Origin of the sequence: Natronococcus amylolyticus DSM 10524, assembly GCF_000337675.1 — an archaeon.
In the GTDB taxonomy this organism is placed as follows: domain Archaea; phylum Halobacteriota; class Halobacteria; order Halobacteriales; family Natrialbaceae; genus Natronococcus; species Natronococcus amylolyticus.
Window position 1 is genome coordinate 1 of record NZ_AOIB01000025.1, and the last position, 54,903, is coordinate 54,903.

General features: G+C 65.9%; 59 protein-coding genes, 1 tRNA gene and 5 pseudogenes (1 of these 65 only partly in view). 35 read left to right on the top strand and 30 right to left on the bottom strand.

Annotated elements, in window-relative coordinates:
* From C491_RS11025 to C491_RS11035, 3 genes are all read right to left on the bottom strand, one after another.
* Positions 1-526, bottom strand: a 526-nt coding sequence (locus C491_RS11025) for a mechanosensitive ion channel domain-containing protein (protein WP_005556188.1), incomplete at its 3' end; no start/stop codon positions are given.
* Positions 523-771: a YhbY family RNA-binding protein gene (locus C491_RS11030; RefSeq protein WP_005556189.1), complete on the bottom strand. Its 249-nt coding sequence runs from the start codon at positions 769-771 to the stop codon at positions 523-525. The genes C491_RS11025 and C491_RS11030, both read right to left, overlap by 4 nt.
* Positions 772-825: 54 nt before the next feature.
* On the bottom strand, positions 826-1,104 hold the full coding sequence (locus C491_RS11035; RefSeq protein WP_005556190.1) for a ribonuclease P protein component 4: 279 nt from the start codon (positions 1,102-1,104) through the stop codon (positions 826-828).
* A gap of 159 nt (positions 1,105-1,263) precedes the next feature.
* On the opposite strand from C491_RS11035, the gene C491_RS11040 reads away from it, so the two are divergent.
* Genes C491_RS11040 through C491_RS11055 form a run of 4 tightly spaced genes read left to right on the top strand, consistent with a single transcriptional unit; the run spans position 1,264 to position 6,549 of the window.
* Positions 1,264-3,042, top strand: coding sequence for an ABC transporter substrate-binding protein (locus tag C491_RS11040; protein ID WP_005556191.1), 1,779 nt, complete (start codon positions 1,264-1,266; stop codon positions 3,040-3,042).
* A 4-nt stretch (positions 3,043-3,046) separates the two neighbouring features.
* The gene (locus C491_RS11045) at positions 3,047-3,910 is read left to right on the top strand and encodes a phosphatase PAP2 family protein (protein WP_005556193.1); all 864 of its coding nucleotides are present in this window, start codon (positions 3,047-3,049) and stop codon (positions 3,908-3,910) included.
* A gap of 54 nt (positions 3,911-3,964) precedes the next feature.
* Complete coding sequence (locus C491_RS11050) at positions 3,965-5,713, top strand: ABC transporter substrate-binding protein (protein WP_005556194.1); 1,749 nt, start codon at positions 3,965-3,967, stop codon at positions 5,711-5,713.
* Positions 5,713-6,549 (top strand): phosphatase PAP2 family protein, encoded by an 837-nt coding sequence (locus tag C491_RS11055; protein ID WP_005556197.1) that lies wholly within the window; start codon positions 5,713-5,715, stop codon positions 6,547-6,549. The genes C491_RS11050 and C491_RS11055 overlap by 1 nt, the downstream gene beginning before the upstream one ends.
* 81 nt (positions 6,550-6,630) lie before the next feature.
* Here C491_RS11055 and C491_RS11060 read toward each other — a convergent pair whose 3' ends face one another.
* The gene (locus C491_RS11060) at positions 6,631-6,993 is read right to left on the bottom strand and encodes a hypothetical protein (protein ID WP_005556199.1); all 363 of its coding nucleotides are present in this window, start codon (positions 6,991-6,993) and stop codon (positions 6,631-6,633) included.
* A gap of 139 nt (positions 6,994-7,132) precedes the next feature.
* Between C491_RS11060 and C491_RS11065 the strand changes: the two genes are divergently transcribed.
* Positions 7,133-7,471 carry a hypothetical protein gene (locus tag C491_RS11065; protein ID WP_005556201.1) on the top strand — a complete coding sequence of 113 codons (339 nt, stop codon included), beginning with the start codon at positions 7,133-7,135 and terminating at the stop codon, positions 7,469-7,471.
* A gap of 140 nt (positions 7,472-7,611) precedes the next feature.
* Positions 7,612-8,250: a hypothetical protein gene (locus C491_RS11070; protein ID WP_005556202.1), complete on the top strand. Its 639-nt coding sequence runs from the start codon at positions 7,612-7,614 to the stop codon at positions 8,248-8,250.
* A gap of 54 nt (positions 8,251-8,304) precedes the next feature.
* On the opposite strand, the gene C491_RS11075 is transcribed toward C491_RS11070, so the two are convergent.
* On the bottom strand, positions 8,305-9,057 hold the full coding sequence (locus tag C491_RS11075; RefSeq protein ID WP_005556204.1) for a DUF2797 domain-containing protein: 753 nt from the start codon (positions 9,055-9,057) through the stop codon (positions 8,305-8,307).
* Positions 9,058-9,107: 50 nt separating this feature from the next.
* Positions 9,108-9,707, bottom strand: a complete 600-nt coding sequence (locus C491_RS11080; protein ID WP_005556206.1) for a class I SAM-dependent methyltransferase — start codon at positions 9,705-9,707, stop codon at positions 9,108-9,110.
* Between the two features lie 103 nt (positions 9,708-9,810).
* On the opposite strand from C491_RS11080, the gene C491_RS11085 reads away from it, so the two are divergent.
* From C491_RS11085 to C491_RS11095, 3 genes are all read left to right on the top strand, one after another.
* Entirely contained in the window at positions 9,811-10,158 is a 348-nt protein-coding gene (locus C491_RS11085) for a BsuPI-related putative proteinase inhibitor (RefSeq protein ID WP_005556208.1), read from the top strand.
* Positions 10,159-10,268: 110 nt separating this feature from the next.
* Entirely contained in the window at positions 10,269-11,171 is a 903-nt protein-coding gene (locus C491_RS11090; protein WP_005556210.1) for a CbiX/SirB N-terminal domain-containing protein, read from the top strand.
* 2 nt (positions 11,172-11,173) lie between these two features.
* Positions 11,174-12,298, top strand: a complete 1,125-nt coding sequence (locus C491_RS11095) for a DR2241 family protein (protein ID WP_005556212.1) — start codon at positions 11,174-11,176, stop codon at positions 12,296-12,298.
* A 56-nt stretch (positions 12,299-12,354) separates the two neighbouring features.
* Here C491_RS11095 and C491_RS11100 read toward each other — a convergent pair whose 3' ends face one another.
* The 3 genes from C491_RS11100 to C491_RS11110 all read right to left on the bottom strand — a co-directional run bounded on the left by C491_RS11100 (position 12,355) and on the right by C491_RS11110 (position 14,665).
* Positions 12,355-12,972: a DUF7524 family protein gene (locus C491_RS11100; RefSeq protein WP_005556214.1), complete on the bottom strand. Its 618-nt coding sequence runs from the start codon at positions 12,970-12,972 to the stop codon at positions 12,355-12,357.
* Between the two features lie 15 nt (positions 12,973-12,987).
* Positions 12,988-13,182, bottom strand: coding sequence for a methytransferase partner Trm112 (locus C491_RS11105; RefSeq protein ID WP_005556217.1), 195 nt, complete (start codon positions 13,180-13,182; stop codon positions 12,988-12,990).
* A 103-nt stretch (positions 13,183-13,285) separates the two neighbouring features.
* Positions 13,286-14,665, bottom strand: coding sequence for an adenylosuccinate synthase (locus C491_RS11110; protein ID WP_005556218.1), 1,380 nt, complete (start codon positions 14,663-14,665; stop codon positions 13,286-13,288).
* Between the two features lie 330 nt (positions 14,666-14,995).
* Here C491_RS11110 and C491_RS11115 point away from each other — a divergent pair, with 330 nt between their 5' ends.
* Positions 14,996-15,301: a hypothetical protein gene (locus tag C491_RS11115; protein WP_005556221.1), complete on the top strand. Its 306-nt coding sequence runs from the start codon at positions 14,996-14,998 to the stop codon at positions 15,299-15,301.
* Positions 15,302-15,382: 81 nt separating this feature from the next.
* Here C491_RS11115 and C491_RS11120 read toward each other — a convergent pair whose 3' ends face one another.
* The 4 genes from C491_RS11120 to C491_RS11135 all read right to left on the bottom strand — a co-directional run bounded on the left by C491_RS11120 (position 15,383) and on the right by C491_RS11135 (position 19,374).
* Positions 15,383-17,215, bottom strand: a complete 1,833-nt coding sequence (locus tag C491_RS11120; protein ID WP_005556223.1) for a bZIP transcription factor — start codon at positions 17,213-17,215, stop codon at positions 15,383-15,385.
* 37 nt (positions 17,216-17,252) lie between these two features.
* Positions 17,253-17,546, bottom strand: a complete 294-nt coding sequence (locus C491_RS11125; RefSeq protein WP_005556225.1) for a UPF0058 family protein — start codon at positions 17,544-17,546, stop codon at positions 17,253-17,255.
* 101 nt (positions 17,547-17,647) lie between these two features.
* Positions 17,648-18,820 (bottom strand): ABC transporter ATP-binding protein, encoded by a 1,173-nt coding sequence (locus tag C491_RS11130; protein ID WP_005556227.1) that lies wholly within the window; start codon positions 18,818-18,820, stop codon positions 17,648-17,650.
* 86 nt (positions 18,821-18,906) lie between these two features.
* Complete coding sequence (locus tag C491_RS11135; protein WP_005556229.1) at positions 18,907-19,374, bottom strand: DUF5793 family protein; 468 nt, start codon at positions 19,372-19,374, stop codon at positions 18,907-18,909.
* 167 nt (positions 19,375-19,541) lie between these two features.
* Here C491_RS11135 and C491_RS11140 point away from each other — a divergent pair, with 167 nt between their 5' ends.
* From C491_RS11140 to C491_RS11150, 3 genes are all read left to right on the top strand, one after another.
* Entirely contained in the window at positions 19,542-20,213 is a 672-nt protein-coding gene (locus C491_RS11140) for a class I SAM-dependent methyltransferase (protein WP_049891803.1), read from the top strand.
* A gap of 31 nt (positions 20,214-20,244) precedes the next feature.
* Positions 20,245-20,315 (top strand) — tRNA-Gly (locus tag C491_RS11145).
* Positions 20,316-20,560: 245 nt separating this feature from the next.
* Entirely contained in the window at positions 20,561-21,031 is a 471-nt protein-coding gene (locus C491_RS11150; protein WP_005556233.1) for a hypothetical protein, read from the top strand.
* Between the two features lie 266 nt (positions 21,032-21,297).
* Here C491_RS11150 and C491_RS11155 read toward each other — a convergent pair whose 3' ends face one another.
* Complete coding sequence (locus C491_RS11155) at positions 21,298-21,576, bottom strand: amphi-Trp domain-containing protein (protein WP_005556235.1); 279 nt, start codon at positions 21,574-21,576, stop codon at positions 21,298-21,300.
* Between the two features lie 121 nt (positions 21,577-21,697).
* On the opposite strand from C491_RS11155, the gene C491_RS11160 reads away from it, so the two are divergent.
* From C491_RS11160 to C491_RS11170, 3 genes are all read left to right on the top strand, one after another.
* Positions 21,698-22,264, top strand: a complete 567-nt coding sequence (locus tag C491_RS11160; RefSeq protein ID WP_005556237.1) for a GNAT family N-acetyltransferase — start codon at positions 21,698-21,700, stop codon at positions 22,262-22,264.
* A gap of 320 nt (positions 22,265-22,584) precedes the next feature.
* A complete protein-coding gene (gene fen / locus C491_RS11165; protein ID WP_005556239.1) occupies positions 22,585-23,562 on the top strand; it encodes a flap endonuclease-1 in 978 nt (325 codons plus the stop codon).
* A gap of 259 nt (positions 23,563-23,821) precedes the next feature.
* A complete protein-coding gene (locus tag C491_RS11170; RefSeq protein ID WP_005556241.1) occupies positions 23,822-24,127 on the top strand; it encodes a hypothetical protein in 306 nt (101 codons plus the stop codon).
* 115 nt (positions 24,128-24,242) lie between these two features.
* Here C491_RS11170 and mvaD read toward each other — a convergent pair whose 3' ends face one another.
* The gene (gene mvaD / locus C491_RS11175; RefSeq protein WP_005556243.1) at positions 24,243-25,220 is read right to left on the bottom strand and encodes a phosphomevalonate decarboxylase MvaD; all 978 of its coding nucleotides are present in this window, start codon (positions 25,218-25,220) and stop codon (positions 24,243-24,245) included.
* 131 nt (positions 25,221-25,351) lie between these two features.
* On the opposite strand from mvaD, the gene nth reads away from it, so the two are divergent.
* The 3 genes from nth to C491_RS23980 all read left to right on the top strand — a co-directional run bounded on the left by nth (position 25,352) and on the right by C491_RS23980 (position 26,633).
* A complete protein-coding gene (gene nth / locus C491_RS11180) occupies positions 25,352-26,035 on the top strand; it encodes an endonuclease III (RefSeq protein WP_005556245.1) in 684 nt (227 codons plus the stop codon).
* An 88-nt stretch (positions 26,036-26,123) separates the two neighbouring features.
* Positions 26,124-26,369 carry a hypothetical protein gene (locus tag C491_RS11185; protein ID WP_005556246.1) on the top strand — a complete coding sequence of 82 codons (246 nt, stop codon included), beginning with the start codon at positions 26,124-26,126 and terminating at the stop codon, positions 26,367-26,369.
* 135 nt (positions 26,370-26,504) lie between these two features.
* On the top strand, positions 26,505-26,633 hold the full coding sequence (locus C491_RS23980; RefSeq protein WP_275040009.1) for a hypothetical protein: 129 nt from the start codon (positions 26,505-26,507) through the stop codon (positions 26,631-26,633).
* 6 nt (positions 26,634-26,639) lie between these two features.
* Here C491_RS23980 and C491_RS11190 read toward each other — a convergent pair whose 3' ends face one another.
* Positions 26,640-27,410 carry an NAD(+)/NADH kinase gene (locus tag C491_RS11190; protein ID WP_005556247.1) on the bottom strand — a complete coding sequence of 257 codons (771 nt, stop codon included), beginning with the start codon at positions 27,408-27,410 and terminating at the stop codon, positions 26,640-26,642.
* Positions 27,411-27,453: 43 nt separating this feature from the next.
* Positions 27,454-28,764 carry a M28 family peptidase gene (locus C491_RS11195; RefSeq protein ID WP_005556249.1) on the bottom strand — a complete coding sequence of 437 codons (1,311 nt, stop codon included), beginning with the start codon at positions 28,762-28,764 and terminating at the stop codon, positions 27,454-27,456.
* 168 nt (positions 28,765-28,932) lie between these two features.
* Here C491_RS11195 and C491_RS11200 point away from each other — a divergent pair, with 168 nt between their 5' ends.
* The 3 genes from C491_RS11200 to C491_RS11210 all read left to right on the top strand — a co-directional run bounded on the left by C491_RS11200 (position 28,933) and on the right by C491_RS11210 (position 30,884).
* Positions 28,933-29,997 (top strand): polyprenyl synthetase family protein, encoded by a 1,065-nt coding sequence (locus tag C491_RS11200; RefSeq protein ID WP_005556251.1) that lies wholly within the window; start codon positions 28,933-28,935, stop codon positions 29,995-29,997.
* Between the two features lie 147 nt (positions 29,998-30,144).
* On the top strand, positions 30,145-30,525 hold the full coding sequence (locus C491_RS11205) for a DUF7541 family protein (RefSeq protein WP_005556254.1): 381 nt from the start codon (positions 30,145-30,147) through the stop codon (positions 30,523-30,525).
* Positions 30,526-30,605: 80 nt separating this feature from the next.
* The gene (locus C491_RS11210; protein WP_005556255.1) at positions 30,606-30,884 is read left to right on the top strand and encodes a DUF7520 family protein; all 279 of its coding nucleotides are present in this window, start codon (positions 30,606-30,608) and stop codon (positions 30,882-30,884) included.
* Here the strand turns inward: C491_RS11210 and C491_RS11215 are convergent, their stop codons facing one another.
* The 4 genes and pseudogenes from C491_RS11215 to C491_RS24380 all read right to left on the bottom strand — a co-directional run.
* A complete protein-coding gene (locus C491_RS11215; RefSeq protein ID WP_005556257.1) occupies positions 30,885-31,799 on the bottom strand; it encodes a cation diffusion facilitator family transporter in 915 nt (304 codons plus the stop codon). It lies immediately after the preceding gene.
* Between the two features lie 66 nt (positions 31,800-31,865).
* Positions 31,866-33,565: pseudogene (locus tag C491_RS11220) on the bottom strand (acyl-CoA mutase large subunit family protein).
* A 141-nt stretch (positions 33,566-33,706) separates the two neighbouring features.
* Positions 33,707-33,943 carry a transposase gene (locus C491_RS24375; RefSeq protein ID WP_005556259.1) on the bottom strand — a complete coding sequence of 79 codons (237 nt, stop codon included), beginning with the start codon at positions 33,941-33,943 and terminating at the stop codon, positions 33,707-33,709.
* A gap of 37 nt (positions 33,944-33,980) precedes the next feature.
* A pseudogene (locus C491_RS24380) lies at positions 33,981-34,517 on the bottom strand (zinc ribbon domain-containing protein); the annotation flags it as partial.
* 1 nt (position 34,518) lies between these two features.
* On the opposite strand from C491_RS24380, the pseudogene C491_RS24190 reads away from it, so the two are divergent.
* Positions 34,519-34,617, top strand: a pseudogene (locus tag C491_RS24190) (transposase); the annotation flags it as partial.
* Positions 34,618-34,621: 4 nt separating this feature from the next.
* Here the strand turns inward: C491_RS24190 and C491_RS11230 are convergent.
* From C491_RS11230 to C491_RS11245, 4 genes are all read right to left on the bottom strand, one after another.
* Positions 34,622-35,533: an ArsR/SmtB family transcription factor gene (locus tag C491_RS11230; RefSeq protein WP_005556263.1), complete on the bottom strand. Its 912-nt coding sequence runs from the start codon at positions 35,531-35,533 to the stop codon at positions 34,622-34,624.
* A gap of 109 nt (positions 35,534-35,642) precedes the next feature.
* Positions 35,643-36,053, bottom strand: a complete 411-nt coding sequence (locus C491_RS11235) for a DUF7124 domain-containing protein (RefSeq protein ID WP_005556264.1) — start codon at positions 36,051-36,053, stop codon at positions 35,643-35,645.
* A gap of 61 nt (positions 36,054-36,114) precedes the next feature.
* Positions 36,115-36,336: a hypothetical protein gene (locus C491_RS11240; RefSeq protein ID WP_005556265.1), complete on the bottom strand. Its 222-nt coding sequence runs from the start codon at positions 36,334-36,336 to the stop codon at positions 36,115-36,117.
* A 143-nt stretch (positions 36,337-36,479) separates the two neighbouring features.
* On the bottom strand, positions 36,480-37,715 hold the full coding sequence (locus C491_RS11245; RefSeq protein ID WP_005556266.1) for an NAD(P)/FAD-dependent oxidoreductase: 1,236 nt from the start codon (positions 37,713-37,715) through the stop codon (positions 36,480-36,482).
* Positions 37,716-37,959: 244 nt separating this feature from the next.
* Here C491_RS11245 and C491_RS11250 point away from each other — a divergent pair, with 244 nt between their 5' ends.
* The 5 genes from C491_RS11250 to C491_RS11270 all read left to right on the top strand — a co-directional run bounded on the left by C491_RS11250 (position 37,960) and on the right by C491_RS11270 (position 41,745).
* Positions 37,960-38,556: a DUF6149 family protein gene (locus tag C491_RS11250; RefSeq protein ID WP_005556267.1), complete on the top strand. Its 597-nt coding sequence runs from the start codon at positions 37,960-37,962 to the stop codon at positions 38,554-38,556.
* Positions 38,557-38,782: 226 nt separating this feature from the next.
* Entirely contained in the window at positions 38,783-39,088 is a 306-nt protein-coding gene (locus C491_RS11255) for a HalOD1 output domain-containing protein (RefSeq protein ID WP_005556268.1), read from the top strand.
* A 76-nt stretch (positions 39,089-39,164) separates the two neighbouring features.
* A complete protein-coding gene (locus C491_RS11260) occupies positions 39,165-40,433 on the top strand; it encodes an MFS transporter (RefSeq protein WP_005556269.1) in 1,269 nt (422 codons plus the stop codon).
* Between the two features lie 66 nt (positions 40,434-40,499).
* Positions 40,500-41,384, top strand: a complete 885-nt coding sequence (locus C491_RS11265) for a homoserine kinase (protein WP_005556270.1) — start codon at positions 40,500-40,502, stop codon at positions 41,382-41,384.
* Between the two features lie 10 nt (positions 41,385-41,394).
* The gene (locus C491_RS11270) at positions 41,395-41,745 is read left to right on the top strand and encodes a hypothetical protein (protein WP_005556271.1); all 351 of its coding nucleotides are present in this window, start codon (positions 41,395-41,397) and stop codon (positions 41,743-41,745) included.
* A 15-nt stretch (positions 41,746-41,760) separates the two neighbouring features.
* Here C491_RS11270 and C491_RS11275 read toward each other — a convergent pair whose 3' ends face one another.
* The 3 genes from C491_RS11275 to C491_RS11285 form a co-directional block, all read right to left on the bottom strand.
* Positions 41,761-42,528, bottom strand: coding sequence for a hypothetical protein (locus C491_RS11275; RefSeq protein WP_005556272.1), 768 nt, complete (start codon positions 42,526-42,528; stop codon positions 41,761-41,763).
* Between the two features lie 97 nt (positions 42,529-42,625).
* Positions 42,626-43,534, bottom strand: a complete 909-nt coding sequence (pdxS, locus tag C491_RS11280) for a pyridoxal 5'-phosphate synthase lyase subunit PdxS (protein WP_005556274.1) — start codon at positions 43,532-43,534, stop codon at positions 42,626-42,628.
* A 78-nt stretch (positions 43,535-43,612) separates the two neighbouring features.
* Positions 43,613-44,374, bottom strand: a complete 762-nt coding sequence (locus C491_RS11285; protein ID WP_005556276.1) for an acetoacetate decarboxylase family protein — start codon at positions 44,372-44,374, stop codon at positions 43,613-43,615.
* A 91-nt stretch (positions 44,375-44,465) separates the two neighbouring features.
* On the opposite strand from C491_RS11285, the pseudogene C491_RS11290 reads away from it, so the two are divergent.
* From C491_RS11290 to C491_RS11315, 7 genes and pseudogenes are all read left to right on the top strand, one after another.
* Positions 44,466-45,277: pseudogene (locus C491_RS11290) on the top strand (DUF1405 domain-containing protein).
* Positions 45,278-45,525: 248 nt separating this feature from the next.
* Positions 45,526-46,458, top strand: coding sequence for an ABC transporter ATP-binding protein (locus C491_RS11295; RefSeq protein ID WP_005556278.1), 933 nt, complete (start codon positions 45,526-45,528; stop codon positions 46,456-46,458).
* Positions 46,458-47,240 carry an ABC transporter permease subunit gene (locus C491_RS11300; protein ID WP_005556280.1) on the top strand — a complete coding sequence of 261 codons (783 nt, stop codon included), beginning with the start codon at positions 46,458-46,460 and terminating at the stop codon, positions 47,238-47,240. The genes C491_RS11295 and C491_RS11300 overlap by 1 nt, the downstream gene beginning before the upstream one ends.
* 1 nt (position 47,241) lies before the next feature.
* Positions 47,242-47,367 carry a hypothetical protein gene (locus C491_RS23985; RefSeq protein WP_275040010.1) on the top strand — a complete coding sequence of 42 codons (126 nt, stop codon included), beginning with the start codon at positions 47,242-47,244 and terminating at the stop codon, positions 47,365-47,367.
* Positions 47,364-48,146, top strand: coding sequence for an ABC transporter permease (locus C491_RS11305; RefSeq protein WP_049891786.1), 783 nt, complete (start codon positions 47,364-47,366; stop codon positions 48,144-48,146). Before C491_RS23985 ends, C491_RS11305 begins: the two co-directional genes overlap by 4 nt.
* An 85-nt stretch (positions 48,147-48,231) precedes the next feature.
* Positions 48,232-49,218 (top strand): hypothetical protein, encoded by a 987-nt coding sequence (locus C491_RS11310; protein ID WP_005556285.1) that lies wholly within the window; start codon positions 48,232-48,234, stop codon positions 49,216-49,218.
* 665 nt (positions 49,219-49,883) lie between these two features.
* Positions 49,884-51,296, top strand: coding sequence for an NAD(P)-binding protein (locus C491_RS11315; protein WP_005556287.1), 1,413 nt, complete (start codon positions 49,884-49,886; stop codon positions 51,294-51,296).
* 223 nt (positions 51,297-51,519) lie between these two features.
* Here the strand turns inward: C491_RS11315 and C491_RS11320 are convergent, their stop codons facing one another.
* Both C491_RS11320 and C491_RS11325 read right to left on the bottom strand, forming a co-directional pair.
* Complete coding sequence (locus tag C491_RS11320) at positions 51,520-52,551, bottom strand: NAD-dependent epimerase/dehydratase family protein (protein WP_005556290.1); 1,032 nt, start codon at positions 52,549-52,551, stop codon at positions 51,520-51,522.
* A gap of 135 nt (positions 52,552-52,686) precedes the next feature.
* Positions 52,687-54,903, bottom strand: a pseudogene (locus tag C491_RS11325) (valine--tRNA ligase) (it continues 398 nt past the right edge of the window).

A 54,903-nucleotide genomic window follows, 5' to 3' on the forward strand; every position in this document is an offset into this window, starting at 1 on the left:
CCCCGCCGGTGAGCGCGGAGTTGGGGACGGTCAGCAACTCGTTGTCGAACGTTCGGACGCGGGTCACGCGAAGGCTGATATCCTCGACGACGCCGGCGTAGTCGCCGCCGTCCCACTCGATCCAGTCGCCGATCCGGAACGGCTTGTCGGCGTAGATGAAGATTCCCGCAACGAAGTTCGAGATGACGTTCTGCATCGCCAGCCCGACCGCGAGCGCCCCGGCCGCGGCGATACCGGCCAGGGAGACGAGGAAGTTCTCGAAGCCGGCGAAGCCGAACGCGGCCGCGACGGCGACGAAGAGGATGCCGAACCGCGTCAGCATCAACAGCGGATTTCTGACGTGTTCGTCCAGTTCGCGCCGATCAAACGCGCGGTTGACCAGCGGCACGAGGACGAGCCGCCCGATCATCACCACGACGACGAACGCGGCGAGGAACCGGAGTCCCGTGATCGCGATGTCGACGAGCGTCGCCGTCTCGAGCGCGCCGAAATCCTGAACCTGAGCGAGCGTTCCCGCGGCGTTCATCGGTACAGAACCGCCGTGTGACCGCGGACGTCGACGAGTTCGGCGTTAACTCGCTCGGCGAGATCAGTCGCTTTCTCGTCGGTGGAGTCCCCGGCTCGAGCGGCTCGCAGGAACTTCACCTTCACGAGGTCCTCGTTCGAGAGCTGATCGTCGAGCTCGTCGACGACCGCCTCGAGCCCGCTCTTGCCGACCCAGACGGTGACGTCCAGATCGTGGGCCTTTCGCTTTCGCTCTTCGATATCCATACCCCCGCATAGCAACGCAACCCGTTTGAATCTTAGCAATATCGGACGGACGCCCTACTCCCGGTAGGGGTATCTCGCCTGGGTGCCACAGTCACAGGTGATGACGACGTGGCCGTCTCGAGTCCGAACACGGGCGTTTTTCCCCGGTCTGAGGTACGCATCACAGGCGTCACAGGTGAACCGACGGAACTCGCGGGGGAGCGCGATCCGGTTTCGCTCCGCGACCCGGCGTGCGAGTCGCACGTAGTATCGGGCTCGTTCCTGGTCGCCGTCCGCGGCCGCCGCTCGAGCCAGTCCGTGAAGGCGGTCGATTCGCTCGGCGGCGACGGTCATAGCTGCACGTTTCGCACAGCTTCACATTGATGTTACGGAACGTCAGAGACGGATGAAACGGCGTTTATCAGCCGCATATGTCCTCAACAGTCCCGTTTAGGACACGCATAGAGCACAAAGTTGTTATGTAGCTACACCAAATCGAGATAGCAAGACGGAATGCATCGTCAGTCAACTACTCGGTCGAACGGCATCGATCGACGCTCGGTGCTAGCAGCGGGTGTCGCCGGACTCGCCACCGCGACTAGCGGCTGTATCGATCGCGTCGAGAGCGCCGTCGGACAGGAGACCGACCGCCTTTCGCTCTCTATCACCACGGTTCCCGCGGACGGCGACAGAGAGGCCGTCCGGATCGCCCGCCACCTCGAGGAACACCTCGAAGCCGTCGGGATCGATGCCTCACTCGACATGCGCTCGCGCTCGAACTTTCTCGAGGCCGTCCTGATCGACCACGAGTTCGATCTCTACGTCGGACGCCACCCCGCCGACTACGACCCCGACTTCCTCTACGAGACCCTCCACTCGGCGTACGCGAACGAATCGGGCTGGCAAAACCCTCTCGGCTTCTCGAGCATGCCCGTCGACGGCCACCTCGAGGCCCAGCGACGGGTCGACGGGGAGCGCCGGCGGGAGCGGATCGCGACGTTGCTCGAGGGGCTGGCCGAGGAGAAGCCGTTCGATCCGATCTGCTTTCCCGAGGAACACCGCGTGGTTCGAACCGATCGCGTCGACGGCTGGAACGCCGACCATCCGGAGAGCCGCCACGGCTACCTCGGCCTCGAGCCGAGCGAGGACGTCGATCGGCTTCGTGTACTGGTCACCGATGCCCGGATCTCGCGGAACCTGAACCCGCTGTCGGCGACGCTTCGCGAGCAGGGCTCGACGATCAATCTGTTGTACGACTCGCTGGCGACCGAGCACGACGGCGAACTCGTCCCCTGGCTGGCCGAGGACTGGGAGACGACGACGATCGAAGAGACGGAAGACGACGACGCGATCACCCGCGCGACGGTAACGCTCCGCGAGGACTGCGAGTTCCACGACGACGAACCGGTTACCGCCGACGACGTCGCCTTTACGTATCGGTTCCTCGAGGACACGGCGCTCGGCCGGGCCGAGTTCACGTCGCCGGCTCCCCGCTACCGGAGCCACGTCTCGACGCTCGAGGACGTCACCGTCGAGAGCGACCGCGAGCTCCGCCTCGAGTTCTCGGCCGGCTTCGAGGCCGCCGAACGCGCCCTCACCGTCCCGGTCCTCCCCGAACACCGCTGGCGCGAACAGGTAGACGCCCGCGCCGAGACCACCGAGACGTTCACCGCGATGCAGGGGCAGTGGGGTCTCGTGACGATGGACAACGTTCCGGCGGTCGGCAGCGGCCCGTTTCGCTTCGAGAGCCGGAGCGAGCGCGAACACCTCACCCTCGAGCGCTACGACGATCACTTTACCCGCCGCGAGGATGTCGACCTCCCGTCGGTCGAAATCGAGCAGTTGCAGTTCGGGATCGACCCCGGGAGCGCCTCCTCGATCGAACGCGTCGCGAACGACGGCGCGGACCTCACGGCATCGATGCTCGAGGCCCACGCGCTCGATACGATCCCGGACGAGCCGGAGATCGACCACCTCGAGTCGCCGTCGCAAACGTTCTACCACGTCGGATTCAACGCGCGAATCGAGCCGTTCAGCAATCCTCACGCTCGACGGCTGGTCGCCGGGCTGCTCGACAAGGCTTGGCTCGTCGAGGAGGTGTTCGACGGACACGCCACACCGACTGCGACGCCGCTTCCAGAGGAGTGGGTTCCCGAGCGATTGACGTGGGACGGCGACGATCCGATCACACCGTTTTTCGGTTCCGACGGCGACCTCGACGTCGAGGCGGCCAGGGACGCCTTCGAGGACACCGGCTACCGCTACGACGATCACGGGCGGCTCCGCCTATAACACAATGTACGCCGAGGTTCTCACCCGGGTCCTGACACAGGTCGCCGTCGTCGTCGGGATCTTGCTTCTGACCTCGATCGCGCTGTTCGTCGGTCGCGGCCGGCTCGTCGAGACCGCGAGGGAGTGGCGATCCAGGCTCCGAGCCACGGCGCCCGCGGTCGCGGTTCTGGCCGCCGTGTTGGGACTCAACCGCGTCGTTCGCTGGCGGGGCGACGAGATCGAAGGCGCGATCGGCTTCCACATGACCGAGACGTTCTACGACCTCGAGGGGGAGTTCGTCCTGCTCTTCCAGTCGATCGCGACCGAGGAGCTGACCGCCTACTTCTCGTTCATCTACGTCTACGGCTACGCGTTCCTCCTGATCTTCCCGGGAATCGCGTACTTCGCGCTGTCGGACACACGGACCTTCCGCCGGCTGCTGACAGCGTACTCGCTGAACTACGTGCTCGGACTGGCGTTTTACCTGCTGGTCATCGCCTACGGCCCGCGAAACGTGATGCCCGAGGAGCTGACGGTAACGATGCTGTACGACAACAGCCCCGAGTACCAACACCTCACCCGGGAGGTCAACCGTAACACCAACGTCTTCCCCTCGCTGCACACCTCGCTTGCCGCCACCGTCGGCGTCTTTGCCTACATCACGCGCTCGAGCTACCCCTACTGGTTCCCCGTCGCGGCCGTCCTCGCGGCCAGCGTCGCGATCTCGACGATGTACCTGGGGATCCACTGGGCGATCGACGTCGTCGCCGGGCTGGTCCTCGCCGGCGTCTGTGTCCGGCTCTCGGGAGTCCTCGTCGGCCGACAGCCAGTCGCCCGGTTCCGTCGGTACCTCGATCGGCGACCGACCCCGCGGGACGACCGCGAGTAAGCCCGAACGCAATACTGTTATACCGACACTGGCTGAACTGAAGGTATCCACCGAATGACCGACGAGAAGACGGCATCCCCCGGGCGTCCCCGTAGTCGACGCGCGGTTCTCGCCGGCACTGCGGGGCTCGCCGTCGCGACCAGCGGCTGCGTTCGCCAAGTTCGAACCGTCGTCAACCGTGACGCGGTCGATCAGCTCTCCGTGACTATCGTCACCCTGCCGGCCGACGGCGACCGCGAGGGGATCCGCCTCGCCAGGGAGGTCGCCGCCGTCCTCGAGGCCGTCGGCGTCGACGTCTCCGTCGATATGCGTTCGAACGAGGAGTTCCTGCGGGCGATCCTGATCAACCACGAGTTCGACCTCTACGTCGGTCGCCACCCCGGCGGCACCGATCCGGACTTCCTCTACGAGGCGTTGCACTCGGTCTACGCCGAGGAGTCCGGCTGGCAGAACCCCTTCGGCTACGCGAACCTGCAACTGGACGACCTCCTCGAGGCCCAGCGTCTGGCCGACGGCGAGGAACGGGAGGCCGTCATGGCGGAGTTGCTCGAGGAGCTGGCTCGCGAACAGCCGTTCGTCCCGATCTGCGTGCCCGAAGAACACCGCTTCGTCCGGACCGACCGCTTCGACGGCTGGGGCGAGGCCCACCCGGCGACCCGGCTTGGCTACCTCGAACTCGAGGCCGGCGACGACGTCGACCGGCTGCGGACGGCTCACACCGACGCACGCATCTCCGAGAACCTCAACCCGTTGACGGCCGAGTACCGCGATCACGAGCCGTTTCTCGAGCTGGTGTACGACTCGCTCGCGACCGAACGCGACAGCGAGATCGAGCCCTGGCTCGCCGAGGACTGGACGTACGACGACGGCACCCTTCGAGTCCGGCTCCGCGAGGACTGCCGGTTCCACGACGACGAACCGCTCGACGCCGACGACGTCGAATTCAGCTACCGGCTGCTACAGGATACCGAGCTCGAGGACGGCGAGTCGCCGTCGCCCCCGCCGCGGTACAGAGGGCTGGCGGCAGCCGTCGACGCGATCGACGTCGACGGCGAGCTCGACCTCGAGTTCGAACTCGACGCGGGCGAGGCGGTCGCCGAGCGCGTCCTCACCGCGCCGATCCTCCCCGAACACATCTGGACCGAGCGGGCCGCGCCCGCCACCGTTCGCGGCGTCAGCGTCGCCCAGGGAGCCACCGAGGCGGTCACGGTCGACAACGTCCCCCCGGTCGGGAGCGGTCCGTTCCGCTTCGGGAGCCGGACTGAGCGCGAACACGTAACCCTCGAGCGGTTCGACGACCACTTCACCCGTCGCGAGGACGTCGACCTCCCCGAAGCGAGCGTCGAGGAGCTTCGAATCCAGATCGATCCGCGAAGTACGTCGGCGATCGAGCTCGTCAGCACGGACAGTGCCGACATTACGAGCGCGATCCTCGAGACGTACGTCCTCGACGATCTCGAGCCCGCCCCGGAGACGGCACCGCTCGAGTCGCCGTCGTGGACGTTCTACCACCTCGGGTTCAACACCCGTCGGGCGCCGTTCGCAAACGCCCGATTCCGACGTGCGGTCGCGAGGCTGCTCGACAAGGACTGGCTCGTCGAGGACGTCTTCCACGGCTACGCCGCGCCGACCGCAACGCCGGTCACCGAGGAGTGGACGCCCGAGGAACTCGCCTGGAACGGCGAGGACCCGGCGACGCCGTTTTTCGGTTCCGACGGCGAGCTCGACGTCGAGGCCGCCAGGGAAGCGTTCGAGGACGCCGGCTTCAGCTACGACGACGGCGCGCTCCGGGTGAGACGCTAATGTTGGTCCAGGTGTTGCTCCAGCTGGCCGTCGTCGTCACCCTGTTGACGCTCGCGGGAATCGCGGTTATCGTCGGTCGCTACCGGCTCCGGGATACGCGTCGCGAGTGGGCGTCTCGACTTCGCGCGGCCACGCCGATCACGGTCGTCCTCATTGTCGTGTTGCTCGGCAACGGCGTCGCCAGACAGGTCGTTCCCGATCTCTCCTGGATGTTCGGCTGGAACCTCACGTGGGCGATCTATGACATCGAGGGCCAGTTCATTCTCTGGCTGCAGTCCTTCGAGACGTCGGCGCTGACGGCGTTCTTCTCGTTCGTCTACATCTACGGCTACGTCTTCCTGCTGGTCTTCCCCGTGGTCGCCTACTTCGCGCTATCGAACACGCGACCGCTGCGGGAGCTGCTGACCGCCTACACGCTCAACTACGTGCTCGGACTGGTGCTGTACACGCTGGTCATCGCCTACGGACCGCGCAACATGATGCCCGAACTCGTCGAGGCGCTGATGTACGACACCTACCCACGCTACCAGCACCTCACCAGACAGGTCAACCGCAACACCAACGTCTTCCCCTCGCTGCATACCTCGCTGGCCGCCACCGTTGGCATCCTGGCCTACCAGACCCGGGCGGTCTACCCGCGCTGGGCCGTCGTCGCGGTCCCGCTCGCGATCAGCGTCGCGATCTCGACGATGTATCTGGGGATCCACTGGGCGATCGACGTCGTCGCGGGAATCGTCCTCGCGTACGTCTGCGTGGAACTCGCGGGCCTCCTCGTCGGTCGGTGGTCGGTCACCGAGCGGTTCGACGTTGGAAACCCGCTCTCCCGGCTGCGCTGAGGGCTCGAGCGAATTCGGTTTCGCTCGAGACGGGAGCCGGCCGCGTCGCTATGGGAACGGAAAAACCGAAAAGACGGGTCGTTACTGGTCCTCGAGCGCGTCGGCGATGCGTTTCAGCGCGCGGGTCTGGTCGCGCATCTCGTCGCGGAGCTGTCGGACCTCGCGGACGAGTTCCTCGTTACCCTCGTCCTGGCCGCCGGGGCCGCCCGGACCGCCGCCGGGGCCGCCGCCCATCATGCCGCCCATCATCTGGGCGAACGGGTTGCCGCCGCCACCGCCCATGCCGCCGGGGCCGCCACCGCCGCCGCCGAACGGGCTCTCGGGCGGCTCGCCCTCGCCTTCGCCCTCCTCGGCGCGCTTTTCGCGGATCTCCTCGACTCGCTCTCGGAACGACTTCTCCTCGCCCTCGTCGCCGACGTCGTTAGGTTCGTTTTCGTCAGCCATACGTTCGGGTTCCGTAGCGCAGCGGAAAAGGATTGCCATGTTACCGATCGCCGACGCGTTTATCCGGCGCTACGCGAGCGCGCGCTCGGCTGGTGCATGCACAAGACCGAACCCGCGACCCGTGCTACGATTGCTACCTATGGACGACTCCAGCGCCGATCGGGATCTGATCGTCAGCGAGGGCCGGTACGCGATCGTCGACGCGGCGGACGACGAATCGACTGACTACTGGTTCGTTCTCGAGGGCGGTGATCACCGTCTCCCGATCGCGGGCGACGAGTTGGACGACGCCGCGACCGCCCTCTCGCGGTTTCGGAACGCGCGGTCCGACCCCGAAGGAAGTCGTCCGGAGTCCCGCGACGGCGTCGAGCTGACCTGCCAGGACTGCGACACGACCTGGACCTACACCGGGAGCGACGAACACGCAGCCTGTCCCAACTGCGAAACGGAGGTTCCCGTCGGCGGTATCGGTCCCTGAACGGGACGCGACGTCCTCGAGGTGGGGACCACGAACACTCAAGCCAAACGCTTCCGCCGATCGTCGTCGAAGGGGTCGGCGTGCAACCGAACGTCGATCTCGAGACTGACACCCCCGACCCGAGGAGTCAGTGACCGCCCGTGGATCGAAACCCCACCAGACGGCAGACGATCGCGGGGATCGGAAGCGCGGTCGCCGTCGACACCGCCGCGAGTGCGAGTGCGAGCGCGAGCGCGCAGCCAACCGACGCCGTCGTCGACGCCGACCGCGACGGCGAGGACGACTACCCGCTGTGTCTCTACAAGCCGGACGACGACGGCGAGTGGCAGCCAGCACTCCCGATCAACGTTCACGCCCGCGCCGACGGCTCGAAGCCCGCGTTCGAGGCCGTCGAGGACGGCTTCACCGGACTCGGCAACCTCGAGTGGACGCCCGCCCTCCCCGACGCGACTGCGAAGGCGTGGGACCCCGAGGCGGCGGAACTCGTTCCGCCGGACGCCTCCTACCGACGGCTGCGGCTGGGCGACGAGTGGGACCACGTCCACGTCTGGCGTGTCGACGACGACCGGGCCGCGATCCACGCCCACCTCGACGTGCTCGATCTAACCGCCTCACACTTTCACCGAGGAGACCACTACGGCGAGGCGGCTGCAGACGTCGTGGCCCACCTAACTAGCGAGGGATGGAGCGAGCGAACGCCCTACGATATCGACTACGGCGTCGAGGACGCCCGCCTCGAGCGCTGGGGCGAGACGGGCGACGCGAAACTGGAGTACTGATCGCGCTCGAGGTGCCGAAACAGTCTGTCGAAGAGGCGCACCTGTTGGACCCGATCAGCCGAACGATCCCAGTGACGACTGGAGGTTTCGGCTGCTCGCGCCCTCCGTTATCTCGTAGCCCACGAGGTCGCGCATGTCGACGGCGTAGGTCGTCCCGCCCGTCTCGAGGACCAGCAGCCGTCCCTTCACTCCGCGGACCGTTCCCGAGGCGATCGTCTCTCGAACAGGGCGACTCTGGAGGTCAAACCCGTACTCGAGGTCGAACCGGTCGATAACGTCGAACTCAGCGAGGACCTCCTCCCAGGCCGCTTCGTCGACGGTATCGGCCAGCGAGGCGACTTTCGGGCCCGTCCTGACGCGATCGACCAGCCAGTCGGCGATCTCGGCCTCGAGTTCGCGGGCGATCCGGCCGTTCGAGACCGTGTGGACGTGGGCCGCCCGATCGGCACCCTGCTCGCGGAGGCGGGTCTCGAGGCGCCTGGACTTGGTGACGCCGACCTTGAACGTGTCCGGGGCGAACGCGGCGACGTAGACGGCGTGTTCCTGGTAGCAGTCCATCTCCGGCTTGAGGCAGTCCCCCGTACAGCGGGCACAGACCCACGTGCTCGTGTGGTACTCGCAGTAGGGCGGCCTCGCGCGGTCGCAGGAGACGTGTTCGCCGTCGTCGATCGTCCCGGCACAGCGCCGCTCGCCGAGGGCGTACGAGAGCTCCCTGTCGGGCTCGAGCGGAACGGACTCGACGCTTCCGCCGTCGCTCACCAGCAACGCCGACCCGCGTCCGCTCGGTTCGTAGCCCACGAGTTGCACGCGGTGGCGTTGGTGGCGAGCGCGGATAGGCGTGCTGCTCCGACCCGGGGCTACCGTTCGCGTTCGAAGACCAGCCCGTAGTGGTACGGCGGCAGCTCGAGCGCGCGGTCGGCGGCGAACCCGCCGTGTTCGAGGACAACGTTGCGAGTCTCGTCGGGGCCGGCGCGGAGCTCGGTCGGCGGACCGCGGGGTTCGCCTCCGAGGGTCGTCTCCTCGCGCGGACGATCGGCCCAGTTGATCACGACGAACGAGCCGCCCGGCCGAAGCGAGTTCGCGACGGCCTCGAGTAGCCGTTCGCGGTCGTCGACGCCGTGGAAGGCGTTCGCCAAGAGCACCGTCTCGACCGGCTCGGGGAGGAGCTCGTCTAAGTCGCGGGCGTCGCCGCGGATCGTGTGCACGTTCTCGATCCCCTGCGCGGAAGCGACGTCGTCGAGGGCTGCGAGCAAGTCGGCCTCGAGGTCGACGGCGTACACCGGCGCGGGCTCGACGATCCGGGCGGCCGGCAGCGCGAAGTAGCCGTCGCCCGAACCGACCTCGGCGAGGGTCGTCCCGCGGTCGATTCCGAGTCGGCGAAGCGTCGCCCCCGGCGTCGGCCAGAGCTTCCCCCACCAGTCCCAGTCGGGCTGGCCCGTGTTCCGGAACGGATCCATGCGGGAAGCACTCTCCGACGGTTCGTATGCGTTCCGTTCGCGCGCTAACGGGTCAGTCCGTGCCGGCTGAAGAACTATACGGCGGGCCGGCACAGGTCCGCGTATGGCACTCGAGGGACGGCTCGAGGCGGAGGTAGCGTCGAACGGGGAAGCCGATGCGGTTCGGTTCGAGTTCGCCGTAACGAACGCGGGTACCGACCCCGTCGAGCTTCGGTTCTCGGACGCCTGCAAGGCCGAGTTCGCCGTCGAGGACGAGGGTCGGGAGGTATGGCGCTACACCGACGGCCGGATGTTCGCCCAGATGATCAGCTCCGAGCGGATCGCCCCCGACGAGACCGCGACCTACGAGGCCGAGTGGGAGGAGCCCCGCTCCGGCGAGTACACCGCCGTCGCGGAGCTGCGCGCCCAAGAAGGGAGCTGCGAGGCACGCACCGAGCTCTCGGTCCCGTAGCCGACCGCTGGCGGCTTGCGGTCGATGGGCCGTTGCTCGAGTCGTCGGGAACGGCGGCGACCCCTGCTCCCAGCGAAGTCCCTAAACGCCACCCCTCCTAACGGCCGCGTATGCAAGCGCTGGTCGTCGCGGCACACGGGTCGCACCTGAATCCGGACGCCTCGGATCCGACCTACGCCCACGCCGACACCGTCCGCGAGACGGGGGCGTTCGACGAGGTCCGCGAGGCGTTCTGGAAGGAGGAACCGCACTTCCGGGAGGTGATCCGCACCCTCGAGTCCGACGAGGTGTTCGTCGTTCCCCTCTTTATCAGCGAGGGGTACTTCACCGAGCAGGTCATCCCCCGCGAACTCCGACTCGAGGACTGGGACCCCGAGAAGTGGGACTCCGACGGGACCGACGCCTCGCAGGTTACGCTCGAGGCGACCGACGTCGGGAAGACGGTCCACTACTGTGGCCCCGTCGGTACCCACGACGCGATGACCGACGTCATCGTCCAGCGTGCCGAGAGCGTCACCGACGATCCCGACGTCGGCGACGGTGTCGGCCTCGCGGTCGTCGGCCACGGCACCGAGCGAAACGAGAACTCGGCGAAGGCCATCGAGTACCACGCCGACCGCATCCGCGAGCGGGACCGCTTCGACGAGGTGAAGGCCCTGTTCATGGACGAGGAGCCGGAGGTCGACGACGTCACGGACTTTTTCGAAAGCAGCGACGTCGTGGTGGTTCCGCTGTTCGTCGCCGACGGCTACCACACCCAGGAGGACATCCCCGAGGACATGGGGCTGACCGAGGACTACCGCCTGGGGTGGGACGTCCCGACGGAGGTCGACGGCCACCGGATCTGGTACGCCGGCGCCGTCGGCACCGAGGGACTGATGGCCGACGTCCTCCTCGAGCGGGCGGCCGACGCCGGTGCGGAGCTGGGCGACGCCCTCGAGCGCGTTCGCGCCGCGACCACCGGGAGCGACGGTGTGGCGACCGACGAGTCGGAACCGACGGCGGGGGACTGAGCGTGGCCGACTCGCTGCCTGGTCTCGACGCTCTGCTCGCCGCCGCCGACGAGGGAGTCGCCCTCGACGGCCTCGCTCTCGAGCGAGCGGACGACGAGACGTACACCCTCGAGACGCCCGATACTCGCGAAACCGGCCTCGAGGAAGGGGAACTCGAGGACGCCCTCGAGTCGATCCCGGCGCTCGTCTCGAACTGGCGCTACTGGGACACGATCGGCGGCAAGGGGACGGCCCGGCGGGCCTTCCTCCGGTGGTGCGAGCGGGCGCCCCCGACCGACGCGACGACCGAGGACCGAACGCTCGAGGACGCCCCGTTCGACGTATCGTCGCGCTACGACGCCCTCGAGGATGGGATCGTTCGAGAGTGGGGACAGCTCCGGATCACCGTCGAGCTGGTCGACGGGGGCGAGGGCGAACGGCGGTACGAACTCCGTCACGTCGACGACGCCGACCGCGCCCGCGAGGAGCTCGAGCGCCGCGAGGACCCCCGAGACGCCCGCGAGCTCTCGACGTACGACGGGGACGGACGCTACCGACCGCTGAAGACCGCGCCGACGCTGCGGTCGGGCTGGGTCTTCCCCGAGCTTTCGGGCCGAGCGCTCGTCGAGGCAGTCGACTTCTTTTATCCGGCAACGATCGCCAACTGGCACCGCGAGCGACGCGGCGAGCTCGACGTCGACCACTGGCTCGAGACCGCCGAGCGCCAGACGGGAATCTACGACGTGATCGACGAGCTGCCCCGGGAGGCCGTCGACTGGATGGCGGAAGCCTGCTGCGTCGACTCGCAGTGTCTCCGCCGTCGGGAGTGGGAGCACGAGGAGGGCGACGAGCTCGAACCCGAGGGCGGCGACGGTCCGTTCCCCTGTCGAGAACCCTGTTCGCTCGTCGTCGCGGCCGCACGAAAGTGGGCGATCCTCGAGTCCGAAGACGAGCGCACGTACGAACTCGAGCTCACGACGAGCGAGCTCAACCAGCTCGCCGAACTGATCGACGCGGTCGCGGACGGCCGAATCGACGAGATCCGAGAGGCCGACGTCAACGACGGGGCGAACCGCTACCGGGCGCGGTACCTCCGAGCGAAGCGATTCGACGAGGACGGCGGGCTCGAGGCGACGAAGCGGGAATAAAAACGGTAGTAGCCGTTGAATCCGGTAGTAGCCGTTGGAGCTCAGTGCACTCCTGTTCAGCGACTACTAGAGGGTCGGAATCGCAACCCGACTGCGGCGACGACGACCACTGCGACGACGGCGAAGACGGCGACGGCGGCCGTCCCGCCGGCTATCGTGGCGACGGCGAGCGCAACGGCGAGTGCGACGACGACGGCGCCGAGCGCGAGTGCGGCCAGGGCTGCCGGCCCAACGTCGCCGGGCAGGCCGAGGTCGCCGAACAGCGGTTCTGCCGGCTCGGACGACTGGACGGTCGGGGACCGCTGTGGTTTCGAGAGCGATTCGTCGACCTCGACCCGATCGGGTCCGGGTTCGACGGTGACGGCGATCGCGGCCGATTCGGCGCCGTACCCCGTCGAGACCTCGAGGTATCCCTGAACTGGGTCCTCGAGCCCGCCTGCTTCCACCTCGATCGGGACCGGGGTTCGAGCATCGGCCTCGACGTAGTAGTTCGACTGAGGAAGCGAGGCGACGCGGGCGAGTTCGTCGTCGAGCCGGCAGTGGACGTGGGTCGGGGAGTCGTGGCCTTCGAGGAGCAGGGTGAACGACTTGGCGGTCTCGAACGTGGCGGTCGCTGCCTCGAGTCGCTCGGACGAGTCGCGGTTGACGTGGACGGTGACCGCTGGGGTGAACACGGTTCAGAGAGGCGCTCAGGCGGGGGATTTGTCGCGCATGTCCGGCGGCAGCAGGTTCGGGATCCCGTCCTCGACGGGGTATCGCTCGCCACACTCGGTACAGACGAGGGTTCCGTCGATGACCTCGTCGCCTTCGTATTCGGCGTCTTCGAGCTCCAGTTCGTGCTTGTCGAGCGGGCAGCAGAGGATCTCCAGCAGCGACTCCTTCATACTACGACAGGCGAACGCATACAGCAAAAGGCTTCGGGAACGCCTCGATGACGGCCGGATTCCCTCGAGCGCGACGCCCGTCAAACCGAGACGCCAAACTGCCCTACTCGTAGGGGTTCTCGACGACGACAGTCTCCTCGCGACCGGGACCGACGCCGACCGCGTAGATATCGGCCTCGAGCTCGTCGGCGACGTACTCGAGGTAGCTGCGGGCGTTCTCGGGAATTGCCTCGTACCCCTCGTCGGCGACCGCGCTCCAGTCGACGTCGTCCCAGCCCTCGAAGGACTTTAGGTTCGCCTCACAGTCACCCCACTCCTCGGTCGTCGGCGGCATCGCGAGCAGCTCCTCGCCGTCGAGTTCGTAGCTGTGGCCGACCTTCACCTCCTCGAGGCCCGCGAGCACGTCGATATGGTTGATCGCGAGGCCGGTGAAGCCGTTGACGCGCGCGGAGTGGCGCAACATCGGCATATCGAGCCAGCCGACGCGGCGGGGGCGACCGGTAACGGTCCCGTACTCGCCGCCCTCCTCGCGGATGTACGTTGCAAGCTCCTCGTTCTCGCCGTCGCCCTGTTCGTCGTACCCAGGTGTATCACCCTCGACGCCGCCGAGTTCGGTCGGCAGCGGGCCGCTCCCGACGCGCGTGAGGTAGGCCTTGACGATGCCGATGATCTCGCCGTCCGCGATGACGTTGGGGCTGAGGCCCGTGCCGACTGCCGCGCCGCCCGCGGTTGGATTCGAGGACGTGACGTAGGGGTAGTTCCCGTGGTCGATGTCGATGACGGTCCCCTGTGCGCCCTCGAACATGACGGTCTCGTCGTCGGCCATCGCGTCCGTGAGGAACGCGCTCGCGTTGACGGTCATGTCCTGCTCGTCGAGTCGCTGGCCGATCTCGCGGAACTCCTCGAAGAGTGCGTCGACGTCGAACGCGTCCGGGTTCTCGAGGTCCGAGACGTCGGCGCCGTAGACGTCCTCGACGAGCGTGCGCTTCTGTGGCACGACGTACTCGAGTCGGGCCCGGAGCACGTCGGGGTCGAGCAGGTCGCCGACGCGGACGCCGCGGCGACCGGCTTTGTCCTCGTAGGTCGGGCCGATGCCGCGACCGGTCGTGCCGACTTCCTGGTCGTCCTCGCTCTTGACGTCCTCCTCGATACCGTCGAGGACGCGGTGGAACGGCAGGATGACGTGGGCGCGTTCTGCGACCCGAACGTCGGGATCGAGGCCTTTCTCCCGGAGCGTCTCGATTTCGTCGAACAGCGTCCGTGGGTTGACGACGCAGCCGTTGCCCAGCACGCCGACTTTCCCCCGAACGGCGCCGGAGGGAACGAGCGACAGCTTGTACTTCTCGCCGCCGTGAACGACGGTGTGGCCTGCGTTGTCGCCTCCCTGGTAGCGGGCGACGACGTCGGCGGCGTCGCCGTAGAGGTCGACGACCCCACCCTTGCCTTCGTCGCCGAGTTGAGACCCGACGATTGTGACGGTCATAACAGCGGCGGATTCTTGCCCGGTCGATAAACAGATTACGGTCTGTGCGGACGATCAACGGGGGACGATGTCCACGAACGCGAATAGGTACCGCGACAGAGCGGCCCGCGCGCCGATCGTCCCTCCATCTCCGTGCAACGGCCGCGCACCCGTCGCCGCTTCCCCGCCGAACCGGTTCGGCGAGCCGAACGGATTCGTGACAGCGATCGCCTGCAGGCACATGCGACCGGAAGCGTTAACTACTGACAGGAATTGACACACTGTTGAGAGTGGTCGTTTCACTCGCAGAGAGTAACTTTTAAAGGCCCCAAAGACAAGTTAACAAATGCCATGATAGACCGACTTGAGAAGGAAGTCGATATGTTGGAACGACATCTGCAGGTCCTGAAGATGGTTATCGAGAACGAGCCGATCGGGATCGTCAAGATGTCGAACGAGACGGGCTACCCCCACCACAAGGTGCGGTACTCGCTGCGAGTCCTCGAGGAGGAGAACCTCATCGAGCCCTCGAGCCAGGGTGCGATCAAGACCGAGCGCACCGCCGAGTTCGTCGACGACCTCGACGGCAAGATCGACGACATCGTCGATAAGCTCGACGGGATGAAGATCGAAGACGTCGCCGAGATCGAAGGGTAGTCTCTCTTTTGTCGTCGTTTTGCCCGCAGCGTCGGTAGCGGTGCGAACGGGTGCCGACGAGCGACGACCGCTCGCTCGAGGCTACAGTTCGGGGACGGTAAGGTGGAACCCCTCCGACCGCGACTCGGCGAGACAGAGGTGGTACCCCGCGTTGTTGACGTAGCTCAGCCGCGAGCCGCGGCTGAGAAAGCCGCTCTTGGTCGCCTCCTCGACGACCTCGAGCGCGCCGGGTTCGAAGTAGCTCCGGGTGACGACGAGCGCGGCCGCCAGCTCCGGGTGGCGATCGGCGACCGCCGCCGCGTCGGTTGCGACCGACTCGAGTCGGTCGCGCGAGACCGGCTCCCGCGAGTCGTTCAGTGCCGCCACGAGCAACGGGTGGCCCATCTTGTCGTAGGCGACGACGTCGAACGCGACCGTCTCGGTGCCGTCCTCGGTGTCGGCTCCGATCGAAAGCTCGCTTCGAAGCTCGACGCGGTCGATCCGCGTGATCCCCTCGTAGAGGTCGGCGAGCCCGTCCGCACGACCGGTGTCCCGGATCTCGAAGAATAGCTCAGTCGTGAGCCACTCGAGGAAGCGAAACTCCATCGAGTCGGTCAGCGCCTCGGCGAAGGGAACGCCGTCGACGGTGGCGCCGACGTCATCGAACCGCGTGTGGTACTCGAGTCGCAGGTTCGCGTCGACCTCGCTGCGGTCGACGCGGTCCTCGTGGGCCGTCCCGAGCGTGGGCTGGCTTCGCGAGTCGTACCGGACGAAGAGGTTCGTCTGCGAGAGCGCCTCGCCGATCCCGAAATCAGGTCCGGACGAGGGTGACTGGCCCTCGAGTTCCGCCTCGAGGGACTCGATCCGCGCTCGAAGCTCGGCGACGGTCGACGACAGTTCCTGGTTGCGCGCGCGAAGCCGCTCCCGTTCGGCCTCGAGGCGTCCGACGGGGTCCTCGATATCGCGTGCATCGCCGGAATCGGATTCCTCGACGGGCGTCGTCGTCTCGGCTGCGCCGTCGGCTTCGGTCGGCTCCTCGGAGTCGGGCGGGGCGTCGGCGTCCGGTTCCGGCGCGTTCGACGACGCCGACGGCTCCTCGGCGGCGACAGCCCCGTCGCTCGGAGCGTTCGCGACGTTGCCGTTCGGTTCCGAATCAACCGAGGGGACGCTCCGCGACTCCTGCCAGCGAGTCTCATCCTCCTCGAGGTCGTCCGTCTCGACCGGGTCGTCGTCGTTCGCACTCGGAGTCCCCGCGGAGGCTGTCGCGGTCGCGTTCGATCCGGCCGGCTTCGGTCCGACGGTCGCTCGCTGCTGGCGATCGGATGCCGGATTCGGCTCGTCGGACCGCGTATGAGTCTTCGGGGCACCAGCGTCTCCGGTGTCAGCTGCTGGCGGAGCGTCGACCGCGTCGGCGACGTCCGCAACCTCGACCTCGACGTCGATCACGTCGTAGATGCCGACCTCGTCGACCGCTCGCTCGAAGGCCTCCTCGCCGACGAGCAGTCGTTCGGCGTTACCGATGTACGCGACCGCCATCCGTCTGCCGCCATAATAAACCAAGTAGTAGTCCCCGCTGAGAACGTTCTCGCTCAGTTCGACGTAGCCGGTGAACGCCCCCTCCTGAAGGGTGTCGTCGACCTCCTCGAGAGGCGTCTCGTTCGTGTAGTACTGCCCCCGCGGCGCGCCGCGTTGGGCCTCCATCGAGCAGAGCAACGGGAGTGCCCGGTGGGGCGCCTCGTAGGCGGTTCCGGAGCCGCCTGCGACCGCCTCGAGGTCGCCGTCGATGACGCCGACGATACGGCCCCCGAGCAGGAACACCCAGGTGTCGTCGACGTCGACGGCACCGGAGAAGTCGGCGCCAGCAAGCGCGTGGAGATCCCCATCGAACGGGCGGGAATCCCAGCGCTCGACGCGCTCTTGCGTGCGCGAGTCCATGCGACAACAACCAGGATCCGGGACAAATACGTTTCGTCTATATCCTGTCTCTTATACACATCTNCTCGGCGTCCTCGGCGAGTTCCTTCATGCGTTTGCCGATCCGCCCGGCACTCGAGAACTCGTCCTCGCTCATCGCCTTGGCCAGCGCGTTGCCCAGCACGAAGACGGCGTGTTTGTGCTCGCTCTTCGATTTGTGGACGTGCGAGGGATCGACATCGAGCTGGCGGTACGGATCGAACAACTCCTCGTCGACCTCCTCGCGCTCCGAGAAGTACTCCATGATGACGACGAGTTCTTCGTGGAGTTCGAGGAGTTCGTCCTTGTGCATATCCACGTGTAAGGAGGGTTTTGGTTTAAGCATTGCGTGGCGACGCGTCGCAAAACAGCTACGTCGGGCGGAAAGGCCTGAAGACGGCCCGGTGACGGGGCTCAGTCGGCTGCGACCGAGGGCGTTCGCTCGCGCTGGCCGACGGGGAACCAGGCGAGTTCGTGGTCGGCGGTGACCCGCACCGCGACGCGCTCGTCCAGGTTGATCCGATCGGAGTGGTTGTGCATACACTCGATCGTCTCGCCGGTGTCGAGTTCGACCCGGTAGAGCACGGTCGGTCCGAGGTACCGGCGGTAGACCACGGTGCCGTCGGCGGGGGCGTCGGTGTCGGCGGCCGGGTAGGCCGTCACGTCGTCCGGGCGAACGAGGAGATCGACCGAGGTTCCGTTGTACTGCTCGGCGAGGCCGTTGACGTTGTCGCGTAACACCCGTCCGAGCGCGGTGTCGACGTGGTCGCCTCGTACGTCCCCGGCGAGGAAGCTCGCGTGACCGAGAAAGCCCGCGACGAAGCGGGACTCTGGCTGCTGAAAGACCTGTTCGGGCGTGTCGATCTGCTCGATGTCGCCCTCGTTCATTACCGCGACCCGGTCGGAGATCGACAGCGCCTCCTCCTGGTCGTGGGTCACGGAGACGGCGGTGACACCGGCGGCCTTGATGATTCGGCGAACCTCCTCGCGCATCTCGACGCGCAGGTCGACGTCGAGGTTCGAGAACGGCTCGTCCAGCAGTAACATCTCGGGTTCGGGCGCCAGCGAGCGGGCGAGCGCGATTCGCTGCTGTTGTCCCCCCGAGAGTTCGTCCGGATAGTCCTCGCCGTGGTCCTCGAGACCGACCAGCTCGAGCAGTTCATCGACTCGCGCTTCACGGTCGGGTTCGTCCCACTCCTGTAGTCCGAACGCGACGTTCTCGCGGGACGTGAGGTGTGGAAACAGTGCGAACTCCTGAAAGACGACCCCCGTTCCGCGTTCCTCCGGCGGGACGAACCGGCCCTCGCCCGCGACCGAGGTCTCCTGGAGTTGGATGGTGCCCGCGTTCGGTCGCTCCAATCCTGCGATCAGTCGGAGCGTCGTCGTCTTCCCGCAGCCGGAGGGACCGAGGAGGGTGAGAATTTCGCCGTCGCGAACGGACAGCGAGAGGTCCGAGATCACGTCCTCGGTACCGTACCGTTTCGCGACGCCGTCGAGTTCGAGGACGACATCCTTGTCGGATTCCGGAGACGGGGTTCTCGACTGCCTTGCGTCGGTCGCCGACGTGAGTAGTTGTCCGTTCGCCATATCGATTTCCGGCGTCTGCCGGCGTACATTCGATTTAGGCGTGCCTAAAACACTTATAATTGCCGGTCGGTTCCCGCGGCCTGGGTTTAGAGTTCGACGCCACTGGGGATGAGACTGTGCTGGCGGAGGAGGTTCCCGTCCTCGTCGTAGACCAGGAACGTGCCCTTGTCGTAGCTGACGAACTCCTCGCCATCGAACAGGATCTCGATCTCGTACCGCCCGTCGCCGCTCCCGTTCTCGCCGTAGCCGCGTGCGGCCCGAATGAACCGCAGGACGTTGTCGGCGTCCTCGTTGAGTTCCAGCAGGAACTCGCCCGTGGTTCGGTTGGCGACGCTCACGACGCCGTCGGTTTCCTCCCCGAGCGGACCTTGGAGACGGAGGGCGGCGTCGGTCTCGCTCGCCTCGAGGACGTCCCCGTCGGGAGCGGTAAGGCGCTCACGGAGTGCCGTCGCTGGACCGGTGAAGTCGATCGATACCGACGGTTTCGCCGGCTCGCCGTCGGTCTCGACCCAGTCGACGTTGCTGACATCCAGTGTGAAGTGCTCGCGCCTCATTCCGTACCCTCGCTTGGTACTCCCACCGTATGAACGTAACGCAAGACTACTCCGGTCTTCGACGGATCCGTCGATGGAGCCGGTTCGCGTGGGCAAACGTGGTCGTGACGACGACCGCTCGAGTCATCGAACGCTTTTTGCGCGCTCGCGCTCTCCGTGCGACCGAGATGGACCACCGGCGGGCCGTCCGCGACACGTACGATCGGATCGCGACCCACTTCGCCTCGACCCGCGAGTACGCCTGGCCCGAGGTCGAAGCCTTTCTCGAGGAACCCGCACCGAAGGGAGCCGTCGGGCTCGACCTGGGGTGTGGCAACTGCCGCCACGCCCAGCTACTGGCCGACGCCGACGGGATCGACCGCGTGATCGGCCTCGACGTCAGCCGCGGCCTGCTCGAGACCGGGCGCGAACGGGCTCACGAGCGCGAGTTCGACGTCTCGCTGGTTCAGGGCGACGCTTCGAGCCTGCCGCTAACCGACGATAGCGTCGACGTCGCCGTCTACGTCGCAACGCTGCATCACTTGCCGACGCGAGCGACGCGGCTGGCGAGCCTGGACGAGCTCGCGCGCGTCCTCGCCCCCGACGGCCGCGCGCTCGTCAGCGCCTGGTCGACCGCCCACGACCGATTCGACGAGACGGAGGGGTTCGACACGACCGTCGAGTGGACCCTCCCGGGCGGCGAGGCCGTCGACCGCTTCTACCACATCTACGACCCCGCGGAGTTCGAGCGCGACCTCGAGGCGAGCGCCCTCGAGGTCGTGGAGTGGGAGCTCTCGAGCGGGAACTGCTATGCGACCGTCGCGGGCGGGGAACGCGTCCCTCGAGCCGAAACGGAATAGCCTTAAACGAGGAACGAAAACGAAAGAGTGCGCGCGGATGGTCTAGTGGTAGGACCTGAGCCTTCCAAGCTCATGGCCCGGGTTCAAATCCCGGTCCGCGCATTTCTGCTGCGAGCAATCCCGCGAGCAGCAGAAATCGCATTAGGGATTTGAAGTAGAGAAGACGCAGCGCGCGAGCGAAGCGAGCGCGACCGTCTTCGCGTAGTTCAAATCCCGGTCCGCGCACCCTACAAAAGACGCCACCTCGAGCGACCAAACCACCTCCTTCGACTCGAGCACTACCCCCGAATCGGCCCCTTGCAGCTCCCGGCACCGCCACTACTGAAACTGGAGTCGGAGAACCGGGTATGGGCACCAGATACGAGGAAGGAGACGTCGTCGCGACACCCGACGGCCGCGGCGTCGTCGCGGCCGTCCTGACCGAATCGTTCGAGTTTCCTCAGAACGGGGACGATCTCGCCGAGGTCTCCGCGAACGACGACCAGCCCGCGTACGTCGTCGGTCTCGAGGCCGTCGGCTCGGCGGTCTACCGCGCCTCGGCGCTCGAGACCAGCGACCTCGAGGACCGGGACGCGACCGAATCGACCGACGAGGAGGCGCTGACCGAAGTCGTCGACGAGGACGTCAACGGCCTCGATGGCCTCCCGGAAGGCTGGGATCGGGACAGCGTTCTCGAGTACTGGTCGTCGATCGGCGGCTCCTGGGAGTCCTGCGTCGACGACATGGCCGACGAGTTCGAGGAGGAACGCGCGAAGGAACACTGCTCGGCGATGAAGGACGAAGTGATCCGAAGCGAGCGCTGGCGAAACCGGTTCTGAACCGTCGGTCGCCCCGTTGACCGAGGTGGACCCAATCTGTTTTGGGGCCAGGGATATCCGGGAACGACCCCTCGTACCGAGTGTGGAGTAGCGAGCTCCCACTCTTCATAACCACCTTCCAACGTTCGACAGCCGGGGCTATCGCGTTCGGTGTCGAACCGTGAGAACGACCGACGGACGCGCGGCTGTCGTCCTCGAAACGATGTACCACGAAAACGGGTATCGCTGTGGTCGGTGCCCCAGCGATCCGGGCGCAGGCCGGTCTGTTACTCGTCGTCCGAACTCGGGACGAGCCACTCCAGTTCGATCTCGAGTTCGATCTCGTCGTGGTCGTCGTCCTCGGGTTCGCGCTCGAGTTCGACCTCGAACTCGAGGTTGTCTTCGGGCAGCGCGACCGTCACGGAGTCGTCGTCGGTCGAGACCGTCAGCTCCTCGCCGTCCTCGAGTTCGTCGGCGAGGTTGCGCAGCCAGTCGGCGGCCTGTTCGGGCGACTGTTCGAGCTCCGCCTCGAGAAGTTCCTCCTCGTGATCTTCTTCGTCCGTCATCACCCACACAGAGGGAGCGTAAGCGGAAAAATCCGCCCGTTGAATTCGCCACTGCGGGAATGGGCAGGATGAACGAAAACGGGGCGTGACTCTTAGGCCCTGCGTCGACGAACGATCATCCGTGGAGTACGAACTACTGGGCTGGCCGCCGGACGGACCGAAACTTCGCCTCGACCACGAGCGGTTCAGCTACGCCGGGAAGTTCGTTATGACGAACACCGGAAAGGCCGTCGCGCGCGAGGACGGCGACCTCGTCGCGGCGATCGCGTTCAACGAGGACCGCACGGACGAGGCGACCCTCTGGCTGCGGTACGTGACGGTCGCCGGCGACCGCCGCGGGGAGGGAATCGGCCCCGAACTCGTCCGACTCGTTCGAGACCACGCGACGGAGCGCGGGTACGATCGCCTGCGGATCGCGGTCAACAATCCCTTCGCCTACGAGGCGCTGTACAGAGCGGGCTTTGGCTACACCGACGAGACGACCGGGATCGCGGAGCTGATCCTCGAGTACCCCGCTCCCGTCGACAGCTCGAGCAACGAGGGCGCGACCGACGAAGGGACGAGCCGCGAGCGCTACCAGGCGGGGCTCTCGGCGTTTCGCGAGCGTGATCTCTCGACGGAGGAGGAGGCGTTCCTCGAGGCGCGGCGGGATCGTGGCCCGCCCGACTCGAGCGCGGACGACGGGTGAGCGGCCCCGCGAGGCAGTCCTCGACTGGCCCGGTGGCTGCGGTCGACGGACCACCCGTTCGCTGGCGCGCAGCGGCGCGGCGAGTGCAACGAGACGCGCCGCGAACCGCGAGGGGCGAGCGAGCGGTCCACGCGAGCGAGTCGGCTGGGGAGGGCAAGGCGTTCTCCCGTCCTCGCGCGAGTGAGTGGCGTCCCTGCCCACACTCCGCCTTCCCACGCTCGAGAGGCTATCACTCGAGGAATCGGCTCGACGGCTTTCGTCGTCGACGGCCACGATCCGGAAGCCAACGATTCAAACCCCGACGCGTCCAACGACCGGTAATGGGTAACGCTGCACTGCGGGACATCGCGGTCATCGAGGACGTGCCGTTCGACGAGATCGAGGGCGTCATCGCCGTCGACGCCCACAACTGGCTCTATCGGTATCTGACGACGACAGTCAAGTGGACCTCGAGCGAGAAGTACACCACCGCCGACGGCACCGAAGTCGCGAACCTCATCGGCATCGTCCAGGGCATCTCCCGGTTCTTCGAGCACGACGTCACCCCCGTCATGGTGTTCGACGGCGGCCCCTCACAGCTCAAAGAAGACGAGATCGAATCCCGCCGGGAGCAGCGCCGAACGTACGAGGAACAGCTCGAGACCGCCCGCGAGGAGGGCGATCAGGTGGCCATCGCCCAGCTCGAGTCCCGCACCCAGCGGCTGACCCCGACGATCCAGGAGACGAGCCGCGAGCTGCTCGAGCTGCTCGACGTGCCCGTCGTCGAGGCGCCCGCGGAGGGCGAGGCCCAGGCGGCTCACGTGGTCAAACGCGGTGACGCCGACTACGTCGGCTCGGAGGACTACGACGCTCTGCTCTTCGGCGCGCCGCTGACGCTGCGCCAGCTGACGAGCAAGGGCGACCCCGAGCTGATGGATCTCGAGGCGACCCTCGAGCGCCACGACCTCACGCTGGAGCAGCTGATCGACGCCGCCATCCTCATCGGAACGGACTTCAACGAGGGCGTGTCCGGAATCGGGCCCAAGACGGCGATCAGCGAGATCACCGAGCACGGCGACCTCTGGAGCGTGCTCGAGGCCCGCGGGGACACCGTCGAGTACGGCGATCGGGTTCGCCAGCTGTTCCGCGATCCGAACGTTACCGACGACTATGCCTTCGAGACGACGATCGAACCGGACCTCGAAGCCGCCCGCGCGTACGTCACCGACGAGTGGGGCGTGGCGGCCGACGAGGTCGAGCGCAGCTTCGAACGCATCGAGGAGCAGGCCACTCAGACGGGGCTGGACCGCTGGACGTGAGCCGACGCGACGCCGGGGCCGACGGAGCCGTCCCTCCCTCGCCGGCGACTGTTTCGATGATCGAACGACCGGTTTCGAACGAAACGTGCCGGACGTACGCGGGTGTCCGCGCCAACCATCAGGAAGAATCATCCCATAGTTTCGCCGATCGGATCGCCGTTAGCAGTCGGATAGGTCGCTCGAGACAGACCGGGGCGATCGCCTTACCTGAGACATAATAATCCGTGGCGTGGCAGTAGCCCTGGTCGGGTGAACGCCTATGTCCGAACAGACCGAACGCGGTGGCTCCCAGTCGAACGAGAGTCGTCCGCCGGAGGAACAACCGCGCGGTTCCCGGTTCGCTCCCGGGGCGTGGATGGCCTCGACCGCCGTCCAGACGGTCGTCATCCTCGTCGGTCTCGCAGTCGTCCTGTTCGCCGTGGGGCAAGCGGTCGGCGCCGACCTCCTCGGCATGGTCGGTGACGCGCTCGCCACACACACCGGACAGTGGCTCGCGGTGGCGGTGCTCGCGTTGATCCTCGTCATCGCGGCGCTGCGAGCGATGAGCTTCGCGCGGCCTCGGTAACGCGCCGAGTCTGATCCGATCGACGTAGTCGTCGCTCACCCATTCTTTACGCACCAGACCTCGAGAAGCGGCGGCTCCGGGCGGTGGCCGATCGTTCCTCGAGCAACCGGGCCGATCAGAACAGGTGGTCGTCGACGGTCCGCGCCGGGCCGCCGACGTCCCAGACCATCGTCTCGACGCCGCAGTCGCTCACTTCGTCCTCGACGCGGTCGACGTGGTCCTCGGTAGTGTTGACGTAGACGCTCGCGCCGGTGTCCGTCGAGAAGTAGACCGGGACGCCCTCCTCCTCGCGGAGCTGGCGCACCCGGTTGAAGATCTCGAGGGTCGCCGGCTGCCAGTAGACCCACCCCGTCGGACCGGTCATGGTCGTCGCGGCCAGCGACAGCGAGTCGTGTTCGGCGAGTTCGAAGACCCGGTCGAAGTCGTCGCCGCGAAGCGCGTCGCGCATCTCCGCGATCTGGCCGTGGATGTGGGCGTTGCGGGCCTGAAACATGTGGCTGTCGGCGGCCTCGTCGTGGGCGTCCTCCGTCTCCTTGTGGTAGGGGACGAGTCCGACGACGATCTTGACGTCCTCGTCGAGGTCACTCGGAATCGCTCGAGAGCGACAGTCTTCGTCGTTCAATCCGGTGTGAAGCTGAGAGAACGAGCCGGTCACCGCGCGGGCGGCCGAGGCCGACCCGACGCGGGCGATCGTCGACACCGTCTCCAGGTCTGCCTCGAGGCCCGCGGCCTCCGAGAGCGCCATCGCCGCGGCCGCAAAGCCCGACGAAGACGATCCCAGCCCGACGTTCGTCGGGAAGCTGTTCTCGCTCTCGAGGCGAACGGGATCGGTGGCGTGGTCGGCGTCAGCCTGTTCTCGAACCTTCGCGACGACGCTATCGACCCGCTCGGCGGCCCGGCCCGCGAGGGTCTCGCCGTCGACGACGAACGTGTCGGCGTCGAGCTCGCTCGAGAACTCGACGGTCGTCTTCGTGTGGCTCGGCGCCGTACAGAGGCTGATGCTGTCGTGGTACGGCAGGCGCTTCTCGTCGTCGCGCATCCCGTGGTACTTGACGAGGCCCTGGATGGGGTGGGCGATCGCGGTCGCTTTCATACCGGATAGCTGGCCGAAGCGCGCTTAAAACCCACGGCATTGGGGTGTGAGCGAGCCGTCAGCTCGCCGATGCCTGGATCGGCGAACCGAGGAACCGAACCCCTGAAATGGACGCCATCGAAAGAACGGCCATGGGAACCCCGCTCGAGACCCCCGAGGAGCAGGCCGTCGAGGTCGTCGATCGGCTCGAGGCCGAGTACCCCGACTCGACGATCTCGCTGCGGTACTCGAACCGACTCGAACTGCTGATCGCCGTGATCCTCTCGGCACAATGTACCGACGAGCGCGTCAACGCAGAGACCGAACACCTCTTCGAGAAGTACGACGGTGCCGAGGACTACGTCGCCGTCTCCGAAGAGGAGCTCGCCGAGGACCTGAACTCGATCACCTACTACAACAGCAAGGCTGGCTACATCAAGAGCTCCTGCGAGACGATCCTCGAGGAACACGACGGCGAGGTGCCCGACACGATGGACGAGCTAACCGAGCTGTCGGGGGTCGGCCGAAAGACCGCGAACGTCGTGCTCCAGCACGGCCACGACGTCGTCGAGGGGATCGTCGTCGACACGCACGTCCAGCGGCTCTCCCGTCGGCTCGGGCTCACGGAGGAGGAGCGTCCGGAGGCGATCGAGCAGGAGCTAATGGCGCTCGTTCCGGAGGGATACTGGCAGCAGTTTACCCATCTCTGTATCGACCACGGACGGGCGACCTGTACCGCCCGCAGTCCGGACTGCGACGACTGCGTGCTCGCCGACGTCTGTCCCTCGGAGAAGGGCGACAGCGAGGTCGACCTCGCCTCGGGCGAGCCCTGGTAGTCGCGCCGAACTGGTTCGTCGGTTGCAGCCGTCCGTTGCAAGCCGAACGTCTTTTCGCCGCCCGTGTGAATCCACTCCCGAGATCACTATGTCCGACAACAACGAGACCGGCAAGGACGAGCACGGACGGGACGTTGAGCTAACCCACGAGGACGCGGACGCCGAGGACGAGGACGAGGAGGGACTGACCGAGGAAGAAAAGGAGGCCCGCGAACGACAGGACGAGGAGCAGCGCCGCCAGGACATCGAGCACAAGTCCGACGACCGCGAGGACGACGCCCTCGAGCACCAGAACCCGAACAACCACCGCGACGAGGAGCCCTTCGAGAGCTAACGTTCGTTCCCGCCGTCTCGCGCGCTACCCCGTTTTCGCTCCGCCATCCGAACTGGACTGGATGAATAATTTAACTAGTACCGACTGGTTCGTGTAGCTACACGAACGCTCTCGGCACCGGCAGCGGATCCCATCGTGACGTCCCTCGAGGTGCTCGCAGTGCTCGCCGTCGTTCTCGGTCTGCTAGTCCTGATCAGCTACCTGCTTGTCCGCGGCGACGACCTCGAGCGGGCGGAACTCGAGGCCGACGCTCGAGGCGGTTGAACCGAGTTATCGCCGATAGTCCGCCGATGGGACCAGCGTTCGGAGTTCGTCCTCGAACGTTAGCTCGACCGGCGAGCCCACGGGAACGGACCGAACCGAACGATCGTCGACAACCAGCGTGACGGGGCCCTCGTCGCGTTCGACCCGCAGTTCGAATCCGGGCGGGAGCACCCACTGACGAGCGTGCGTCGCGAACGGCGCGATCGGGGCGACGGCGACGGCCTCGAGCGCGGCCGAGAGTTCTGGTGCGTCGACGGCGCTCGCGTAGCCGTGAGTGCCGGCGGGCGTCGCCGCGACGACGCCGTCCGAGCGAAACGAGCCGACGAGTTCGTCATCCGAGCGAACGCTGTACTCCGAGATCTTGGCAGGTTCGGCGGTCACCAGCGTGACGTCGAACAGGCCGCGGTAGCGCTCGCCCTCGAGGGCGACCTCGAGGATCGGATGCGAGCGAACGCTAGCGGTGTTCGAGAGGATCGCCTCGAGCGCGTCGGCAACCGACTCGGCTGCGACCGACTCGAGGCCCGCGCTATCCCCGACCGGGAGCACCGGAACGTCGGGGGTCTCGCGGGCGAGCGCCGACAGCGCGCACTCGCCGAGTGCGACCAGTACCGAGGCGTCGGCCTCGGACGGCACCGCGGCAGAGACCTCGACGATCGTCCGGCCGCGGTCCTCGAGGGAGGCCGCCAACGAGTCGACGACGGCGCTTCGACGGTCGGCTTCCTCGGCGACGATCCCGACGACGGCACCGTCCTCGGGCGGTTCCCACGCGGCGTCCATAGCTCGGCGTTCGCGCGGCCGATCCAAAAGGATACGGTTCCCGCTACTCGTCGTACGGCCAGTCGCCGGTTACCCGCATCCCCTCGGCGAGGTCCTGGTCCTCGAGATCATCGATTATCTCCTCGGTCGAGCGAGGCTCGACGGACCGGTCCTCGCCCGCCAGGTCGACGACCAGATCGGTCAGCAGGATCGCCTGCTCGCGCAGGTCGCGCACCTCGAGCTTGTCGAGGGTGTCGGCGAAGGTGTGGCCCCAGCCCCGGCCCACGTCGTCGGAGGTCGACATGACGTGGTAGCCCGGAACGCCCCACTGGACGAACGGCCAGTGGTCGCTGTGGGGGCCAAGCCGGGGAACGATATCGACCGGGTGATCGTAGCGGTCGGCGACCGTCTCGGCTGCGTCCTCGAGCCCGTCGAAGCCGTGGGTCGTGAACTCGAGCGTTCGATCGCGGACGACGCCGTCGTTGTTGACGATCGCCGTGATCGCGTCGTGGTCGGCCGTCTCGGCGTGGTAGCTCGAGCCGACCAGTCCGACCTCCTCGGCGCCGTAGGCGACGAACTCGACGCGGGTCTCGAGGTCGTCCTCGCGGGCGGCGAGTGCGTTTGCCAGTTCGACGACCATCGCGGTGCCCGCGCCGTTGTCCAGCGCCCCCTCCGCGATGTCGTGGGCGTCGACGTGGCTCGTCACGAGCACGCGCTCGTCGGTGTCGGGGCCGAGTTCGGCGTGGACGTTCTGACTTTCCGCACTACGGATCTCGGCGTCGACCGAGACCTCGATCGGCTCGCCGTCGAACCGCCGCGCCAGGCGCGACCCGACCTCGCTCGAGACGCCGACGGCCGGGATCTCGCCGATCGGGTCCTCGGCCGTTCCAACGCTACCCGTCGGCGGGAGACAGCCCTCGACGTGGTTCCGGTAGACGAAGCCGACGGCGCCGGCCTCGACGGCGTGGTAGTACTTCTCCCGGCGGTGGACGTACCGATCCGCATAGCTCGGGATGTCGCTGCGGACCATGACGACTTTGTCCTCGAGATCGGCGTCCTCGAAGTCCTCGGGAAGCCCGTACCCGAGATCGACCAGCGGCGCCTCGACGCTGTCGGAAGGACTGCGCGGCAGCGCGATACAGTCCTGGCTCGTCTCGCCGGCGGCGATCGAACTCTCGCCGCGGCTCCAACCCTGGATCTCGAAGGACTCAAGCCGGGCGTTCTCCGCGCCAGCGTCTTCGAGCGCGTCGCGGGTCAGTTCGGCGGCCTCGCGCTCGCCCGCGCTGCCGGCCATCCGATTCCCGATGTCGACCAGGTCCTCGAGGTGATTCCAGCCGACGTCGCTTCGAAACAGCTCACCGATCCACGTACTCATGCTCGCATCGTCTTTCTGCCGCCGTGTAACGGTATCGGCTTCGACGACAACTAGTACGCTCCCTGATAGTTCGTCACGGCGTGGCACTCCCGCGAGCGCGACCGTTCGCGAGTGCGGGGAGACGCGCGGAACTGAATCTTTTTTACCTCGCTCCCACTCGAGGGTGGTATGCGGGAGACGCTTGCCGAGTGGCAGCCGGCTATCGACGAGGCGATCGCCGATCTCGTACCGCGCGAGGTCGAGGGGGAGTACCTCGAGGAGTTCTTCGGCGAGCCGACCTACGAGTACGACCCGGAAGGGATCCAGCGGGCGCTATCCGACCCGCTCTGGGAGCTGCTCGATCGGGGCGGCAAACGCTGGCGGGCCGTGCTGTTTCTGGTGTTTATCGACGCGTTCGGGGAGGATCCGGAGGAGTACCTGCGTTACGCCTGTATCCCGGAGATCCTCCACAACGGAACGATCATCGTCGACGACGTGGAGGACGAGGCCGCGATGCGCCGGGGGGAGCCGGCCCTCCACCACGTCTTCGACGACGACATCGCGCTCAACGCGGGCAACGCGATGTACTTCCTGCCGCTGAAGATCCTGACCCGAGAACAGGCGGAGCTGCCGGCCGAGCGTCGGCTGGCCGCCTACGAGATGCTGATGGACGAACTCAACCGGACCCACCTCGGCCAGGGAATGGACATCTGCTGGCACAACGAGAGCGAGGTGCGGGTCACGCCGGAGCAGTACCTCGAGATGTGTGCCTGCAAGACGGGCTGTCTGGGGCGGATCGTCGCCCGGCTGGCCGCGATCATCACCGACCAGCCCGCCGACGTCGAGGAGGCAGTCGCCAGCTACGCCGAGCTGACCGCCGTCGCCTTCCAGATCGGCGACGACATCCTGGACGTCGAGAACTCGCTCGGCCGAGCCGGCGAGTTCGGCAAGGAGTTCGGCAACGACGTCCGCGAGGGGAAGAAGACGCTGCTCGTGATCCACGCCATCGAGGAGAGCGACCCCGAAACGGCTCGTCGGCTCGAGGCGATCCTCGAGGCCGACGACAACACCGACGAGGAGATCGGCGAGGCGCTCTCGATCCTCGAGGAGGCCGACAGCATCGAGTACGCCCGCGAGCACGCTCTCGAGCTGGCGACCGAAGCTCGAGCGGCGATCGACGGCCTCGAGTTCGATCCCGAGAACGAGCGCAAGCTCCGAGAGTTCACGGAGTTCGTCATCGACCGCGACGTCTAGCATCAACTGCACGCGAGCCGACAAGCGAACTCTATCGTACGAACGTAGCACGGAAGACCCGTCTCGAGCGCTGACGACGCGTCCGGGCATCGATCCGTTCGGCTCGATTTGGGCAGGTACTACACGCGGCAGGTCCTATCGGCCGATATGACCGACCGTTCGACCGAAACCGAACAGCCGCCCACTTCGAGCCCCTGGCCCGTGCTGATCGCCGCCGGACTCGTCCTCTCGGAGGTCGGCATCCTCGTCGGCGTCCTCCCGATCGCGGTCGGCGGACTCGTGCTCCTTGCGTCGAGCATCACCGGCTTCATCACGGAGTCAGGTCATGTCTCGAGCCCCTGGCCGCTCGCGATCGGCTTCGGCGCCCTCTTCGTCGTGCTGGGTGGGGGGCTGTACGCCGTCGGTACGGAGCAGGTCGTCGCCGCGGGCGACGACCCGCTCAGCCTCGCGGCCCGCGGCGTCGCGCTCGCGGCTGCAGGTGTCGCGACGGCCGTCGGCGCCGTCGTCCTGCGATACCGTCGCGGGTAGCCGCCCACGCCGAACACGGCCTCCCCGCGTCCGCGCGAGAAACCGACAACAGTCTAACGTCCGCCCTCGAACCGTCGGCCGTGGCTACTGACTCCGACCGACGCGACGGCCGATCGCTCGAGAGACGGCGTCTTGCCGTCGCCCTCGGACTCGCACTCGTCGCCGCTGCGGCCGCGCTCGGAGCGCTCCTCGGCTACACGATCCCGGCCCGCACTGGAGTCGAGGACGTGACCGTCCTCGAGATCACGTTCGTCGCCTCGCCGACGACGGGGGCGCTGTACGCCGGCGTGACCGTCGGGGTCTTTCTGGCGACGCTGGCGTTCGTGTTCGCGTCGATCGCACGTTTCGAGGACGACTGATCAGGCCGACTCGGCCTCGACGTAGATCCGATCGGCCTCGGGGACCTGCTCCCGGATCGCGACCTCGACGGCGTCGACCGTTCGCTCGAGGTCGGCCGTCTCGAGATCCGACCGGAAGCGAACGTCACACGCCACGAGCACCGACTCGGGACCCAGATGCATCGTCCGCAGGTCGAGCAGTTCCTCGACGCCGTCGACCGCGCGGATCGCGTCGACGATCGCGATCCGCTCGCGGCGGGTCACGCCCTCGCCGACGATGAGGCTGCGGCTCTCCCAGGCCAGCGCCAGCGCCAGGCCCATCAGCAGGAGCCCGATAACGATACTCGCTGCCGCGTCGTAGACGACCGCACCGGTGCGGTCGGTGAGGTAGATCCCGCCGATCGCGACGCACACACCGACGACTGCGACGAAGTTCTCCGTAGCCGCGGTGAGCAGCGAGGGGTCCTTCGAGCGACGGAACGTCTCGAACATGGAGCCGAATCCCTTCGCCTCGCGCTCGGTTTGCATCCCGCCGTAGGAGGTGTACAGCGCGTAGGACTCGAAGACCAGTGCGACTCCGAGAACGACGTAGTTGATCGTCACGTCGACGTCGTCGGCGGATCCGCCGGCTTCGAGCGCGGCGTACCCCTCCCGGACCGACGCGAAGCCCGCGATCCCGAATAGGAGCACGGTGACGACGAACGCGAAGAAGTACTGCTCCTTCCCGCGGCCGAACGGGTGTTTGCGGCTCGCGCCTTCCTCGCTGAGCCGAAATCCCAGTAGCAACAGTCCCTGGTTGGCGACGTCGGCAAGCGAGTAGTACGTCTGACTCAGCATGCTCACGTTGCCGGTGAGCAGGTAGGCGACGAACTTCGCGATCGCGATCGCGGTACTCGCGACGAGCGAGACGAGGACGACGAGACGCGTAGAGACCATCGACGACGGTCCCTATCGGCCCGGCGATAGAATAGGTTCGGGAGTGAGTGGTAAGGAACGGATCGCTCAGGCCAGCCCGATCTGCTCGCTGTAGGCGCCGTGTTCGGCCTCGAAGACGTCCATGATCTCGCCCATCGTGGCGTAGGCCTTCGCGGCGTCGACGATGTACGGCATCGTGTTCTCGCCGCGGTCGACGGCTCCCTCGAGGGCCTCGAGCGTCGCCTCGACCTCGCCGTCGTCGCGCTCGCTCTTGACGTCCTCGAGTCGACCCAGCTGGCGGTCGGCGGTGTCCTCGTCGACCTGGAGGATATCGGGGCTGGTGTCCTCCTCGATCGTGTACTGGTTGACGCCGACGACGACCTCCTCGCCGCGTTCGACGCGTTCCTGGTACTCGTAGGAGGCCTCCTGGATCTCCCGCAGGAAGTAGCCCTGGTCGATCCCCTCGAGGATCCCGTCCCGAACCGAGCCCTCGCCCATCTCGCGGATCTCCTCGATGTACTCCATCGCGCGCCGTTCGGTCTCGTCGGTCAGCGCCTCGACGGCGAAGCTCCCGCCCAGGGGTCGACGATGTCGGCGGCGCCCGACTCCTCGGCGATGATCTGCTGGGTGCGAAGCGCCACCCGCACCGCCTTCTCGCCGGGCAGGGCCAGCGCCTCGTCGAAGCTGTTGGTGTGCAGCGACTGGGTGCCCCCGAGGACGCCCGCCAGCGCCTGGATCGTCACGCGGGCGACGTTGTTCAGCGGCTGCTGGGCGGTCAAGGACTGGCCCGCGGTCTGGGTGTGGAATTTGAGACGCTTGGACTCCGCACGCTCGGCGTCGTACCAGTCGTCCATCACGCGAGCGTAGATCCGACGGGCCGCCCGGTACTTCGCGATCTCCTCGAAGAAGGAGTTGTGGCAGTTGAAGAAAAAGGAGAGGCGAGGAGCGAACTCGTCGACCTCGAGCCCCCGATCGACCGCGTCCTCGACGTAACCGAAGCCGTCGGCCAGCGTAAAGGCAAGCTCCTGGACCGCGGTCGAGCCGGCCTCGCGGATGTGATACCCCGAGATCGAGACGGGGTGGAACTTCGGCGTCTGCTCGGTCGAGAACTCGATCGTATCCGTCACGAGGTCCAGCGACGGCTCGGGCGGGATCACCCACTCCTTCTGGGCGATGAACTCCTTGAACATGTCGTTCTGGAGGGTGCCGCGGATCTTCTCGCGGGGGACGCCCTGATCGTCGGCCAGCGCGACGTACATCGCGTAGATCACCGGCGCGGAGGGGTTGATGGTAAACGACGTCGAGATCTCCTCTAAGTCGATCCCGTCGAAGAGGATCTCCATGTCCCGCAGCGTGTCGACCGCGACGCCCTCCTTGCCGATCTCGCCCTCGCTCATCGGGTCGTCCGAGTCAAGCCCCATCAGCGTCGGCATGTCGAACGCGACCGACAGCCCGGTCTGACCCTCGTCGATCAGGTAGTGAAATCGTTCGTTGGTCTCCTCGGCCGTGCCGAAGCCGGCGAACTGACGCATCGTCCAGGTGCGCCCGCGGTACATCGTCGGATACGGACCACGAGTGTAGGGCTCCTCGCCCGGGAAGCCCAGATCCTCGAGGTAGTCCAGATCGCTTACGTCCTCGGGCGTGTAGAGCCGATCGACCTCGAGGTTCGAAATGGTCGCGAACCGGTCTTTTCGCTCGCCGTGGGCCTCGAGCGTCGGCTCGAGGCTCTCCGCTTCCCACTCCTCGCCGGCTTGCCGAATGGACTCGAGATCCTCATCGTCGTACATGATCGTAATTTTTGCCGGACGATCCATTAAGGATTCCGGGTCAGCTACCCACGACTGAAGTCGTGGGCTTGTCAGTGGACTCCCCTTCTGCCGTCGAATCGACGGAGGCGTGGAACTCGCCGTTCAGGTTCAGCGTCCCNGTCAGCTACCCACGACTGAAGTCGTGGGCTTGTCAGTGGACTCCCCTTCTGCCGTCGAATCGACGGAGGCGTGGAACTCGCCGTTCAGGTTCAGCGTCCCTGACGGTAGCGCACACTGACAGGGTGCGCCTCCACCCGAAGACTTCTGCCCCGAGTGGAGTTTCTTGAGAAGTTTGCGAGCGATGTTCTTGCTCGCGTTGTAGTCCGCGTTCAGTTCGTACTCGCACTTCTGGCACACGAACTGGTGTTTCGACCGTCGATTGTTCTCGTGGGTNGTTCTTGCTCGCGTTGTAGTCCGCGTTCAGTTCGTACTCGCACTTCTGGCACACGAACTGGTGTTTCGACCGTCGATTGTTCTCGTGGGTAAAACCACACGACGAACACCGTTGAGACGTGTATGCGGGACTCACCTGCTCGACCTCGATACCGAACATCTCGGCTTTGTATTCGACGTACTGGGAGAGGCGTCGGAATGCCCATGCGTGGAATCGCTTCGCTCCAGCCATTCGCTTGCGAATATCGGTCAGGCTTTCGAACGCGATNATGTTCTTGCTCGCGTTGTAGTCCGCGTTCAGTTCGTACTCGCACTTCTGGCACACGAACTGGTGTTTCGACCGTCGATTGTTCTCGTGGGTGAAACCACACGACGAACACCGTTGAGACGTGTATGCGGGACTCACCTGCTCGACCTCGATACCGAACATCTCGGCTTTGTATTCGACATACTGGGAGAGGCGTCGGAATGCCCATGCGTGGAATCGCTTCGCTCCAGCCATTCGCTTGCGAATATCGGTCAGGCTTTCGAACGCGATNGGGACGCTGAACCTGAACGGCGAGTTCCACGCCTCCGTCGATTCGACGGCAGAAGGGGAGTCCACTGACAAGCCCACGACTTCAGTCGTGGGTAGCTGACACGTTAGGGGTCGTCTGCGTCGGGCTGCGCGACAGGTGTTACGATCAGGTCGTCGTCGATCTCGACCCGGCGCGTCTCGCCGTCGAGCGTGATGTCGACGGTCGCTGCGAGCGGATCGACGCTCTCGACGTCGGTCCGCACCGTCCTCGAGGCAATGTGTTCGAAAAACTCCCAGAGCGGGTGCTCCAGAACGGCAATCCTATGTTCCCAGAAGAACCCTGCTACGGCGGGGTGGAGCACGGCGACCGCCTCGAGCGGGACGTGGGTCGTGAGCCAGCACTCGCGACAGGTGCTCTCGAGCGTGTACAGCGTCCGCCCGTCGTGGCGGTGTGCGTCGACGTCGGTGTCGATCGGGCCGTAACACTCCGGACAGACACCGTCCCGGATCAGCGTGAACGACCCCCAGATCCGGGCCCCAACGCTGTCGACGATCTCCGACGCCGATCGGTGTCGCGTCTGGCTTTCGGGGAGAAGGTCGGTGAGTACTCTCGCGTCGCAGGACGAACAGCGAACGACGAACTGCGATTTGTCGACCGCCGCGACGAGCGAGTCGGTCCCGCAGAAGACGCAGATGCCCTCGACGGCGGTCTCGTCGAAGCTACGGGTGTTCTCGTACAGCCCGGCGAGGATCGTGCGGACGATCCTGTCGCCGGCGTCCGTGAGCCGGTAGCCCTCTGGTGTCTCGGCGACGAACGGTCCGACGAGCCGATCGAGGTGGTAGGAAAACTGCGACGTACTCGAGACGTCGACGGCGTCGTAGAGTTCCGTAAACGACATCCGAAGCCACCGTTCCTGTCGTTCTCGCTGCGCCTCCGCCAGGGCGAGAAGGATCTCGAGGCGGGTACGGTTCCCGAGCGCGCCGATCGCGTCGACGACGTCCTCGTCGATTCGCACCTCGTCCTCTCTCGAAGTCATCGGTCGGTCTTCTGGATAACGTTTTCACCGAAGCGAAACTACCGTCTCGAGCCCGGGAGGAAGCCGTCCGTCTCGCGTCGGTCGTGGGGGTTTCGCTCCCGCGATTGATTCAGGGCCAGTCGTCCCGAACCGGCTCGGCGTCCGCCTCGTCGTCTTCGACGTCGGTCGCGACGACCCAGTCGGCGGCCTCGGCCGCGTCCTCGACGGGGAGGTACTCCCAGCCGACCTCCTCGGCTAGCTCCTCGTCGGCCTCGTCGTCGGCGATGAAGACGTATCGGTCGGTGTCGAACTGGTCCTTGACGGCCTCGAGGCTCTCTGCTTTCCCCCGAGGACCCGAGAAGAAGTCCTGTCGGATGCGGTTCTTACGCGTGTAGTTCGTCACGACGTAGGTCGGTTTCTCCGAGACGACGCCGATGTACTCGCTCCAGCCTCTGGCGTCCTCGAAGACGCTCTCGGGCGATGCGAGCGCTTTCAGCGCCTCGAGCTCGAACGCCAGGGTCATGTCGCTACCGCCGTTCATACGCTATCGAAGCGGCGCACGGGGGAAAACGGCTTCGATACTTCCAACGAGCTCGGAACGACTACACCGCCTCGACCCGGTAGTAGTCCGTCGCGACGATAACGGTGCCGGGCTCGAGGTCGGTACCAGTAGCGGTCAGCTGACGGCCACCCTCGAGCGCCGCGTAGAACCGCTCGAGGGTTCGGTCGTCGAGCTGGTCGATGTGTCGAACCGCCGCGTTCGGCGCGACGGTGTCGACACGCCTGAGCGTGAGCGACCGCCCTGCACTGGTAGTTGTTGCCATGAGTATGACTAACAATAGCATGTTATAACTTAAGTGTTGTCACTGTGCGGATTGGACCAATCGGAGAAGTGACGATCGGGAGTGGCCGTCGTTCGCCGCTCGCGGCGTCTCGGATTGGCGGCCGTACGAGGGAGGCCGGTGGCCTACTGCTCCTGTGGCGGTGCGAGGTCGTCGAGGTCGACGGTCTCCTCGAGCAGGACCTCCTTCTGGTCGGCGACGTCGCGCTGTTCGCGCATCAGCTGTTTGAGCTTGCTCTGCGGGGCGAGGTCGCCGATGAGCACGCCGCCGACGACCTTGCCGTCCTTGAACGCGATCCGGCGCCACTCGGTGTCGCTGTACTTGCGCTCGGCGTGGTCGTCGCCCAGCGTCGGGTGACCGAACGAGAGGAAGGGGAAGTCGAAGTGGGTGATCGAGTACGAGGAGACCCACTCGAACTCCTCGGCCTCGTCGTCGGCGGCCATGTTGACCCCGGCGATCCGGCCCTGCTCCTTCGCCGACCCCCAGGAGCCGTTCTGGGCCTGCTCGCCGAGCAGGACGTCGTAGAAGCGAGTGATGTCGCCGGCCGCGTACACGTCCTCGAGGTTCGTCTGCATGTACTGGTCGACGACGATCCCGTTGTCCTGCTCGAGGTCGATGTCGCCGAGGTACTCGGTGTTGAACGTGAGGCCGATGGCGACGCCGGCGAAGTCACACTCGTGGCGCTCGCCGTCGGGGTCGATCGCCGCGACTACCTGCCCGTCGTCGGTCTCGAAGCGGTCGACGCCGCTGTCGAAGACGGGCTCGACGCCGACCTCGCGCATCCCCTCGTGCATGATCTCCGCACCCTCGCTCGAGAGCGCGTAGCGCCACCAGCGGTCGCCTCGCATCAGGTACTTGCCCTCGACGCCCTGGGCGCCACAGACGGCGGCGAAGTCGATTCCCAGGAGCCCGGCGCCGACGATGACGCCCTTCTCGGCCGCCTCGGCGCTCTCGCGGATCTTGCGGGCGTCCTGGAACGTCCAGAAGTGGTGGATCCCCTCGGCGTCGCTGTCGTCGACGGGAAGCTGTGTCGGGGTGCCGCCGGTCGCGATCAGCAGCTTGTCGTAGCCGATCTCGTCGCCCTCGTGGGTGTGGACGACTTTCTCGTCGGTGTCGACGCCGGTGACGTGGGTGTTCAGCGAGAGCTCGATGTCGCGCTCCGCGTACCAGTCCTCCTCGTGGATCGAGATCGGCGCCTCGGGGAGTTTGCCCTTCGCGTGTTCCTTGATCAGGATCCGGTTGTACAGTGCCTCCCCCTCATCGGTGATGACGGTGATTGAAGACTCCGGGTCCTCTTCCCGAAGCGTCTCGGCAGCCGAGCTGCCCGAGATCCCGTCACCGATGATGACGTACTCGGTCATACCGTGACCGTTCGTAATGCGGGTTAAAGGATATTGCTATCTCGTCTATTTTCTTCGCTCGGCCGGACAGTCACAACAGTTGTGGACGAACGGGCCGTTGGACTCACGGAACGACCACTCTTCTACCCGAACCCGAGGTCGACTTGCTGATCGTACAGAACCGACGCCGACCGGTCGGCGGTCGACCCGAGAGCCTACGTACGTATCCGAACCGCTCTTCAGGGCGGCGTCCGTATCCGCGGCCATGAAAATCAGCCAGAACGTGCGCCACTTCGCCTCTCGGAAGGCCCTCGAGACCCCAGTTATTCGGTCGGTCGCCAACTCCGGACTCGTCCGGATGCACACGAAAATCTTCACGAAAAAGGCCGATCCCGCACACGCCGAGGAGCGAACGGATCACCTCGACGATTTCTTCGACGCGACGATGGACACCTATCTCCGTGCGCTCCAGGAGGGGTACTCGGAGGCCGAGGCCCGCGAGATCACCCACATCCAGGCCAACTTCGACTTCTACAACCACGGCTGGACGGAGATGATGGAGTTTCCCGCCGACGAACTCGGCGACCACTACGATCGGTACCGCGACTTCTTCGAGCGCTGGGACGTGACGATCGACGACCCGCTCGGCCAGTTCGCGCCCGTCGACGGCGTCGCCGAGGCGCCCTCGACGCCCGAGAAGCTCGAGGAGCCCGAACACCCCTACGCCGAGGGCGGGTTCGCCGACGACGTCTACGTCGAGACCGACGACGGCGAGCTGATCGTCGGCGGGCAGGAAGAACCCGACGACGTCGACGTCTCGCAGGCGGTCGGCGTCGACGAGGAGCCGGACGACACGCGGTGAAGATCGGGGCATCACTCGAGCGTGAGGTCGAGGATGGCCTCAAGTCGACCCGTTTCCGGCCTGCCGAACGTTCGCAGCGAACTCGCCGGGTCCGTAAGACGGCAAATTCCCGAGCGGGAAGGCCCTCTTCTTTATTTTGTACGACAGTTTCATGAAAAATGTCTGACGGGTGTTTATTAGGTAGCCTCACATACAGGATTTCCGTCACGCCAGACGGACGAGAGCCATGACGTCACGAAACTTCACTCCAGGGGATGCGGGTTCCGCACCGACGAACACGGTCGTCTTTCGCTACGACTGGACGACCCAGGAGAACCTCGTCGGAAAGGTCGTCGCGGCGGTAGCCGACGTCACCGACAGCGACGAGACGGAGATCGAACGAGTCCATGATCGCCTCGATCCAGGGTCGCTGAACCGCCTGTTCGACCGGCGTCGAACCGACCGCGACCCGGGGAGCGCGCGGCTGATCTTCCCGCTCGAAACCTGTACGATCACGGTGTACGGCTCCGGACTCGTCGTCGTCCAGGCGTAGCGCCGACGAACCGACTCCGTCGAGTCCATTCCAAGCCGCTAAGTACACGGCGCGTCGCCGTTCGAGTACTGACTCGATGGCTCTGAACGCAAACGATCGATCGATCGCCGGCTTCACGATGGCCGGTCACGCGCTGGTTCACTGGTTCGAGACGGCGATTCCGATCTTCCTGGTCGTCTGGCTTGCGGAGTTCGACGTGAGCATCGCCCTACTCGGACTGGTCGTCGCGCTCGGCTACGCTCCCTTCGGCATCGGCGCGCTGCCGGGCGGGATCCTGGCCGACCGTTACGGAACCAAACGGCTCATCGTGCTCTGTCTCGCGGGGATGAGCCTCGCCTTCCTCGTGCTCGCGACGAGTACGTCGATCTACGCGATCGCCGTCGGCCTCCTGCTCTGGGGAATCGCCGCCAGCATCTACCACCCTGCCGGGCTCTCGCTGATCAGCACCGGCGTCGAGGAGCGCGGCACGGTGTTCGCCTGGCACGGAATCGCCGGCAACGCCGGGATCGCGCTCGGTCCGTTCGTCGCCGCGACGCTGCTGATCTTTCTCGACTGGCAGTACGTCGCCGCCATCCTCGCCGCTCCCGGGTTCCTGGCTGTGCTGTACGGCCTGACCGCGGAGTTCGATCCGACCGCCGCCGTCGAGGACGGCGTCGACGCGGGCGCCGACGAGGCGCTGTCGCTATCGGATCTCCTCGACAACTCGAAGGCGCTGTTCGCGAGCGCGTTCGCCATCGTCTTCGTTATCGTCACCTTCGAAGGGCTGTACTACCGCGGGATGCTCACCTACCTCCCCGAGATCCTCCACGGGCTGCCCGCGATGGACGCCCTCGCCCTCCCCGATGAGCTCGAGGGGATCGAACCTGCTGACTACATTTACGTCGGCCTGCTGGTCGTCGGGATGGCCGGCCAGTACGTCGGCGGGAAGTTGACCGACCGGGTACCGCCCGCTCGCGGGATGGCCGTTCTCTTTGCGATTTTCGCTGTCCTCGCGCTGGCATTTATCCCCGTCACGACGATGGGACTGTGGGCGATCGTCGCCCTCTGTGGCGTCTTCGGGTTCTTCCTGTTCGCCATCCAGCCGTTCTACCAGAACGCGGTCGCGGTCTACACGCCCGCCGACACTCGCGGGCTTTCCTACGGCTACACCTACCTCGGCGAGTTCGGTCTCGGGGCCGCAAGCATCGCGCTGGGCGGGTTCGTCCTCGACGTCTCGCTGGGCTGGTTCTTCGTGATGATCGCCGCGTTCGCGTTCGCGGGAATGCTGCTCTCGGCAGTGCTGGTCGCGGGCCTCGACTGGTTCGCCGACGCGAAGGCGACGCCCGAGACCGCTCCCGACGACTGAGGCTGCGTCGCGTCGATTCTCTCGTCGTTCGCTACCTTTTTGGCCGCTCTCTGGAAAGCACTCGGCATGCTCACCGTGCGGGCTCCAGCGACCAGTGCGAACCTCGGGAGCGGCTTCGATGTCTTCGGGGTTGCCCTCGGAGCGCCCGCCGACGTGATCCGGGTCGAGCGCGCCCCGGAGACGTCGATTTCGATCACCGGCGCCGGAAGCAACTACATCCCGACCGATCCGGAGAAAAACACTGTCGGCGCGGTCGCCGAGGCCCTCGACGCCCCGGCGACGATCCGGATCGACAAGGGGGTTCGTCCCTCCTCCGGCCTCGGTTCCTCGGCGGCCAGTGCGGCGGGGGCCGCGGTCGCGCTCAACGCCCTCTACGACCGGGGGCTCTCGAGGGAGGAACTCGTCCCCGTCGCCGCCGAGGGCGAGGCCCTGGTCTCGGGCGAAGCCCACCCCGATAACGTCGCCCCCTCGCTGCTGGGTGGCTTTACGATCGCCACCGACGACGGCGTCACCCAGGTCGACGCGTCGCTCCCGGTCGTCGCCTGCCTCCCCGAGACGAGCGTCTCGACGCGGGACGCCCGGGACGTCGTCCCGAAGACGGCCGCCCTCGAGGACGTCGTCGACACCGTCGGCCACGCCGCCACTCTCACCGTCGGGATGACTCGAGACGACCCCGAACTCGTCGGCAAGGGGCTGAACGACGCCATCGTCACGCCGGAGCGAAGCGCCCTCATCGACGGCTACGACGCGGTTCGCGAGGCCGCCCTCGAGGCGGGCGCGACCGGTGTCACCGTCAGCGGCGCCGGCCCGGGCGTGCTCGCGGTCTGCTACGCCGCCGACCAGCGGGCGATCGCCGGGGCAATGATGGACGCCTTCGACGCCGAGGGGATCGAGAGCCGCGCCTACCAGACAACGATCGGCGAGGGGGCGCGGCTCTACCCGAACGGCTGATTACTGGTCGATGGGAGCGCGAACCGACGCGGCACTGGCCCTCGCCGCGCTCGCCGTGTTCCTTGCGTTCGCGGCTCTCGTCGACGCGTCGCTCTCCCCGCTCTACCTGGCGGTCGGCGGTCTCGGAACGATCCTGTTCGAACTGGTCGCGTCCCGCGAGTACGACCTCGTCCGCCGGTACTGGGAGCGACGGGACGTCCAGGCCGTCTCGCTCGCCGCCGCGGTCGGGCTCGCCGCCGTCGGCGCTCGAGTCGCGCCCGAGCCGGTGCTGTCGCTGTGTTGTGGCGCCCTGGTGACCTACCTCGTGTTTCTAGGACTCGTCCGGGTCGGGATCGTTCCGTCGCCGGAGACGTGGTGGTAGCTAGCGTCGGACTGCTCAGCCGCGTCGAGCGCTCCGCCAGCGACGGCCGTACACCCGCGGGAACGCTTCGACCTTCGCGTGGCGAACGTCGGTCGGGACGGTCGAAACTCGCGTCGAGACGCTCGCAGGCAGCGGGCCGACGGGCATCGAGGACACCGCCGTCGGATTGTTCGACGACGGTCGTCGGCCCTTGTAGCCGGAGCCGCGCTGGTGGGACTCGTACAGCTCCTCGAACGTCGCGTGGGCGTCGATCACCGCCTCCCTGGCCGGCTCGAGTCGCTCTCTGACTTCCTGCTGGAACGCCGTGTTCGTCGCCTCACCCTTCACCTCCTCGGTGAACGCCTCGAGCTCCTCGGCCGCCTCCGAGTCGTCGTTCGAGTCGAACGCGTCGGGGCCGAGGACGTCCTCGAGTTCGGACCGGAGCTCGTCGGACTCCCGTCCGAAGTCGGCGAGGTCGACGGCGTTCCAGAGCTCCCGCAGTTCGATCGCGCGTCGGAGGGCGTCGAGATCGAGCGCCAGCTTTGGATCCCGCTCCCGGATCGCCTCTGACAGCCGCTCGAGGTCGAGGACGTCGGGAAGCGCCTCGCCGTCGACCGCGTCGGGCAGTCGCTCGAGGTCGACCGTCTCGAGGACGTCCTCGAACTCCGCGACCACGTCCCACAGCTCGGCCGCCGTCGACGCCAGCGTCTCGTCCGACGTCTCCTCGGCAACGGCTCGAAGCAGCTCCTCGAGGGCGTTCGCGAGGCGATCGAACAGCTGCTCCAGAGATGTCGACTGGCTCATAGAATCGGTACGCCCGGCACCGAGAAAACGGGGCTGCTTACCGATTCGTTCGAACGAAAACCGCCAGTATACGAGAACAGTCTCGATCGCGACCCGATCAGACGCCGCGACCCTGCAGCATCTCCTCCTCCTCGAGGTCGGCATTGGCGTCGCCTTTCATCCCCTTGCCGAGGTTCGAGGCGATCTCGGCGAGGCGCTCGGGCTCGTCCCAGTTGTTGACCGCTTCGACGATTGCTTCGCCCATCTCGGTCGGGTTCTCGGCGCCGAAGATACCGCTGCCGACGAAGATGCCGTCGCACTCGTGGTGCATCATGAGCGCGGCGTCGGCCGGCGTGGCGATCCCGCCCGCGGCGAAGTTCACGACCGGGAGCCGGCCCATCTCGGCGGTCTCGTGGACCAGTTCGGCAGGTGCTTCGATCTCGCGGGCGTAGGCCTCGCGCTCCTCGTGTTTCATCCCCTCGAGTTCGCGGATCGCGCTTTTGATCGTCCGCTGGTGGTGGACGGCCTGGTTGACGTCGCCGGTGCCGGCCTCGCCCTTCGTGCGGATCATCGCTGCGCCCTCCTCGATCCGGCGCAGGGCCTCGCCGAGGTTGCGGGCGCCACAGACGAACGGCGCGGTGAAGTCGCGCTTGTCGATGTGGTAGGCGTCGTCGGCGGGGGTGAGCACCTCGGACTCGTCGATCATGTCGACGCCGACGGCCTCGAGGATCTGGGCTTCCTTCATGTGGCCGATTCGGGACTTGCCCATCACCGGGATCGAGACCTCGTCGACGATCTCGGCGACGTCGGCGGGGTCGGCCATTCGGGCGACGCCGCCACGCTTACGGATGTCTGCCGGGACGGCCTCGAGAGCCATCACAGCCACGGCGCCCGCGTCCTCGGCGATCCGGGCCTGTTCTTTGTCGACGACGTCCATGATAACGCCGCCCTTCTGCATCTGTGCGAAGCCGCGTTTCACGAGGTCCGTGCCGCGTCGCAGCTCCTCGAGATCGGTGGTTTCGGCCATGTCGCGGCGTTAGGACGCACTGCACTTACGCGTGTCCTTTATCGAGTGAGGGGCGGGCGCGTTCCTCGAACCGTCGGTTCACCGAGAGGAGACCGGTTCGCCTCGGCTCAGTCGCGCCCGGACTCGAGCGCCGTACAGTCGAACCAGCGGCCGCTGCCGGAGCCCGAGTTCCGACGTCAACTCTGGAGTGACCTCGAGGCGGGTTCCGAGCGGCGGGCCGACCGAAACCTCGCCGCGGAGTTGCATCCGCGCCCGGACCAGTTCGCCGTTGTGAGCGGTAAAACTCGAAAGTTCCACGCCCCGAAGTGACACGTCGGGTCGAGGCCGGGAGACCTCGAGCCGGATCGCGTCCCCGCTTTCGTCGGGGTTGTCGACGACAGCACGAAGCCCCCGCGGCCCGTCGGTTACGGTGATCGAGGTCCGTTCCTTGGGATACCCCCAGAGTTCGCGGCCGAGCGCGACCGACGCGTCGGTCGTCACGGGCAGCCAGTGGACGTACCCGCCAGGCTCGCCGCCGAGCAGTCTCGCGAGCGGTCGGTCCGTTCGGCTCCCGCAAACCGCCGGGACGATCACCGCGAACTCGTCGTAGGGTTCGAATTCGTCGCCGTGACCGACCCGATGGTACTGAATCCCGACGAGCGCGACGCAGCCGACGCGAGGGGCGATCGACAGCGGCGAGAGCCCGTCCGGCAGGATCCCCTCGAGGGTCGCCCGACGGGCCGGCACGACGACCCCGCCGAGCGTACACGAGAGCTCGAGGGGGAACGAGACGACGTGTCCGGTCGAGAGCTGCCGTTGCTCTCGGCTGTCCCGGTCCGGAGTTCCGGCGTGCGAGTCCATAGTCGAACCGACGGCGGCGAGCAAATTAGTGCTGTGGCCGGCCCGGGCGCAACCGCTATCGTTTTGCGGGTCCCGTTCGTCGCGCCGAACGATGACCGCGTCGACCGGGCTGCCCGACCGCGATCCGTTGCCGAGCTACCTCGCTCCCGTCCCGAAGACGCTCGAGGATCTCGGGCTACGGTTCGCGTGGCTCATCGTCGCGATCAACCTCGTGGGCACCGCCTTCGGCTTCTGGTACTACTCGGCCCAGCTCGCGGCGACGCCGACGGTGATGTGGCCATGGGTGCCAGACAGCCCGCTGGCGACGCTGTTTATCGCGCTCGCCATCGCCGCCTGGAAGCTGGGTCACGAGCTGCCCTGGCTGACCGCGCTGGCCTTCTTCGGGAACATCGTCCTCGGGCTGTGGACGCCGTACACTTTACTGGTGTTCTACGAGACCTACGCCGCCCAGACGCACCCGTTGATGTACCAGTTCCTGTTCTGGAGCCACCTCGCGATCTGTCTCTTATACACATCNCTTTACTGGTGTTCTACGAGACCTACGCCGCCCAGACGCACCCGTTGATGTACCAGTTCCTGTTCTGGAGCCACCTCGCGATGGTCGTCCAGGCGTTCGTCCTCCACCGGATCTCCGACTTTCCGATCTGGGGGGTCGCCGTCGCCCTCGTCTGGTACACGTTCAACCTGATCGTCGACTACTTCGTTCCGATACTCGAGGGCCCCCACGGCGTCCACCACACGACGATCCCCGTGGCCCAGGACGAACCGATGTTCCTCGGCGCCGACGCGCTGGGGCTCGTCGGGGCCGGCGAGACGACATTCGTGCTGCTGGCGCTGTTTCTCGCACTCGCGACGCGGGTCAAGAAGTGCGAGCTCGCGTCCTCGGAGCGCACGCGGGCCTGACGGTCACTTCTCGAGATCTCGCGTCTCGAACCGGTACTCGCCACCGTCGTACTCGAGGATGTCCCCCTCGTCGACGGTCGCGCTGTGCGACGACGACCCTCGCCGATGACCTCCAGCGGGGTCGGCACCGTCACCGAGAGAAGAGAGTAACCGCCACCGTGAATGCGATTTTATAGCCGGGGTCGGTGTCGAACGATCTATAGCGGTCATCTCGGCCGACCGCGAGTTCTCGACACGAGTGGTAACGTATGTGTGCCCAGACCGAAACGCTTGACACCGAACCGGACCGCGGCGCGGCGCCGATCAGACTGGACGGCCTCACCAAACGCTACGGCGACGTCACCGCCAACGACGCCGTCAGCTTCGACGTCGGGGCCGGCGAAATTTTCGGCTACCTCGGCCCGAACGGCGCGGGCAAGACCACGACGATTCGGCTGCTGCTCGGGCTCATCAAACCGACCTCGGGCTCCGCGGAAGTGCTGGGTGCAGATATCCGGGATCGCCGGGCGCTCACCGATGTGAAAGCCGATATCGGCTACCTTCCCGACTCCCTCGGCTTCGAGGAGCGCCTGACGGGACGCCAGGTGCTCGACTACTTCGCCCGGATGCGCGGCGACGAGCGCCGCGAGGAGTTACTCGAGCTGTTTCGCCCGCCGCTCGACAAGCGCGTCGAAACGTACTCCCACGGGAACAAACGGATGCTCGGCATCGTCCAGACGTTCATGCACGATCCGGACCTCGTGATTCTGGACGAGCCGACGTCGGGGCTGGACCCCCTCAAACAGGATCGGATGCACCTGTTCCTCGAAGAGGAGCGCGACGCCGGCAAGACGGTCTTCTTCTCCTCACACGTCCTCAGCGAGGTCCAGCGCGTCTGCGATCGGGTTGGGATTATCCGCGACGGAGCGTTAGTCGCTCTCGAGGGCGTCGACGACCTGCTCGAGCGGAGCGGGAAGGACGTCCGCGTTCAGCTGGCCGCACCGGTCGACGAGGAGCGGTTCGCGACGGCGGAGATGATCGACGTCGAAGCCGTCGACCGAACGGTTCGGTTCACCTACACCGGCGAGCCGGCCGCGCTGCTCGACCACCTCGTTCAGTTCGAGATCGAAGACGTCGACATCGGCGATCCCCAGCTCGACGAGATCTTCAAACACTACTACGGGAACGATGCGGAGGAATAATGACGGCCATCCTGCGTCTCGAGTCCAGAAAGCTCCTCCGCGGCACGCTCACCCTGACCGGGCTGCTGGTCCTGCTCTCGGCGTTCTTTCTCGTCGTCTTTCCGAGCATCCAGGAGGAGGCGGCGCTGTTCGAGGAGATATACCCGGAGTACATGCTCGAGCTGCTAGGGATCGAAGAGCTCCACACGATCGAGGGTTTCCTTGGCGGCTACATCTTCCCGTTCGTCTGGATCCTCCTCGCCGGAATCTACTTCGCGTACGTCAGCGCGGGCCTGATCTCGAGGGACGTCCGTACGAGACGAATGGATCTCACCCTTTCCAATCCGGTCTCTCGTGAGTCGGTCGTAGTCCAGAAGATCGCTGCCCTGTGGGTTCCCCTGGTCGCGTTGAACGTCGGCATGTTCGCCGCGTTACTCGCCGGCGTGGTTCTTCTCGGCGAGTCGATCGACCCTGTCTCGCTCACGATGGTGCACGCACTCGGCGTCCCGTACCTGCTCGTCTGTGCCGGGATCGGCATCGTCTTCTCCGTCGTTTTCGACCGCGTCGAAACCGCTCAGGCCGCCGCGCTGGGGCTGGTGTTCGTCTGCTGGTTGGTCGACGGACTCTCCCACATGAACCCCGATTTCGAGTGGGTCGGCGACCTCACGCCGAGCCGGTACTACGATCCGACGGCGATCCTCGTCCACGAGGAGTACGCACTCGGCGACGCCGGGATCCTCCTTGCGGGATTTCTCGTCCTGCTTGGCGTCGCGATTCTCGTCTTTACGCGGAGGGACATCTGAGATGCAGTCCGAACGTATCGGCGCCGACGAACACGCCGGACGAGTCGACGTTGACGGCGAGCTCGCTCGCCTCGAGCATCGCCGTGATTACGGCCACGGAGCCGGTCTTTCGGGGGTGGCGCCGTGACGGCGATTCTCCGCGTCGAATCCAGAAAACGGGTGCGGGGTTCGGTCATCCTGGTCGTCGTTTTCGCCCTGTTGTCGGCGCTGTACTTCTCGATGTTTCCCGGCATCCAAGCGGAGATGGACGTGATCGAGGAGGCGTTCCCGGCGTACATGTTCGACCTGTTTCAGATCGAAGAGCTCCACACGATCGAGGGGTTCATCGCCGCTGAGATCTACTCGTTCTTCTGGGTTCTGCTCGTCGCCATCTACTTCGCGTACGTCGGCGCGGGCTTGATCTCGAGTGACGTCCGGAGCCGGAAGATGGATCTCACGCTCTCGAATCCGGTCTCTCGTGAGTCGGTCGTGCTCCAGAAGGTCGCCGCCCTGTGGGTTCCCCTGATCGCGTTGAACGTCGGGGTGCCGATCATCGTCTACGTCGGCGCGCTTGTCATCGGCGAGTCGTTCGACCCCGTTGCGCTCGCGATGGTCCACCTGCTCTCGATCCCCTACCTGCTGGTCTGTGCCGGAATCGGCGTCGTCCTGTCGGTCGTCGTCGATCACCCACGAACCGCCAGAGCGGTGGCCCTGACCCTGGTCGCCGTCCTGTGGCTCGTCGACGGCGTGTCGAGGGTCGATCCGGACTACGAGCGGATCGGCGCCCTCACGCCGAGTCGGTACTACGACCAGACGGCGATCCTCGTCCACGAGGAGTACGCACTCGGCGACGCCGGAATCCTCCTCGCGGCGTTTCTCGCGTTGCTCGCCGTCGCCGTCTTCGTCTTCACGCGCCGGGACATCTGAGGCGGGTCGTCACCTCGAGCGAACAGTCGGTCCGCGAGGAACGAAGGCCCGGGCTATATCGAAATCGACGGCGTGTACCCTTCGTATGACACCGGATCGGCGGGACGTGCTGAAACTCGCGGGTGCAACGGCGGCGGCCACCGTCGGAACGGCGAGCACCGTCACGGTTACCGCACAGGAAAACGGCGACGACCTTCCCGACTACAGTCGGTGGCTCGCGCTCGCGGACACATCCATCGAGTTCGCCTTCCTCGACTGGGCCGCTCTCGAGGAGTTCGTGACGGACGAACTCGAGGAAGCCGATCCCGACGAGGAGGTGCCGCCGGAGTACGAGGCCGATCCGATGATCGCGCCCGTCTCGGAGGGGGCGCTCGGGACCTACTTCTACGTCGGGCTGGACCTCGCCCAGTACCGTCTCGGCGGGCTTCTCGACGAAGCGGCGTTCGACTCGAGCGTCGAGGGACTGCTCCGAACACCCGAGGCGTTCGTCGCGCTCGGGACGATCGACCCTGGAGAGATCGACGCCCGAGTCACCGCCGAACCCGAGGCCGAGTTCATCAGACAGCTCGAGCGAACCGACGGGACCGGCGCGTACGACGTCTACACCCCGGTCGACGCCTCCGACGCCGCGATCGCCGTCGGGGACGACGCCCTCGCGGTGGCTTCCGAAACCGACGACCCGATCGGGACGCTCGAGGCGTTCGTCGGCGCCGCCGAGGGCGACGGCGCGCGGGCGACCGACGAGGGCGAGGCGTTCGCGTGGACACTCTCGAGCGCCGGGGGCGCCGACGCCGTCGTCGGCCAGTCCGGGCCGGAGGCAGGAGACGAGGGAGTCGTCGATTTCGACTACGAGGAACTCGAGAACAGCGAGACGGTCGTCTCCTCGCTCACCGTCGAGGACGCCGAGACGTCGACCGGCGAGTTCGCGGCGGTGATCGACGACCCCGACGAGGCCGCGCTCGAGAACCTTCTGGGCGCGTCCGGAGAGGATCGGTCAGTCGACGTCGACGGTGATCGGGTGACCGCGACGGCGACGTGGCGGGAAGAGGCCGTGACGGGCACTCGAGAGTAGTGAGGGGTGGCGGCGAGGACCGATCGATGTCGCGGTGGCGCGCGCTAAGCGAGGGCAAGTTGCCAGCGCCCCGTCGCCCGATTTCGTGCGAGGTCTTCGCGAACGGACCGAGTGAAGCGTGAAAGACGCTTCGTGTCTTCCTGTGGATGAGCCAACGAACCGAATGAGCGAGCGAATTGGCTGGAGAAGGCGTGGAATTCACTGCTGCCAGTTTGAGGAATCTACCTGAGACAGACACTGAGTTACGTACAGCTCGAGTAGCCAACAGAGTACCACTCGAACTCACCGATAGTTGTCAAGAACGGCGTCCTGACTATAGAGCGTATATGCAGCACGACGCCTTCGATTGTTTCACACTGAAATAGCTAACTCGTATATTCACCACACACGCTTGGTTCCTGCCGTATTTTCTACCAAATTCCACTACGTTATTTAGACACATGGATACAGGACGCGTATCCCTCACTGACCAATAGACCTGCACGGAGTAGTTCCTGCTCAACCCCTGCAGATCCGTCACAAAGTGGCTATATGTGACTGTGTCGCATAGAGCAGCCATCAGATGACAGCCGAGAGGGATCAGTTCGAAGCCGACGAGAAACAAATCAACAGGGGTTCTTCCGGGAGCAATCGCACTGAGCGTCTAACGACCGGGGTGGTTCGATATGGAGACGCTTGAGACGGATTACCTGGTAGTGGGTGCCGGGGCGTCGGGGATGGCGTTTACGGACACGTTGATCGACGAGTCCGACGCCGATGTCGTGATGGTAGACCGGCGGGCGAATCCGGGTGGCCACTGGAACGACGCCTACCCGTTCGTACGGCTGCACAATCCATCTGCGGTCTACGGGGTCAACTCGCGGCGGCTCGGCACTGACGAGATCGACGAAGTCGGCCCGAACGCCGGCTTCTACGAGCGGGCGACCGGCGCGGAGATCTGCGACTACTATCGCCGCGTGCTCGAGAAGGACCTGCTCGCCTCGGGGCAGGTCCGCTTTTTTGGCATGTCCAACTACATCGGCTCCGATGAGGGCAGCCATCGGTTCGAGTCGCGGCTGACCGGCGAGACGACCGAGGTGGCCGTTCGACGCCGGGTCGTGGACGCCGCCTACGTGGAATCATCCACACCCGCGACTCACACCCCGTCGTTCGACGTCGATACCGACGCGCGGCTGGTCACCCCCGACGAACTCGTCGGCCTCTCCGATCCAGCCGACGGGTTCACCGTCATCGGGGCGGGGAAGACGTCTATGGACACCTGCGGCTGGCTGCTCAACCAGGGCGTTCCACCGGAGGAGATTCGGTGGATTCGACCCCGGGACCCCTGGACCTTCCCCCGGCGCAATGTTGAACCCCTGGAGCACGTGCCGTTGTTCATGGAGTCGTTCTCGCTGTGGACGAAAGCTGCCGCGGAGGCCGAGGACGTCCCCGACTTTTTCCGACGGCTAGAAGCCAACGAGGTGCTAATCCCGCTCGACCCCGAGGTCGAACCCGAAACGCTTCGTGGGGCAACCCTCAGCCAGGATGAACGCGACGATCTACGCCGGATTCGCAACGTCGTCCGCAAAGGATACGTTCAGCGTCTCGAGGCCGACCGCATCGTGCTCGACGACGGGACTGTGCCCACCGACCCACAGCATGTGCACGTCGACTGTACCGCCCCCGGTGTCGAGACCCCACCGGCGCGCCCGATTTTCGCCCCCGACCGGATCACCCTGCAGTATATTCTCGCCCCCGGAACAATTCCGTTCAGCCCTGCTATCACTGCCTACGTCGAGGCGAACCGCGACGACGACGCGGAGAAAAACCGGTTGTGTCCGCCCAACCCCGGTCTCGGCGACGCGGAGCAGTTCGTCGGCCAGACCCTCGTCATGCAACGGGCCCTCGCCGCGTGGCAGGCAGAACCCGACATCGAGGACTGGCGGCAACACTGTCGACTCAGCTATACACGAGGAATGCACGAACACCTCGACGATCCACGCATGCTGGATGCACTCGAGCGGATCGCTGCGTACCAAGAATCGGCGATTGCAAACCTCGAGCGACTCCGGGAACCCGCCGAACCTTCGACCGCCTGAACGGTCTTGAGGGGGCGCCCGTCCCGACTTGCGTGGTGTAGGTCAGGCCATCCTTTGTACAAACCGGTACCCCGAACGGTGCGCCGTGACCGAGACGCGCCTCGTATCCTTGCGGAGGTGTAGCGAACAATCGATTTCTATCGGTAGGGGATGCGAGATACGGAAGCCACATACAGCAACCGTCGGTAGCAGATTGGAACTGCTTGCCAGCGTTAAGCGGTAGTCAAGGAACAGTGTCAGCAGCGTTCCGTGACGGTGTTGTCTGTCCTTCCATTCCGAGTTGTTCCATCTCCCATGCAAGATAGTCACGAAGCCCGTCTTCTATTGTGCGGTGTTCGATCCCGAGTTCCCGTTTTGCCTTGGAATTATCGACCAGGATTTCCGTCCCCCCAAAGGTTCGGAAGGCTTCTGGTTCAAATCCTTCTGGGGGCGTCGTAACCCATTCGACCGGCGTCAGTATCTTCCCGAGAAGTTTGAACCATAGCGGTGAGACGGTTCGTGGGGCAGAGACACCGGTAAGGTCTTCTGCGATATCGAAGACTTCGATCACCTCACGGGACTCGCTCGAGATGATGTACTCTTCTCCACCGTCTCCCGATTCCATCGCAAGTAGAAGACCACGAACAGTATCGTCGACGTGATCATACGGGAGAGCAAATCGTCGTGGGAACATCGGGAGGTCGCCCTGCAACCAGTTCACGAAGCCTTCACGGAGTGATCCGTACTCCTTGTCTCCCGGGCCGTAGACCCCGCCAGGCTGGACGATAACCAGCGGCAACCCGTTGTCCATCATTGGTCCGGCAACCTCGTAGTGAGCACGCCACTTCGTGTCGAAGTAGACGGAGAGTCCCGGCCTGTCCGGGCGATACGATTCGTCAACGATCTCGCCGTCAGTGTTGCCATAGACACCGACGGTGCTGGTGTAGACGCCTTTGGGGATGTCGAGTTCGTCCATCAGTTCGAGAACGTTACGAGTCCCCTCGACATTGATCCGCTGGGCCCGCCCACGTTCTTTGGGCCCCGGACCGATGAACCACCACGCAGCCATGTGAAAGAGACGATCGACCCCGGCCATCGGTTCGCGCATACTCTCTTTGTCGGTGATGTCGCCCTTGACTACGGTCACATCGTCGGGAAGATGGCTCGCGTTCGAACGGGACCGCGTTAACGCGGTGACGTCGTGACCATCGTTCACTAATCGTTCGACGAGTTTCGTCCCCATGAAGCCGGTCGCTCCTGTAACGAAGTACTCCATTTCGTCTCACTATGCGGGTCAGTTCCAAAGCGTCACCCCGTGACGAATCTGCAAGCGTCGAAAGAGCACCAGTCGATGAGAGATGCGCACTCTGTACGTGACGCAGTATCGCAGTCGAAATCCGAGCCCGAGCGCCTACTCGAGAATCACGATCGCCGAGTCGGTCTCGAGCATCTCGCCGTCGCCGGAGTACGTTCGCTCGAGCGAAACGTCGAACAGTTCGTCCTCGAGTTCCTCGCCGGCGACTCGCAGCACGCCGGCATCGTCGTCGATCTCGTACTCGCCGCCCTCGATTCCCGAGTCGATCTCGCCGACCTTCGAGCCGTAGCGGGGCCCGAGCGTCGAGTAGTCGAGGCTGATCGAGGCGACTTCGGTGGTGATTTGGGGTGGCTCCTCGAGCACGTCGAGCTCCTGGACGTGCATCACCTGTCTCTTATACACATCTCTGATGGNATCGCGGTCTCGCCGGCCTCGAGGTCGGCCTCGTACCCCTGGGGGGTCGGCCAGTCGCGGACGTGGATGCTCGTTTCGGCGAGGTCTCCGCTCTCTCGCGGCTCCGCCGCTCGATCTTCCGAGGCGCGTTGCGCCTCGCTGTAGCGCGCCTGCCAGATTTCCTCCGTGACGTGGGGGAGGAACGGCGCCCACAGCTCGAGGAACGTGCGATGGGCGGTTCGCAGCGCGTACTGCGTCGAGGGGTTGTCCTCGCGCTCCTTCGCGATCTCGAGGTAGTCGTCGCAGAACGTGTTCCAGAAGAAGGTTCTGAGACGGTCGCGAGCCTTTGCGAACTCGTAGGCCTCGAGGTGGTCGGTTAGCTCGTCAACGGCGTCGTCCAGCTCCGCAAGGAGCCAGCGGTCAATCGCCTCGAGTTCGGCCGGCTCCTCGGGAGCTGCGGGTGCCAGATTGTCGACGAGCTTCGAGGCGTTCCAGAGCTTGCGTAGTAGTTTCTCGCCCGCGGTGAGGTCCTTCTCCTGGTAGGGGAAGTCGTCACCGACTGCGGCGCTGGCCGCCCAGAACCGCACCGCGTCGACGGGATACTCCGCGAGCACCTCCTCGGGGGCGACGACGTTGCCCTTCGATTTCGACATCTTCTCGCGGTTCTCGTCCAAGACGTGGCCGTTGATCAGCGTCGCGTCGAACGGCACCTCGCCGGTGTGCTCGTAGCACTTGACGATCGTGTGGAACAGCCAGAACGAGATGATGTCGTGGCCCTGGGGACGCAGATCGAACGGGTAGAGTTCAGGGTTGTCCATCGTGAACTCCTGGGCCTCTTCGTCCCAGTCCCAGCCCGCGTTGATCAGCGGCGTCAGCGAGGAGGTCGCCCACGTGTCGAAGACGTCCTCCTCGGGGTCGAACGTGTCGTTGCCGCACTCGGGACAGGTGTCGATCGGCGGCTCGTCGCTCAGTGGATCGACCGGCAGGTCCTTCCGACGAGCCATGACCTCGTGGTCGCACTCGCTGCAGTACCAGACCGGGAACGGGATCCCCGAGTCGCGCTGGCGGGAGATCAGCCAGTCCCACTCGAGGCCCTCGATCCAGTGTCGGTAGCGCGAGAACATCTTCTCGGGGTACCAGTCCATCTCGCGGCCGGCCTCGAGGTACTCCTCCTTGTGGTCGAGAATCTCGACGTACCACTGCTTGGAGACGCGGTACTCGACGGGCGTCTCGCAGCGTTCGTGGACCTGCACGGCGTGGGAGATCTCCCAGCGATCGCGCAGGGCGCCCTCGTCCTCGAGGTCCTCGACGATGGCTTCGCGGGCCTCCTCGGTCGACATGCCCTCGTAGTCGCCGGCCAGCTCGGTCATCGTCGCGGACTCGTCGATCGCCACTCGGAGCGGCAGGTCGTGGGCCTGGTACCACTCGATGTCGTTCTGGTCGCCGAACGTACAGCACATGACGACGCCGCTGCCTTTCTCCATGTCGACGCGGTCGTCGGCGATGATCGGCACCTCGTGGCCGAAGATCGGCACTCGAGCGGTTTCGCCGACGAGGTCCTGGTTCGCCTCGTCGTCGGGGTGGACGAAGACGGAGACGCAGGCCGGGATCAGTTCTGGACGGGTCGTCGAGATGACGAACTCCTCGCGGTCCGTGCCGTCGCTAGCAACGCCGAACGCGATGTCGTTGAAGTGCGAGCCGCGCTCGTCGTCCTCCATCTCGACCTGCGAGATCGCGGTCTCGCAGTCGGGACACCAGATCGCGGGCGCTTTCTTCCGATACTCGCGTCCCTTCTCGTAGAGATCGAGGAAGGAGAGCTGCGAGACGCGCCGAACGCGGGGTTCGATCGTCTTGTAGGTGTGACCCCAGTCGATCGAACAGCCAAGTCCCTGCATCTTGTCGGTAAACTCGGCCTCGTAC

Bases quoted from the DNA above. Each gene is read 5' to 3' on its own strand.
- C491_RS11030 (WP_005556189.1), bottom strand. From the start codon at position 771: ATGGATATCGAAGAGCGAAAGCGAAAGGCCCACGATCTGGACGTCACC.
- C491_RS11035 (WP_005556190.1), bottom strand. From the start codon at position 1,104: ATGACCGTCGCCGCCGAGCGAATCGACCGCCTTCACGGACTGGCTCGA.
- C491_RS11040 (WP_005556191.1), top strand. From the start codon at position 1,264: ATGCATCGTCAGTCAACTACTCGGTCGAACGGCATCGATCGACGCTCG.
- C491_RS11045 (WP_005556193.1), top strand. From the start codon at position 3,047: ATGTACGCCGAGGTTCTCACCCGGGTCCTGACACAGGTCGCCGTCGTC.
- C491_RS11050 (WP_005556194.1), top strand. From the start codon at position 3,965: ATGACCGACGAGAAGACGGCATCCCCCGGGCGTCCCCGTAGTCGACGC.
- C491_RS11055 (WP_005556197.1), top strand. From the start codon at position 5,713: ATGTTGGTCCAGGTGTTGCTCCAGCTGGCCGTCGTCGTCACCCTGTTG.
- C491_RS11060 (WP_005556199.1), bottom strand. From the start codon at position 6,993: ATGGCTGACGAAAACGAACCTAACGACGTCGGCGACGAGGGCGAGGAG.
- C491_RS11065 (WP_005556201.1), top strand. From the start codon at position 7,133: ATGGACGACTCCAGCGCCGATCGGGATCTGATCGTCAGCGAGGGCCGG.
- C491_RS11080 (WP_005556206.1), bottom strand. From the start codon at position 9,707: ATGGATCCGTTCCGGAACACGGGCCAGCCCGACTGGGACTGGTGGGGG.
- C491_RS11085 (WP_005556208.1), top strand. From the start codon at position 9,811: ATGGCACTCGAGGGACGGCTCGAGGCGGAGGTAGCGTCGAACGGGGAA.
- C491_RS11090 (WP_005556210.1), top strand. From the start codon at position 10,269: ATGCAAGCGCTGGTCGTCGCGGCACACGGGTCGCACCTGAATCCGGAC.
- C491_RS11105 (WP_005556217.1), bottom strand. From the start codon at position 13,182: ATGAAGGAGTCGCTGCTGGAGATCCTCTGCTGCCCGCTCGACAAGCAC.
- C491_RS11110 (WP_005556218.1), bottom strand. From the start codon at position 14,665: ATGACCGTCACAATCGTCGGGTCTCAACTCGGCGACGAAGGCAAGGGT.
- C491_RS11115 (WP_005556221.1), top strand. From the start codon at position 14,996: ATGATAGACCGACTTGAGAAGGAAGTCGATATGTTGGAACGACATCTG.
- C491_RS11120 (WP_005556223.1), bottom strand. From the start codon at position 17,215: ATGGACTCGCGCACGCAAGAGCGCGTCGAGCGCTGGGATTCCCGCCCG.
- C491_RS11130 (WP_005556227.1), bottom strand. From the start codon at position 18,820: ATGGCGAACGGACAACTACTCACGTCGGCGACCGACGCAAGGCAGTCG.
- C491_RS11135 (WP_005556229.1), bottom strand. From the start codon at position 19,374: ATGAGGCGCGAGCACTTCACACTGGATGTCAGCAACGTCGACTGGGTC.
- C491_RS11140 (WP_049891803.1), top strand. From the start codon at position 19,542: ATGGACCACCGGCGGGCCGTCCGCGACACGTACGATCGGATCGCGACC.
- C491_RS11150 (WP_005556233.1), top strand. From the start codon at position 20,561: ATGGGCACCAGATACGAGGAAGGAGACGTCGTCGCGACACCCGACGGC.
- C491_RS11155 (WP_005556235.1), bottom strand. From the start codon at position 21,576: ATGACGGACGAAGAAGATCACGAGGAGGAACTTCTCGAGGCGGAGCTC.
- fen (WP_005556239.1), top strand. From the start codon at position 22,585: ATGGGTAACGCTGCACTGCGGGACATCGCGGTCATCGAGGACGTGCCG.
- C491_RS11170 (WP_005556241.1), top strand. From the start codon at position 23,822: ATGTCCGAACAGACCGAACGCGGTGGCTCCCAGTCGAACGAGAGTCGT.
- mvaD (WP_005556243.1), bottom strand. From the start codon at position 25,220: ATGAAAGCGACCGCGATCGCCCACCCCATCCAGGGCCTCGTCAAGTAC.
- nth (WP_005556245.1), top strand. From the start codon at position 25,352: ATGGGAACCCCGCTCGAGACCCCCGAGGAGCAGGCCGTCGAGGTCGTC.
- C491_RS11185 (WP_005556246.1), top strand. From the start codon at position 26,124: ATGTCCGACAACAACGAGACCGGCAAGGACGAGCACGGACGGGACGTT.
- C491_RS11190 (WP_005556247.1), bottom strand. From the start codon at position 27,410: ATGGACGCCGCGTGGGAACCGCCCGAGGACGGTGCCGTCGTCGGGATC.
- C491_RS11195 (WP_005556249.1), bottom strand. From the start codon at position 28,764: ATGAGTACGTGGATCGGTGAGCTGTTTCGAAGCGACGTCGGCTGGAAT.
- C491_RS11200 (WP_005556251.1), top strand. From the start codon at position 28,933: ATGCGGGAGACGCTTGCCGAGTGGCAGCCGGCTATCGACGAGGCGATC.
- C491_RS11205 (WP_005556254.1), top strand. From the start codon at position 30,145: ATGACCGACCGTTCGACCGAAACCGAACAGCCGCCCACTTCGAGCCCC.
- C491_RS11215 (WP_005556257.1), bottom strand. From the start codon at position 31,799: ATGGTCTCTACGCGTCTCGTCGTCCTCGTCTCGCTCGTCGCGAGTACC.
- C491_RS11230 (WP_005556263.1), bottom strand. From the start codon at position 35,533: ATGACTTCGAGAGAGGACGAGGTGCGAATCGACGAGGACGTCGTCGAC.
- C491_RS11235 (WP_005556264.1), bottom strand. From the start codon at position 36,053: ATGAACGGCGGTAGCGACATGACCCTGGCGTTCGAGCTCGAGGCGCTG.
- C491_RS11240 (WP_005556265.1), bottom strand. From the start codon at position 36,336: ATGGCAACAACTACCAGTGCAGGGCGGTCGCTCACGCTCAGGCGTGTC.
- C491_RS11245 (WP_005556266.1), bottom strand. From the start codon at position 37,715: ATGACCGAGTACGTCATCATCGGTGACGGGATCTCGGGCAGCTCGGCT.
- C491_RS11250 (WP_005556267.1), top strand. From the start codon at position 37,960: ATGAAAATCAGCCAGAACGTGCGCCACTTCGCCTCTCGGAAGGCCCTC.
- C491_RS11255 (WP_005556268.1), top strand. From the start codon at position 38,783: ATGACGTCACGAAACTTCACTCCAGGGGATGCGGGTTCCGCACCGACG.
- C491_RS11260 (WP_005556269.1), top strand. From the start codon at position 39,165: ATGGCTCTGAACGCAAACGATCGATCGATCGCCGGCTTCACGATGGCC.
- C491_RS11265 (WP_005556270.1), top strand. From the start codon at position 40,500: ATGCTCACCGTGCGGGCTCCAGCGACCAGTGCGAACCTCGGGAGCGGC.
- C491_RS11270 (WP_005556271.1), top strand. From the start codon at position 41,395: ATGGGAGCGCGAACCGACGCGGCACTGGCCCTCGCCGCGCTCGCCGTG.
- C491_RS11275 (WP_005556272.1), bottom strand. From the start codon at position 42,528: ATGAGCCAGTCGACATCTCTGGAGCAGCTGTTCGATCGCCTCGCGAAC.
- pdxS (WP_005556274.1), bottom strand. From the start codon at position 43,534: ATGGCCGAAACCACCGATCTCGAGGAGCTGCGACGCGGCACGGACCTC.
- C491_RS11285 (WP_005556276.1), bottom strand. From the start codon at position 44,374: ATGGACTCGCACGCCGGAACTCCGGACCGGGACAGCCGAGAGCAACGG.
- C491_RS11295 (WP_005556278.1), top strand. From the start codon at position 45,526: ATGTGTGCCCAGACCGAAACGCTTGACACCGAACCGGACCGCGGCGCG.
- C491_RS11300 (WP_005556280.1), top strand. From the start codon at position 46,458: ATGACGGCCATCCTGCGTCTCGAGTCCAGAAAGCTCCTCCGCGGCACG.
- C491_RS23985 (WP_275040010.1), top strand. From the start codon at position 47,242: ATGCAGTCCGAACGTATCGGCGCCGACGAACACGCCGGACGAGTCGAC.
- C491_RS11310 (WP_005556285.1), top strand. From the start codon at position 48,232: ATGACACCGGATCGGCGGGACGTGCTGAAACTCGCGGGTGCAACGGCG.
- C491_RS11315 (WP_005556287.1), top strand. From the start codon at position 49,884: ATGGAGACGCTTGAGACGGATTACCTGGTAGTGGGTGCCGGGGCGTCG.
- C491_RS11320 (WP_005556290.1), bottom strand. From the start codon at position 52,551: ATGGAGTACTTCGTTACAGGAGCGACCGGCTTCATGGGGACGAAACTC.